Genomic DNA, 45,867 nt, shown 5'->3' with positions numbered 1-45,867 from the left:
GATTATTTACAGAAGCCCTTTATTATTTTTTTTCATTCATTTTTAAACAGGCTCTTAGATAAATAAATATCTAAGCATCCATTAAAAAATGGAATTTCTTGTATTTCTTTTATCGAAAATGGTAACCATAGTTGAAATTTATGGATAAGAAATACACTTAATAAAGAATTATAGAATCTCCATTTAATTTTTGTTTTTAGTTTCATAATAATGATTCTTTAGATTTTATATAATATGTATAATTATACTTATTTTGAATTAAAATGTTCATTTTTAGGTATTTATATTGTATAATGTTAAAACTTTTTATTATATTTATATATAAATAATGAACACTTTTATCCATTTTGTGTATAATTAATTTTCAACTAATATGAAAAAAGAATAAATGCAAGAATTCAAATCATTTATAGAACTATGGGACTGCTTAAATGATAAAACTTCTTGTAGAGAATTCTTAGAAAAACACAGATGGCAAGGTGACCCAATTTGTCCACACTGCGGTGACCGTGATAAACACTACAAATTAAAATCCAAAGGAGAATTTAACGGACTTTATAAATGTAAATGTTGCAGGAAAAGATTTACTGTAACAGTTGGAACTATGTTTGAAGGAAGTAATATTCCACTAAAGAAATGGTTCTATGCAATATATTTGTTCTTATCACATAAGAAAGGAATAAGCAGTGTACAATTAGCTAAGGATGCAGGAATTACTCAAAAGACCGCATGGTTTATGCTTAATAGAATAAGGCATAATTGTAAAGGCAAAACACATATTAGTTTTGATAATGAAACTCAGATAGATGAAACCTATGTGGGAGGTAAGGCCAAAGGTCGTGGCAAAGGAACACAAGGTCGCAGTCTCAAATTCAAAACTCCAGTAGTCGGATTAATATCCGATAAAAAAGCATATGCAATAGTAGTTCCAAATACAACAGCAGATATATTACATCCAATAATAAAAACACTGGTTAAACAAGGTTCTACTATTGTAACTGATGGATGGGGCGCTTACAAAGGATTAAAAAAGAAATATCACCACGAAGTAGTAAAACATAGCCAATATGAATATGTAAATAAGAATGGATTCCACACCAATAGTATTGAAGGATTCTGGTCTCATTTAAAAAGAGGTATTTTGGGTATTTATCACTTAGTCAGTCCTAAACATTTACAGAAATACTGTGATGAATTTGAATTTAGATATAATACAAGAGATATGGATGATATCTCAAGGTTTATTATGTTCGTCGCAACTTCTTATAGAAGATTGAAATATAAAGATTTAGCCAATGGAGAATCTGCATGGTTATGGTATTGATTTATTACTAATTACTTAGATATGAATCCAAAAGATTTGGAACAATATCAACAATATTACTATACAAATAGTATATGGCAAATAACAGTAACTTATTTGTATGAAACAATTAATGGATATGTTTTCGAATTTAATGGAACAAAGAAGCAATTAAGCTATTCAGAAGTAACACAATATCTTGAAGAATCCAATTTAAGTAGATATAGTCCTAAAGAGTTCAAATTATATTATGAAGGTATTAGTAAAGGAATACAATTAGGTTTTGAACTGGTTCAAAAATGGATTCCAATTAATGAGAGTCTTCCAAAAATAAATGATAAAGTATTGGTTATTTCTAAGAATCAAAATGTATATCTGTGCTACCTTGATAGCAATGGCAAATTCCATAATGCAAATAGTGATAATCTGATGAAAGTAGATATAACTCATTGGATGTATTTAGAATTACCATAATGAAAATGAAACAGCTCACGATAAAAACATCTTTAGTAAATTTTGTTATATTTGTGAGGTCCTTTAGGACAACATATTATAGGAAGCGTTTAGCTTATTCCACATTGAGAATCTGGAAAATTCATATGTGTCGTGGAAATAGCGAAAGACGTTCTCCTTTGGTTTGCATATACATGCACATAGCATATTACATGCTGGAACCCAATTTGGAACCCCGTAAAAAACAAGCCCCTGTAAGTTATTGTCTTACAAGGGCTTTAAACATACATTTGAGGTTCCTGGCGGATTCGAACCGCCGTAGACGGTTTTGCAGACCGGTGCCTAGCCACTCGGCCAAGGAACCATTTTTGTCTTTTGCGATTGCAAAGATAATCGAAATTCTTTACCCTACAAGTATTTTTTTCTTATAATTTATTTAGGACGCTACGGAAGAAAAACGTATTTTTGCATCACCTAAAACTTAAATAATTGAAAAAGATATAGTCAGATGATTGAAAAGATAAATAGTTTGCTCGCTGAATTTGAAAATTTAAAAGCTTCAAATGTTCAAGAATTAGAAGAGATTAGAGTCAAATATCTAAGTAAAAAAGGTGAGATATCATCTCTCATGGATGACTTTAGAAATGTTGCAGCTGAAGAAAAAAGAACTTTAGGTATAAAATTGAATGAGTTGAAAACTAAAGCTCAGGACAAAATAAATGAACTGAAAGAAACTCTTGAAAACTCGGTAAGCACAGATACATCTATCGATCTGACCCGAACAGCATACCCGATTCCGATGGGGGCTCGCCATCCACTTTCTCTCGTAAAAAAAGAAATATGTGATATCTTCAAAAGACTAGGATTCTCCATCGCAGAAGGTCCTGAAATTGAAGACGACTGGCATGTGTTTTCTGCATTGAATTTTGCTCCGGATCATCCGGCTCGCGATATGCAGGATACATTTTTTATAGCCCGTAACCCTGAAATAGTTTTGCGTACACATACATCATCAGTGCAAACTCGTGTGATGGAAAAAGAACAGCCGCCAATTCGCATAATATGTCCCGGAAGAGTTTACCGTAACGAGGCAATATCTTATAGGGCACACTGTTTCTTTCATCAGGTGGAGGCTTTGTACATTGATAAGGATGTGTCGTTTGCCGATTTGAAACAAGCCTTGATCTTCTTCGCAAAGGAACTATTTGGCGCAGATACTAAAATTCGTCTTCGTCCCTCATATTTTCCATTTACCGAGCCTAGTGCCGAAATGGATATTTCTTGCAATATATGTGGAGGTAAAGGTTGTCCGTTCTGTAAACATACAGGTTGGGTAGAAATTTTAGGGTGTGGAATGGTTGACCCTAATGTGTTGGATAACTGTGGCATTGACAGCAAAATATACTCAGGTTATGCACTGGGAATGGGTGTCGAAAGAATAACGAATCTTAAGTATAGAGTGAAGGACTTACGAATGTTTTCAGAAAATGATGTTCGTTTCCTCCAACAGTTTGAAAATGCGCAATAAAAATAAAGTAAGATAGAATTTTAATAAAAATAATTTATATCTTTGCACCGCTTTTGAAAGCCCTTTGTGTGATGGGAATAAGGAAGCTCCTTAATTTGAGTAACACGTTTAAAATTAAAAAAAATGAAAACATTTGAATTAGCCGGTTCTCCAAGAACTGACCTTGGTAAAAAAGCAACAAAAGCTTTGCGTAAAGAAAGTAGTATTCCTGCAGTGTTGTATGGTGGAGAAGAGTCAAAAGATGCAATCCATTTTACAGTGACAAACTCAGACGTTCGCAAACTTATCTATACACCTGAAATATTTTTGGTGAATTTGACTATTGATGGTAAGGAATACAATGCCATATTGAAAGATATTCAATTCCATCCGGTATCAGATGAAATTCTACATCTTGATTTCCTTCACGTATTTGAAAATAAACCAATCGTTATAGATGTACCAGTAGTGCTTGATGGTTTGGCTGAAGGTGTTAAAGCCGGGGGTAAACTTTCATTAGACCTGCGTAAATTAAAAGTAAGAGCTCTTTATAAAGACGTTCCTGAAAAAGTACATATCAACATTGAGCATTTGGCATTAGGAAAATCAATTCAGGTAGGAGAATTAAGTTTCGAAGGACTTGAATTGCTAAATGCATCTAACTCTGTAGTATGTCGCGTTCAGTTGACTCGTGCAGCTAGAGGTCTTGCGGCTAAGAGCGGTAAGTAATTCGTTGTGAATTTTAATTATTGCTGAATGAAATATTTGATTGTTGGTCTGGGTAATATTGGTAGAGAATACGAAGATACCCGACACAATATAGGATTCAGAGTATTGGACGCTTTAGCAAAGGCGTCCAATATTGTTTTTGAGGATAAACGATATGGGTTTGTCTCGGAAATGAGGCTGAAAGGAAAAACTCTTATTCTGTTGAAACCCTCAACATTTATGAATTTGAGCGGAAATGCCGTGAGATACTGGCTTCAAAAAGAAAAAATTCCGGTCGAAAATATGTTGGTGGTTGTAGATGATCTCGCATTGCCTTTTGGAGCCTTAAGATTGAAAGGAAAAGGGAGTGATGCCGGACACAACGGCTTGAAACATATCCAAACAATATTGAGTACACAAAACTATGCACGCTTACGTTTTGGTATAGGAAATGATTTTCCGCAGGGAGGACAGGTCAATTATGTGTTGAGCGAATTTTCGGAAGAAGAAGAGCAGGTTATGCCTGAAAGATTAGAAATTTGTTGCGAGATGATAAAAACATTTTGCCTGTCGGGTATACAAGTGGCAATGAATCAGTATAATAACAAGTAATAGATGAAAGAAGGTCAGTCGGAAGTAAGAATAGACAAATGGCTATGGGCCGTGCGTTTATTCAAAACACGTTCGATAGCGATAGAAGCCTGTAAAAAAGGGCGTATATTGGTTGGAGGAAACACCATAAAGCCATCGAAAATGATAAAGATTGGAGATGTGATAGGAATAAAGAAACCACCAATAACCTATTCTTTTAAAGTATTGAATCTTACGGAAAAAAGAATGGGCGCAAAACTTGTTCCTGAGTTCTTGGAAGACGTGACACCCGTTTCGGAGATGGAAATACTGGAAATGCAAAAACTTACAGGTTTTGTAGACAGAGCAAGAGGAACAGGGCGTCCGACGAAAAAAGACAGGCGTGATCTGGACGAATTTACGACCGAATCATTTTTTGACGATTGGGACTTCGATTCGGACGAAGAATAGTAATTTAATGTTAAACGAAACAATTTTAACAAATAATTGTTATCTTTGTATTGTCTTATCAGAATTAGAATATTGTAATATGAAAAAAATTGCTTTTATAATGTTGGCTCTTTTCTTAAGTGTTTCTTATGTAAGCGCACAAGGAAAAGCAGAAGCTAAGTTTCAAAAAACTACACACGACTTTGGAAAAATCGCAGAATCGATAGGTACGGCGACATGTGAATTTATTTTCACAAACACAGGTAATGCTCCACTGATTATCAACAGGGTAGCAACAACATGCGGGTGCACAACACCTTCTTACACGAAAGAACCTATCTTACCGGGAAAAGACGGAAAAATAGTTGTGTCTTATTCAACAAAAGGCCGTATAGGATCTTTTAATAAAGGTGCGACAGTTTTCACTAATGTTCCCGATTCTGTGTACACTTTGATAATTAAAGGAGAAGTTCTTTCAAAATAAACACAAGAAAGACGAAGTTTTATAAATTAAACCGAATTAAGATGTAATCTTGGTTCGGTTTTTTTATTTTTGTACAGAAGTTATCCTGACTTTTATTCCGCGCATTATAAAAAGTCGGGACTAGTTCACTGTCTATTATTTAAAATATAAATAAAAAATCATAGAATTCTCATGGAACATCCGGAAAATGACTCGCAATTTCAATCGCTTCAAGTAAATGAAGGCGTGACAGATCGTCCGTCGGTAAATCCTTATATGAAGGATTTTAGCAGATATAAGAGGAAGCAACATTCTGCATCGGAATTTGTGGAGGGAATATTGAAAGGAGATATCGCACTGCTGAGCCAGGCTGTGACACTGGTTGAAAGTACCAGGGCAGATCATCAGGCTATTGCACAGGAGGTTATTGAAAAATGTTTGCCGTATTCGGGTAATTCTTTAAGAGTGGGCATAACGGGGGTTCCCGGAGCAGGAAAAAGTACCTCGATTGATGCCTTTGGGATGAAACTCATCGAAGACGGCTACAAATTGGCTGTTTTGGCGATAGACCCATCGAGTGAGTTGACAAAAGGAAGTATTTTGGGAGATAAAACACGGATGGAAAGGCTTAGCGTTGCGCAAAATGCGTTCATACGCCCTTCGCCGTCGGCAGGCTCACTGGGTGGAGTTGCCCGGAAAACCCGTGAAACGATAGTGCTTTGCGAAGCCGCAGGTTTTGACCGTATCATTATCGAGACGGTAGGGGTAGGGCAGTCCGAAACGGCTGTTCATTCCATGGTCGACTTTTTCTTGTTGATACAATTGGCAGGAACGGGAGACGAGCTTCAGGGTATTAAGCGGGGAATAATGGAGATGGCCGACGGAATTGTCATAAATAAGGCCGACGGAAGCAATATTGAAAAAGCGAATCTGGCAAAATCGCATTTCGAAAATGCACTTCACCTGTTTCCTTTGCCCGAATCGGGATGGAGTCCTAAAGTGCTGACATATTCAGGATATTACGAATATGGAATAAAGGAAGTTTGGGATATGGTAGATGAATATGTCGCATTTGTTAAAGAAAATGGCTATTTTCAGCGAAAGAGGAATGAGCAGTCGAAATATTGGATGTATGAAACAATAAATGAAAAACTGAAATCAGACTTTTATAATGATGAAACAATTCAACAAGAGTTGAAGAAAAATGAAAAAATGATTTTAAATTCAGAAATCAGTTCGTTCATAGCCGCCCAAAATATCTTGGATATGTATAAGAAAAAAGAAAAATGATACATATTCGTTAAAGGAGCGTTATTTTGATCACAGAATATGGTATAATTATTTCAGAATAGTTGCTATATTTGTGGGCCGTATAAACACTACTTTATAGTATAACTTAGAAGCAATAATTGTTAAATCATATAAAACATATAAACATGGAAAAACCCTATGCTATTGGAATTGATATTGGTGGAACCAACACTGTTTTTGGAGTTGTAGACAAAAGAGGGCATATAATCACTCAAAGCTCAATAAAAACAGTAGCTTACCCCGAAGTAAACGACTATGTATCACATTTGTCGGAAGCGTTGAAAGAAATAATTGACAGGGTTGGCGGAGCCTCCCAGATAAGAGGTATAGGTATAGGCGCACCCAATGGGAATTTCTTTTCGGGATGTATCGAGTTTCCACCCAATTTGCCATGGAAGGGTGTTATTCCGTTAGCTCAAATGCTTTCAGACAGGTTGAATATACCTGTTGCCTTAACAAACGATGCGAATGCCGCCGCCGTAGGAGAGATGACTTATGGTGCTGCACGAGGAATGAAAGATTTTATTGTGATAACATTAGGAACGGGTGTCGGTAGTGGTATAGTTGTAAATGGCCAGTTGATATACGGTCATGACGGGTTTGCCGGAGAATTAGGTCATACTATCATTCGTCGAGAAAATGGACGTCTATGTGGTTGTGGCAGAAAAGGTTGTCTTGAAACTTATACCTCGGCTACCGGAGTTGCCCGTACCGCAAGAGAGATGTTGTCGGAAAGAAAAGACCCAAGTTCTTTAAGAGATTTGAAACCCGAAGAAATAACTTCGAAGGATGTGCACGACGCGGCTGTTGCGGGTGACGCTCTAGCCAGAGAAATTTTCGAATTTACAGGGAAGCTGCTTGGCGAAGCATTTGCCGACTTTGTGGCTTTCTCAAGTCCGGAGGCAATCATTCTTTTCGGAGGATTAACCAAAGCCGGAGATATGCTGTTCGATCCTATCCATAAAAGTATGGAAAGCAGCATGCTGAACATTTTCCGTAACAAAGTGAAACTTCTTGTGTCGGAACTGAAAGAAAGCGATGCCGCAGTATTGGGAGCCAGTGCTTTAGGTTGGGAGGTAAAAGATTTTGAATAATTAAAATATCTCGTTATATACAACCCTTCAAACCATCCGTTTTGAAGGGTTTTTTTGTCTCCGGTAGACGAATTGAATATGTAGGGCGAAAAATATTGATCTTAAATAATTTATTTTAAGTTTTATCGCAATTCTTTTCATTAAAATAAAGAATAGATTTTATATCTTTGTGTGCCTGAATTAGAAAAGTAAAGTATAATCTGAAAATATATGTCTTCATCAAGAAAAATTAAAAATGCGTTAGTGTCAGTTTATCATAAAGACGGACTGGATGAAATTCTGAAAAAATTACATAGCCAAGGGGTTAATTTTATATCCACAGGAGGTACACATCAGTTTATAGAATCGTTAGGTTTGCCTTGTACTCAGGTTGAGGACATAACAGGTTATCCTTCTATTCTGGGTGGACGGGTGAAAACCTTGCACCCGAAAGTCTTTGGAGGTATTCTTTGCCGACGCGATTTGCAAGAAGATCAAAAACAGATCAATACGTACGATATTCAGGAAATAGACCTTGTGATTGTCGATTTATATCCATTCGAAGACACAGTTGCTTCGGGAGCGAGCGAGCAAGATATAATAGAAAAGATAGATATAGGCGGCATATCGTTGATCAGAGCCGCAGCCAAGAATTTTAACGATGTGATTATTGTTGCATCTCAAAAACAATACAAGCCACTAATGAACCTGTTGGAAGAGAAGAATGGCTTGTCGGATATAGCAGACCGGAAATGGTTTGCAAAAGAAGCATTTGCCGTTTCGTCGGGATACGATACAGCCATATTCAATTATATGGATGAAGGCAATATGTCGTCGTTCCGTTATGCAAAAGACGGTGAAAAATCGCTGCGTTACGGAGAAAATCCACATCAAAAAGGAGCTTTCTATGGCGATTTTGATTCAATGTTCGACCAAATACACGGAAAAGAAATTTCTTATAACAATTTGTTGGACATAGAAGCTGCCGTGAGTCTGATTGAAGAATTCGACGATACCACTGTGGCTATATTGAAGCACAATAATGCTTGCGGCATAGCATCTCGCAGCACAGTTGCCGAAGCATGGGGGGCAGCTTTGGCGGCAGACCCTGTTTCTGCATTTGGCGGAATCATCGTTTCCAACAAAAAGATAGACGCTACGGCGGCGGACGAAATTAATAAAATATTTTTCGAGATAATTATAGCACCGGAATACGATCCGGCAGCTTTAGAGATTCTGAAGCAAAAGAAAAACCGAATCATATTGATTCAAAAAGCAGGTTTGAACGAAAAGGTGCAATTCAGGTCGTTGCTTAACGGGGTTCTTGTTCAGGATAAAGACCTGAGCGTACAAACTGCAGCCGACTTGAAACTGGTTACAAACAGACAATTGCAAGGCACGGAGCTGGAAGACCTGTTGTTTGCGAATAAATTGGTGAAACATACAAAATCGAACGCAATAATTCTGGTGAAAAACAAACAGTTGTGTGCCGGAGGTACGGGACAAACATCCAGAGTTGACGCTTTGAAGCAAGCCATAGAAAAAGCCGGAACTTTCGAGTTCGATTTGAATGGGGCGGTAATGGCATCCGATGCCTTCTTCCCTTTCCCCGATTGTGTTGAGATTGCGGGTAATGCAGGCATTACGGCGGTTGTTCAGCCGGGAGGTTCGGTGAAGGATGAATTATCAGTCAACTATTGTAACGAGCACAATATCTCAATGGTGATGACAGGTATCAGGCACTTTAAACATTAAGAATAAATAATTGTTATATATAAAATAAATATAGAAAAAGGATATGGGATTATTCTCGTTCACGCAAGAAATAGCAATGGACTTGGGGACAGCCAATACGATTATCATTTGTAATGATAGGATTGTTGTAGATGAGCCCTCGGTAGTTGCACTGGAAAGACGTTCTGAAAAGTTGATTGCAGTTGGTGAAAAAGCTCGCCAGATGCATGGAAAAACTCACGAAAATATTCGTACAATCAGACCATTGAGAGATGGTGTAATTGCTGATTTTACGGCTGCGGAACACATGATCCGTGGCATGATTAAAATGATTAACAGCAACAAACGCAGGTTGTTTTCTCCTTCGTTGAGAATGGTGATCTGTATTCCATCCGGAAGCACAGAGGTTGAAACGCGTGCCATACGAGACTCTGCCGAACATGCGGGAGGACGGGATGTTTACATGATTTTCGAGCCAATGGCAGCAGCCTTGGGTATCGGACTGGATGTGGAAGCGCCCGAAGGAAACATGATTGTTGATATAGGTGGTGGTACTACCGAAATTGCTGTTATATCGCTGGGTGGTATTGTTTCTAACAAGTCAATAAAAATTGCGGGAGACGATCTTACGGAAGATATACAAGAATATATGGGACGTCAACACAATATTAAGGTTGGGGAAAGAACTGCCGAATCAATAAAGATTGCAGTAGGCTCTGCCTTAACCGAATTGTCGGAAGAAGAAACTCCCGAAGTATTCATTGTGCATGGACCTAACAGAATGACATCGTTGCCGATGGATATTCCGGTGACATATCAGGAAATTGCCCATTGTCTGGATAAATCAATTTCGAAAATGGACTCGGCTATATTGAGTGCCTTGGAGCAAACACCCCCCGAGTTGTATGCCGATATTGTGAAAAATGGGATATACCTTACAGGTGGTGGCGCTTTGCTCAGAGGTTTGAGCAAACGTTTTTCGGAAAGAATTGGTATTGAATTCCATGTGGCGGAAGACCCATTGCATGCAGTGGCTAAAGGTACGGGTATTGCTTTGAAAAATATCGATAAATTTAATTTCTTGATGAGGTAATTTGTTTAACGATATATGCGTAATCTGATCGCCTTTTTAATTAAGAACGGAGCATGGTTTTTCTTTATACTCCTCGAATTGGTATGCTTCTATCTTATATTTCAATTTAATTCGTATCAACATAGTTTATATCTAAACTCTTCCAACGAAATAGCTGGAAGGGTTTATTCTGTTTCGGGCAACGTTCAATCATATTTTGGCTTGCGAAGAGAGAATCAACAGTTGTGGGCTCAAAACGCAGAACTGCAACAACGTGTCTGGTATTTGCAGGAATTGATGAATACCGTTACGAATGATTCTATAAATACCAATAACGCTTTTATAGGAGACTCTGCGGCATACGGTAAATACAACTTTATCATTGCCAGAGTGATAGGAAACAGTGTTACGAAAGCAAATAATTTCATAACTATCAATAAAGGAACAAAGGCCGGAATTGAGGCCGAAATGGGAGTGATATCGGAACAAGGCGTAGTGGGCATTGTGAGGGAAGTTTCTTCAAATTTTGCCGTGATTCAACCCATCTTAAATTCGAAATCCTTTATAAGTTGTAAAATAAAAAATTCGAATACGCCGGGAACCCTGATATGGGACGGAGTAGATTATAAGTATGCCGAGTTGGAAGGATTTCCTCGGCACGAGAAGTTTGCAATAGGAGATTCTATCATAACAAGCGGTTTTTCCAATATATTTCCCGAAGGAATTTTTGTAGGAACAGTGAAAGACTCTGAAAAAGAGAGCGACGATAATTTCCTGACATTGAAGGTAACTCTGGGAACAGACTTCGCAACATTGTCTAATGTGATTGTAATAAGTAATAACCAAAGGAAAGAGCGGATAGAGCTGGAGAAAAAACTGGAAGGGAAACCAAAAAAATAATTCTACAAATTGAATGATTAGTTTTATTAGATTTTCTATTTTATTTATTGTTTTGGTATTGTTGCAAGTATTGGCTTTAGACAATATATCGTTTTACGGATATGCAACGCCATACTTGTATATTTACTTCATCATCAAGCTGCCGATAGGAATTAACCGTTATTTTCTGACATTGTTAGGGTTTATATTGGGTCTTACTATCGACATGTTTTGCAATACACCGGGCATTGCGGCGGCGGCAACCACATGCGTGGCTTTTTTCAGGCGTCCTGTTCAGGGATTGTTTTTTCAGCAAGAGGATTTCGATTCTTATATACCGAGTGTTTCCGCTTTCGGTGGAAATTTTATAAAATATGCAGTGGTGTACGTGTTTATACACCATGCGATTTTGTTGTCGGTAGAGTCCTTTTCATATTTTAATATAACAAATTTATTATTAAAGATTTTGACATCTACGGTGTTGACTTCTTTGCTTATATTTGCTATAGATTGTTTCTCCTCGAATAAAAAGAAAGTTTAGGATTAATTGACAACAAAACAAACACAAGACAAATCAAAAAAAAACTCGTTGATTATAAGTGGCAAGTACGAATAAATTTAATTTTGAAAAAAGAAAATATGTAATTGGAGGTGCGGCAACTATTATAGTTTTAATACTTGTTACCCAGTTGTTTGCATTGCAAATACTGAGCAGTGACTATAAAGACTCTGCCGATGGTAATGCGTTTTATAATAAAACACTGTATCCGGCACGAGGTACTATATTTGACCGCAAAGACCGATTACTCGTTTACAACCGTCCGACTTATGATATTGTATATATACCGAGGGAAGTACAGCCTTTCGATACGCTCGATTTCTGCAATATACTGGGCATAACGAGGGAAGAGCTGGACAAAAGGTTTGCCGATGTGAAAAATAAAACTCTTAATCCCGGTTATTCCACATATACAATGCAAACGTTGATGACTCAACTTGAGTTGCACGAATATGGTCTTTTTCAGGAAAAATCATACAAATTTCCCGGATTTTACATTCAAAACAGAGCGTTACGGCAATATAATTATCTCAACGGAGCCCAAGTGTTGGGATATGTGGCGGAGGTTAATAAGAACATGATAAAAAATGACGATTATTATGTTCGGGGAGACTATGCCGGAAGATCGGGAGTTGAAAGTTCGTATGAAAATTTGCTAAGGGGAGAAAAAGGTGTAGAGATACTTCTGCGTGATGCCCACGGAAGAATACAAGGGCATTATGAAAATGGGAAGCATGATGTTGCACCTGTTTCGGGACGCAACCTGAAGTTATCCATAGATATAGATTTGCAAGCATACGGAGAATATCTGATGCAGGGAAAAAGGGGCAGCATCGTAATGATAGAACCTGCCACGGGCGAGATTGTTTGCATGGTTACGGCTCCCACTTACGATCCTTCAATTCTATTGGGGAGGGATTTCGGGAAGAATTACCTGACATTGGCTAACGATCCCGACAAGCCTCTGCTGAACAGGGCAATTCAAGGAGTATATCCTCCGGGGTCTACATTCAAAACCACGCAAGGCTTGATTTTCCTGCAAGAAGGGATAATACAACCATCTACTATGTACTCTTGCGCACGAGGTTATCCTCCGGGAGGAGGACGCCCCAAATGTCACGGGCATGGGTCGCCACTACCGCTTGAACCGGCAATAGCAACGTCGTGTAACTCATATTTTTGCTATGGCTTGAATGCAATGTTGAGCAACCGGAAGAAATATAAAAATATTCTGGAAGCATTTGACCGATGGAAAGATGATCTGGTGAAAATGGGATTCGGCTATAAATTGGATGTCGATTTACCATCGGAGATGAGAGGTTTTATACCGAATAGTGCATATTACAGCAAGAACTTTAAAACTGAGAACTGGTATCCTCAAAATGTTATCTCCATAGCAATTGGGCAGGGAGAGGTGCTTGCAACCCCGCTTCAAGTGGCAAATTTGGCTGCTACAATTGCCAACAGGGGATATTATTATAAGCCTCATGTTGTGAAAGAAGTTCAGGATACGGTTCTTGATGCAAAATACACCACTCCCAACTATACAGGCGTCGAGGAAAAACATTATGTGAATATTGTGGAGGGTATGGCTAAGGCAGTTACGGGAGGAACGTGTAGAGGGACGAATCTTTTGCCGGAAATAGAAGTTTGTGGAAAAACGGGAACCGCCCAAAACTCGCATGGTAAAGACCACTCTATATTTATGGGATTTGCCCCCAAGAATGAGCCTAAAGTTGCAATTTTTGTGGTTGTGGAAAACGGTGAATGGGGTGCTACGTTTGGAGTACCTATCGGACGATTGATGTTCCAGAAATATTTGAAGGGAGAGATAAGACCGGGCGACAAGCCAATTGAGGATAGGATTGCGCATGCTATTGTTCATGCGAAGTCTGCAACAGCTTGGGGTGCAGGAAAAGCCAAGGCAAACAACGAAACTAAACCGGCAACGCCAACAGAAAATAGAAATTCGACCAATTAGGAAAATATGAGTGCTTATATCAGAGAAGACGATCATATCAGGGCAAGTGTAGATTGGGTAATCATCCTTCTCTATTTGGGGATGGTGCTTGCCGGATGGTTTAGCATATATGCGTCCAGCTATCAGTTCGATTCGGGTGTGACTATGTTCGACCTGTCGGGAAGGGCCGGGAAACAACTTGTGTTTTTTGGTTTTTCCGCTGTTGTGGCATTCATCATCTTAAAGTTGGACAGCAACATCTTTGATGTTTTTGCCTATTTCATTTATGCTTTCTTTATAGGGTTGCTGATTCTCACCATCTTCATTGCAAAAGACATAAAAGGTTCACGATCGTGGATTGTTATAACCGATTCTATAAATATCCAGTCCGCCGAGTTTGCCAAGTTTGCGGTAGCATTGGCTTTGGCCAGATTTATGAACCGTTACAATTTCAAATTGATGACCTTCAAAAACCTGTCTGCAATTGCAGGTTTGATTATATTGCCCATGTTGCTGATCTTCCTTCAGAAAGAGACAGGTTCGGCCTTGGTGTATACGGCTTTTGTATTGATGCTGTATAGGGAAGGCTTGCCCGGAATGGTTCTGGTTTCGGGTTTGTGTGCGATAGCTTTCTTCGTAATAGGCTTAAGGTTTTCGGATGTGGAGCTGGGATTTGTATCATTGGGCGAATTATTATCCATCATCATTATGATACTAATTTCGGCATGTTTGGTATTTAATTACAAAAAAGACAGGCATGCGGCGAAGTACATCATATTGGGTTTGATAGGTATATTGGGTTTGACATATATTTTGTCTTTATTCATACCCGTTCCGTGGGGAATTGCGATTGCAGTTGCCATTGTTGCCCTGATAACTTATTTATTGGTTCTGGCTCGTAAACACTGGAGCATGAGATATGTTTACATTGTTTTGTTTGTAATAGGAGGCATTGCGTATGTCAGTTCGGTCGATTATGTATTCACGAAAGCATTACAGCCTCATCAGCAAAAAAGGATATTGGTGTCGTTGGGTATGAAGGACGATCCGTCAGGAGCCGGATATAACGTCAACCAATCTAAAATAGCTATCGGATCGGGAGGTTTGCTTGGTAAAGGCTTTTTGCACGGAACACAAACAAAGCTGAAATATGTTCCCGAACAAGATACCGACTTCATATTCTGCACGGTAGGTGAAGAACGGGGATTTGTAGGGTCGGTTATAGTTGTATTGGGGTTCCTGGTATTGATTCTCCGCCTTATATATCTGTCGGAACGACAAAAGAACACCTTTGGACGAGTCTATGGGTATTGCGTAGCGGCCATTTTCTTATTCCACCTGACAATAAACATCGGGATGGTTATAGGTCTGACACCTGTAATTGGGATTCCTTTGCCGTTCTTTAGTTATGGAGGATCGTCTCTGTTGGGTTTTACAATTCTCCTTTTTATATTCCTCCGTATAGATATGACCCGTAAGCGTAGGTGAGGAAATTAAACGCCCATACTCTCGCGAAGAAAATCTATTGATTCAAATATTTCCTCCTTATTTGCAGTTTGGTTTAGGCTGATGTCGCCTATATCTTTCAACAGCGTGAAGTTGATTCTGTCGGACGACTCATTCTTTTTGTCGTGCTTCATGAGTTCGTACATTTGCTCGTATTCGTCACAACCAAGATAGAAACTACCATAATTTTCTTTTATAAATATGGTTGTTTGTAAGAATACCTCCTTCGGAAATCCGCATTTAATGTGGGAAAGATACAGTTCGCAAACCATCCCCCAGGCAACGGCATATCCGTGTTGCATAGGTTTGTTTATTTTGTATGAAATGCTTTCGAACGCATGCCCGATAGTATGCCCCAGATTGAGAGCCTTTCGGATACTTTTTTCAAAAGGGTCTTGTTCTACAATTCTTTCTTTCACCTCAACCGATTCAACAACAAGGTCTTTAAGTATGTTGTAATCAATATTGTCGGTGTCGAATGATAATAGTTTGCTCCATGTCTGTTTGTTCGAGATAAGTCCATGTTTCAGCATTTCGGCATAGCCCGAAAGAAAGTTTGCATGATCGAGCGATTTGAAGAATTCGGAGTCAATCAGAACGGTTTCGGCAGGAGCAAATGCGCCAACTTCATTCTTAAGCCCGTTGAAATTGATTCCTGTTTTTCCTCCAACGGCAGCATCAACGGCTCCGAGTAATGTTGTCGGAATATTTACGCATTTTATTCCTCGTTTGAAGCTGGCAGCAGCAAAACCGCCAATATCGGTTATCATTCCGCCACCAAGATTGACAAGCAGGGAGTTGCGCGTGGCGCCATTTTCGGAAAGATATTTCCAGATCAAAGATAAGCTATTCAGGTTTTTGTTCTCGTCTCCTGCTTTTATCGTGATTTTGCCGGCATTTTTTATCTCCTCTATGTTGCTGATCAAATGAAAACACAATTTTTCTGTATTACTATCAGTTAGTATAAATAACCTGTCGTGAGGTATTTGGGAAAGAATTGCTTTTATGTCTCCTTCTATATTGGTGGATTTGATAACTTTTTGCATCTACAATATTTATTTAAAATAACTACCTTCTGCGAATTTGAAGCCGTTTAGAAGTTCGCTGGTCTTCATCATTTTTTTTCCGGCAAGTTGAATATCCTGAACGTTCATAAAACCGTCTTTACAAGCTATATGAATGTAGCTTTTATTATCGGTTTTCATAGAACCCGGTTCCATCTGATGATTTTCGTCCATTATGATGGTTGCCGAGAATATTTTTATCGGTTGAGTTTCATCCTTGTCATTGCATAATTCGGTCCAGGCAACAGGGTAGGGGGATAGTCCCCTGATAAGGTTGTATATCTTTTCTGCGGGTTGATTCCAATCGATACGGCAAGTCTCCTTAAAAATCTTAGGAGCGGTTTTCAGGTCTTCCTCGTTTTGATAATACTTGCTTTGGTCGATGGCATCAACCTGCCCCGATAAGATAATATCTACCGTTTTCCTGACCAATTGGGCTCCCATGAGCATAAGCTCGTCATGAATTTTGCCTACATTATCAGTTTCTCCGATAGCAACTTTTTCTTGCAGGATGATTTTCCCCGTATCAATCTCATGAGTCAGGAAGAATGTAGTTGCACCGGTTTCTTTTTCTCCGTTTATGATTGCCCAGTTTATAGGTGCGGCACCTCTGTATTGGGGTAGTAATGAGGCATGTAGGTTGAATGTACCTTGAGGTGGCATATTCCAGACAACTTCGGGCAGCATACGAAATGCGACAACAATTTGCAGATCGGCTTTCCATTCCCGTAATTCGGACAAAAAAGTCTCATCTTTCAGTTTTTCAGGTTGAAGAATGGGTAAATTATTATCCAAAGCATATTTTTTTACTGCGGAATATTGAATTTTATGTCCTCTTCCACTAGGCTTGTCGGGCATTGTGATAACCCCTACAACATTGTATTTATTTTCCACCAACACTTTCAATGTTTCCACTGCAAAGTCGGGTGTACCCATAAATACGATTCTCAAATCTTCTTTCCTCATTTTTATATATAATCGGCAAAAATTTTATCTATATATTCCGGTCTTGAAAGTTTACCGTCAATTACACAAACAGCCGTAATTTCGCCTGTGGAACAAACTACATTATCAGATATCCGGACAATTTTTTGGTGAAAAATATACCTCACACCTTTCCTTTCTATCCGTTCCACAGTGCAGCGGAATTTATCCATGCCAAAGAGCGAACTTTTATATTTGATATATACGCTTGCCACAACAAGATCCATCCCTTGATTGTGTAGTTCGAGAAAGTTCAACCCAAGATTCTCCATAAATTCGTGGCGGGTGACCTCGAAATAATGTTGATAGTTCGCATTGTTCACAATTCCCTGAGCGTCGCACTCATAATCGCGAACTTTCATTTCGTAACAAAATATAGGGTTTTCCATAAGTCTAATTTGTAGAATTATTACTTGTTTGCAAAGATATTCTATAAAAAAGAGAAAAAGAATTAAGTACTCTGTTTTTTCAAATTTAAATTTTTTTTATCACCATTTATGGAATTTTTGTGACAATGCTCTCTATAAGATAAAAAGAAGAAATAAAATTATTAATCATTAAAATCTTATAGTCATGGCACGTGATATAAAATTAAATTCGCAAGACTGGTGTGATGTTGTTTTCAATGGCAAAAACAAGCAATATGGAGCATACAAATTGCGCAGTACATCAACGAAAAGACAGGTTCTGGCATTTATAATTGTACTTTGTTTTGTTGGGGTTGTTGGGGCTGTACCTTATTTGGTTAGTGAAGTTAAGTCGCAAATAGATCGAAGAGCAGAGGGAACACAAGATGTGGTACAAATGGTAGATGTGGAAGATGATAAAATTGAAGATGATGTTATAATTCCTCCCGTGGAAGACACTCCTCCGCCACCACCTCCGGTGAGGGCATCTATTCAGTTTACACCTCCTGTTATTGTCCCAAATGAACAGGTTACAGAGGAAAACGAAATCAAAGATCAGAATAAATTGAATGAAGATAAAGGTCTTGAAATTGGCAATTACAATGTTTTGGATGGCTCAAGAGATCCGAATGCTCTAAGTGCTGATAAGATATTTGACAATGCAGGGATGACCGGAGCAGGAGATGGTGACGGCAGCAAAAAGCAACCTGATAAAATATTTGAGGTTGTAGAGCAAATGCCCGATTATCCGGGAGGAAGGGCAGAGTTGATGCGCTATTTGGGTGATAATATTAAGTACCCTACTTCGGCGGCGGAACTTGGCATAGAAGGACAAGTTATTTTGCAATTCGTTGTTGAAAAAAACGGATCAATCACAGATATAAAGGTGGTTAGAACATTAGACCCTGCTTGTGATAAAGAAGCCGTAAGAGTGGTTAAGAGTATGCAAAACTGGGTTCCCGGCAGACAAAACGGGCAATCGGTTAGGGTGCAGTTTACGTTACCGATCAAATATAAATTGAATAAATAAAATTGTAACTAAAAGGACAAAGAGGCTGTTGAGGGTGATATTAATCCACAACAGCTTCTTTGTTTGCATCATATCTGTACTGAAACATCAGGTCGATTTGTTCTTTAGTGTTTCGTTCAAGAGACAAAGGTGGCAATTCGTTTTGAGCGAAGAACCCTTTATCCAGAATATCGAAGGCAGAAGTAAACGAACCATCAATCAATTTGCATAGAATGAATATTTTGTAGGCATAGTGCAAGTGAGGCGGATGGTTATGGCATTTTTTGTCCAATACGGCTAAAAGTCTGACGGGTTCGACATTCAATCCTGTTTCTTCTTTTACCTCTTTCACGGCTATTTCTTTTGGAGAATAACCCACATCTGCCCAACCTCCGGGTATTGCCCACATTCCGTCGGCTCGTTCTTTAACCAACAATATTTCGTCTTTTTCGTTGAAAACAACCGCACGAACATCAACTTTGGGTGTTACATAATCGTCCTCGATTCGGAAAACGTCTTTAATACTGGATATTTCATTATCGGTAACAATAGCAGTTATCTCATGGCTCAGGTCAAGAAGTTCTTGATAGCGTTCGGTAGCATATTCGTTGTCGGAGTATACTAATCCGGTTTGAGATAAAGCCCTGATTTTCTTGGCTATTTCAAGTAATTTGCTCTCATTGCTCATTATAAGACAAGTAAATCGTTGATAGAAAGTTCTTCAAAGTTCGGAATCACTTTTGCGCATTTATCTTTCAGTGATTCAACACTGTTTGTTGTTGATACGCCAATCACAGTCATGCCCGCTTTGGTTGCGGCCTCAATGCCTGCGAACGAATCTTCGAACACAATGCAGTTTTGAGGATCGGCGTGTGAATCTTTAGCTGCCAAAAGAAAACACTCGGGATCGGGTTTGCCTTTTACAACCCTTTCGGCAGAGACAATTGTATCGAAGAGCATATCGAACCGTTTTTCTTTATTTACGCCTATCATCTTCGTGTTGGTAGAACTGGTAACCAAACCCACCTTAAATCCTGCATCCTTCAATGATTTGACAAAAGCTACTGATCCTGGTATTTCGGGAAATTTCATGGATGCTTCAAACTTGTCAAGTTCATCTTCCAGACTTTTCAGTTCATTTTCGTTCAAATGTGAGAAATATTTTTTCAGGATATTGGGCAGGGTTGTGCCTTTTATAACCTTCTCAAAGTTTTCAATACCAGCATTATACTTATCACCCAGATGTTTCCATATCACATCGTACTGAGTTTCGGTGTCTATCATGACGCCGTCCATATCGAACAGGACGCAAATATCTTTATTCATTATTTCTTTATTTTATAACCTTCTCAAAAATATAATCTTCCATTAAATATCCGTTTCCGATATTTATATCTTCCTCTCCCGCAATTTCAAACCCCATGCGTTTATAAAAATCCAGAGCCTTATTATTTCTGTTCATATTCAGCGATACGGCAGAACTATTGTGTTCACGAGCTTTTTCCACAACTGCGTTTATCAATATCTTACCTAATCCACTTCCTTGACTTTCAGGCAAAACGTATAACTTGTGAAGTTTGGTTTTGTTCTGTCCTTTATAATTGAACTCGTATGAAACGAATCCCATAATATTTCCCGTATAGGGAGATTTTGCTAAAAAGAAATGTTGACCGTTTTGCATCTGCTCAAGCAAAGACTTGTCGCTATACATCATGTCAAGCATATATTCCGATTGCTCTTTGGTCAGGATATTACCATACGTAATATGCCATGTTTTGTTTGCAATATCTTGTATAATCGGGATGTGCTCTGTCTTCCCAATAATTAAATCTATCATTTTCTTATTATTCAATTATTCTCATTTTCATGGAGATATTTGTCAGAGGGCGATCATTGTAATTTGTTTCCTGATTCTGAATTTTATCCACAACGTCCATTCCATCAGTCACTTCTCCATACACAGTATACGAACCATCCAGATGAGGAGTTCCTCCGATGGTTGTGTATATGTTCCGTTGTTCTTCGGTGAAGAGAGCTTCCGCTTGCCTGTTTTTGGCTTCTGTCTCTGCTTCTGCAACAATTTGTTCTCTAAACTCGGTAAGCTTTGCCCTGTCGCCTGTTTTATATAACTCTTTAACCTTTTCTTTATTGTCCGATTGCAGACGATTTATGATAGATTGCTTCAATCTTTCGAAACGGTTTTTTTCCATCATATCCAACTCCTGACTTGTGAAAATTTTTCCCGTCACAATATAGAATTGAGAAGCAGAGGATTCTTTTTCCGGATTCACATCGTCACCTGTACGTGCGGCGGATAAAGCTCCTTTTTTGTGGAACAGTTTTGGGTATATAAATTCTGCCGGAACAGTGTAGCCTAAATCACCTTCGCCCAATTGCGTATTCAGTGGAGCGTCTTTCGATGAAGTATCGCCTCCTTGTATCATGAAGTCTTTAATAACACGGTGAAATAATAATCCGTCGTATGTTCCATCTTGCTCCAGTTTTATAAAGTTGTCGCGATGGAGTGGGGTGTCGTTGTATAATTTGATGGTTATATCACCAAGACTTGTTTCGATCAGAATTTTTGTTTCTTTTTCTTGAGCTTGCATAATTGGTATCTTTATCAATAATGTAAATGTGAAAATGGTGAGTAGTATTCGTTTCATTGTTGTTTTTTTCCAATGCGTCTACAAAAGTAAACAAAAAAGAGATTATCTGCATGACACAGATAACCTCTCTTTTACATATTTATCTAAAGTAATCCAGAATTACTTCACTTCTTCAAAAGAAACTGTATTTGAATATCAATTAGTTGCGTTTTTATGGTACAAATATGGTATCTGATTTACATATAGAAAACATCGGTCAGATTATCGTTTTTAATCGCTTTTGGCAGTTTGTTCGTTTTCTGACCACCACCGTTTTGATTATCAACCCGCTTCAATAGTTGCATCAGGATATTCACGACAATCACGCAACACCGATTCACAGAAATCTACAAAGATATCATAATCTCCCCAGCCATTAGGAGGGTTAAATGCTTTGTATTTCTTCGGATTTGCAGTTAGTTCTTTAATCCCTTTTTCGAGTGGCACAATCATTTGAGAAGCTGTAGTAATCCCAACCTCCTCCGGTCTCCATAAAACTTTGTACAATCCGACTGCCTTAGCCATATTGTTGAGATTATGGGTAACATTGAGATTGGATAGCGTTGCTTCCTTATAATCACCTTCGAGTTGCTCCAGTTCATCTTTTATGGCTTGCAACTTCGTATAAGTGGCATCTATGTCCGCTCTGCTTTTCTGAATGTCAAAGCCTTTTTTGAAAAAGTATATGTCTAAGCTCATATCAAATTCTTGAAATAACCAAATTTAGGATCTATTAATGCTCGGCGGTCAAGACCGAGGTTACGTTGTTCACAGGATGTTTCGGAAACCATAGTACAGGAAAAGCATGATGCTCTATTTAAACCATCTTCGTTTTCCCAGCACATTGGATCCGATGAACAATTTAGTGCACGATTCATAGCCGTCTTTATGATGCGCTCTAACAAATGCGGTTGAGCTTGCCAAACCAGTCCACCCATACTGCCTTCTGCTCCATCGGCAGTGTAGATAAGTACACCACACATTTTGTCAGAATAATAGAGGCGTTCGTTCAGGCTTGCAGTTGGATAACCACAAGAAAACTCCAACTCCTTCATTAAGATGTGTGAGAAAGTATGAAGAAGGTAGAAGCGTGCTCTACCGTATTGTTCCATTTCATCAGACATGAATTTTCCCATATCATCCTCATTGAGATTGCATTGAAAATGTTTTTCTAAGTTGTGGCTGATAACCCATTGATTCACTTTGGATTCGTCAAACATAAAGAAGATCCCCTCACCAAACAGTTGGTTTGCTGGTAGTACAAGGACTTCTTCTTTGTTACATGTAAATATTGGCTTTATTTGATCGTCAGGATAGATTACTTTTCCGCCAACTATTTTGGCGGAAGGCATAGATACTCTACTAAATCCAAGTTGAGTAGAGGTCACAGCTAAGGTATCCACCTTTTGAATCTTCGTAAAGTAACTTTTAAGACTATCAGGAAGAATAATATTCTCAAAGTGCAACCCAGGCTTATTTCCTGGTGTCGATGAGTTCTTAGCAAACACTTGGTATTCGTTATATCGATATGTTGCCAAAACATCAACATCTTCAGTTTCTTCCGGGTATATAAACGATTGTTTCAGTACATCCCAATCATTATTTGTAAGCTCTATTTCGTCATCTTCTGCGGCATCTCTAAGTGTATCACCTTCATCAAACATCTTTCTCCAGAAGTCTTCTTTTGAAGGAGATTCACTACGGCGTTCATATCTTGGGAAAATCTTATCCAATATTTTTTGCAGCATCTTATTAGCTTCAGGAGTCAACTGTCCTTCGGGCTTCTCGATATACTCGTTAGGAATATAAAGACTACTCAAACTGTTTGCATAATAAATGCTGTTACTGGTAACCAAAACCATTTGCATGATGTTGCGATTATGACCAGTAATACAAATTTCTCGTCTATTTTCAGAGTCCCATGGTCGTTCACCTCGACAGAATGGCTTTATGTTCATGATACCCGCAAGGCTGACTTTACCATTGCAACATCCACATTTTAACGTTCCCCAAGATTCACCCTGATTACGGTTGGTAATCCATTGTAGTTGATGATGTCCATCAGGTGCATTGGAACAAGGCTCACATTCATAATTGAATAAGTCAAAACCCTCTAGTTTGTCTATCTTTTCGTTAGCCAGTCTTGCACAGAAATACTGGTACCATGGAATATCTGAGATGTGACCGTTAGGACAAATCAAAACCATAGGAACTGGTTTTAGCAATCCATAAATAGTTTTGTCATTCAACATAGGATTCTTAAAAGTACGATATGTCTTTTTATTCGGATCTCTTGGCGGAGCAAAAAAATCTATTTTACCGTCATTACATCTTTTTGCTTTCCAGATTTCCTCCCACTCTTCGATAGGTTTCATATCAAAATTGTTTGATATAAACCATTTGGGAAAGTTTATGGCAGGAATAATGAACATTTCATCTTTTAATTCTACTCCCGATTCTTGTTTCTTCTTATATATAGGATGTTCGTCTTTATCAATTTGATTAAACTTATCTAACTGAATGTGCGGAATCGCAACAAAACATTTTAATGCAGCAAGTTGTTTCTTCTGCTTCAAGAACTCGACAAACCTTGAGTCATCAATAATGTCAACACCAGACAGTTCCTGAAGTTGTTCTAATGTATGATTTGAATTTTCCGGTTTCTTAATTTCTTCTGAAAGAGTCTTTACAAATTGCCAGTCAGAAATACTCAATGGCATGACAAAGCCTCCCCACTTAGTCGTAACCAATGCACCAACTCCAGCAGTAGAAGAAAGAATCTTGTACTTGCCTATACCCTGATTATATTGTTTCTTATTATTGATTTCCATAATGCATCTATTTTACAATGTGGATAACAGCTTCTGGTTCAAGTAGTCTTAGTGCTGTAGGAACTTTCCATTTATTCAGAAGTCTCATTTCGTCATAGTCATCCGAAGACGAGTATAGTGGCGTGGCTTGTAAGTTCCCTCCGAACTGACCCTTTCTTTTTGTATATACTAGTTCTTGATTGTCTTCCTTCTTTTGCAGCCATTGATCAAGCATATCATGTACCATTGCACAAATATACTCAAACAAATCTGGAGTAAGTAGCTCGCGTTCTATGCCGGACAGTTTTAAAGTTCTTTTAAGACGTTCTTCAAAATATACTCTGACAGTCTTTTTTATATCAGCCGATTTAACTGAATCAATATTGATAGCGGATTGATTATTTGCTAAAGCAGAATATAAATGTCTGATATAAGTACCGAGGAATAGTGGCAGATATTTTTCGACTGATTTATGCGAAAAAGGAGTAATAGATATTGGCTCTACATAATAATAAAGTTTCTCATGGAACTCTCTAAACTTTTCAAAGTGAGAAACGTCTCTTGAGCGGAAAGGATTATGCAATGTTAACACAAGACCTTCTTTGTTTCGCGCCACTCGTGAACTTGCCTGAATGTATTCAGCTATATTCCTCGGCATAGAATTTATTATGATAGTATTGAATCTCGACACGTCAAGTCCAACAGAAATCATGTTTGTTGCAAGTATAAAATCATCTGGCTTTTCAGGTCGTTGCCAAACATCTTTATCGAGATATGGAAACCGGTGCTTCGGATTCCAAGTCACGGATTGAACTTTATTCAAAGCTGCGACAGCTTCATTTCCAGAAAGGCGTCCTGTCAATTCTGATTTTGAGAATCTTTCATTGTAAGCATAAAGAGATTCAAGCATATTAGAGTAGCGCATCACACGTTTGAAAAGTCTTCGTGTGTATTTAGTAAATTCCATGTAGAACTGCGCATCTGTTTTACCCACCTCTTTCAAGCTATTGAAGTATGAAATAGTGGTAAAATAATAGTCGGCAGCTTTGATGAAATCCTCATCATTCAACTTTGCCAAATTTTCTTTCTCAAATATTGCACGATGTACAAACAGAATGGCTGCAAGCCTCATCTGTGTGGTCATTTGTGTTCTGCCTGTTGGCATCACACCAATATATTTGCGTTTTGAATCAAACGACCAGTCTTTGTCGCCAGCCATCTTACTGCGTTTGTAGAACGCAAAGAACGAGTCATCGTAGTCAATTCCATTTTTAGGGAATATACTTATTCCTCTATCGTACAAAGCACGAACTTGCAATGCTGTATTACGTGTTGTCGCTGTAGAAGAAATAATTTTCGGTCTAATAGTCTGTCCGTTTTCGTTCCTTGTACAAAGTTGGTCGATAGCACATTCAAACAAGCTCACAGCAGAACCTAAAGGACCTAACAGTAAATGTAGCTCATCTTGGATGATAAGGTCTGGGGTTAACTTATTCCAATTTTCACCGCGTCCGAATAATCGTCTTGAATCTTTATTAGTCCTATTTCCTCCGGTGTTAACTTTGTGAGCAAGTTGTGCAAACTTATCCACAGTTCCGAATAGCAACGTTGGAGGTTTTTTGTATATATCATCATCGCACAATCTAACAGGTATGACAGCATTTACTACATCAAATGTACAATATGGGTTTTCGCAGTAAAATTTCACCCCACTTCTATCTATTTGATGTTTCAATTTAGATCCACACCAAGGACATAAGTCCAATGGTATTTTGCTATTATTGTTTGTTTCTGTCCGACTCTCCCAATTCTTTCTTAATTCGTCTTTTAGACCATCCAAAGAATTAGGCAAAGACTGGTCTCCCACAAACAATCCAATAGAGATTTCTTCATCTCCAAGTTTGCAATTATCAAGTTCCCAAAGACGAACCTGTTCCAAAGCAAGAATCAGCCGCAATGCTCGTTGGAATTGTTGTGTTGTCAACAACCGAAGCGTATATCTCATTATTGCAGTTACGCCATAACCAGCTTCACCTTTGGTTAATCGCCTATTGATTATTGTAAGGGCAATAAGACCTAAGTATGCTTCAGTTTTACCGCCACCCGTTGGGAACCAAACCAAATCAACTAGTTCATTCCTTTTTGACCATGATAGATCATTCTGGCTTTTGAAGATACCATCAAAGTTTAATAAGATAAAAGCTAACTGGAATGGTCGCCATGCAGCATGTTCAACTCCAGGAAATATGTCATCTGTTGCTTTCTGATAAAATTCAAAATTCAGTTCCGTTTCATCTTCACAAATCTGCTTCTGATTATCTTTTTTATTATGCCACAACTGCATAAACATTGTGGCATTCATTACTCTAAAAGCTTTCATTTTTGATGAATCAGTCAAGAATTCAATCACATTTGCCTTCATTCTTTCGTAATCAACCTCACAATCTTTTACATTTTGCAATGCCATTTCTTTATCATCCAAACTATTGATATAGTATCGCTGCGTTTGAATCCACGACTTGTATGAATCTAAAAAGCCAAGAAGATTATTAAGAATTTCGGTGTCTGATGTAGGAGATAAGAAAGAGAGCCATTTAAACTGGAGACATTGTGAACTCTCCAAATCCAGATAAGCCTTTGGTAAGATAACATCATCCTGTTCTACATTCTCGCATGATTTATCTCTTGGAACAGGTTCAACATCTGGACTTTCTATACTTGGCATAAATTCAGAGTATACATGCATTAATCCTTTGTCATCTTTATTCCAATCAACAGAACAAAGATGACCGACACCGTAATCTTCAATATTCCTATACAAAAAGTTTAGCTTGTGGGCTTCTTCATCGTCGAGACTACCAGAAGAGACGCTTTTGTATTGACACAGATGCTTACTACTTGCATCAACCTTTACTCCAAAAAAACATCTTTCGTTTACTATTTCTGAAACAATGGAATAATAATGCTGTTCATCTGTGTTTACTTCTGTTGATGAGTTGTTTAACAGAATCTTCAGATAGGTTCTATCATCCTTTATTTTTATCAACTGCAACCATACGGAGAGTGAAAGTGTTTCTGATTCATTTATATTTAAGGAAATAATATTTTTGAGACAATCGTTCTTTTGTGGTGAATAAATAACCTTTCCATCCTCTGTGGAGATATGGAAATTTAAGGATCTCAAGTTCAATTCTTTCTCAAAAGGATGTTCGACCCAATATCCAAAATTGCGGCTATCACAAATTGCAATTAGATCTTCTATATAAGAGAAGAAAGTTTCGTTTCTTTCAATTACTTCTATTCGTTTCTTTATTACTTCAGCTTCATGTACTGTTAAATATGAATCCGAGCCTTTCAACGATGAAAGATTCTTAAACAATCTCTCTTTATAGGAACTAAAATACCTATACTGCTCTTTAAAGGTGACATCGGCAAAGATTGGGTCAACACTTCCGTCAGGGTTCTGTGCTATCTCAGCAGTTATCTTGATGTTTAGTGCTCGAAGATTTTCTTTGTATGATGATAGTTGAGATTGTGGAATAGTGTGACGTAATGATAGTTTGTTGCCTTCTAAAACAAACAATTCATTAAATACATCCGCATTTTTTTTGAAGAAGGATTCAAACTCTTCCTGTTCTTCAACAATGACTTCTAAGCGCGTGTACTGTTCTACTTTAGTATAATACCGACCTGAAACTATAATTTTCAAATCGTTGTCATTGGAGAAGCCCGAGTCCAAACAACAAGAAACGCCCATAGAAGACGGGAATCTTCTGCTTAAAGAATTTAAGTCTTCATCGTCATTCTGCGATGTATCAGTTATCTCTTCGAGCTCTGTTCCTTGATCATTTCCGTCCTTTGGAGTTTCAATCGTTTCTGTCACAATACTATTTCCTTGCTCAACGAAACCTTCTGTCTTAATTTCTTTCTTCGGAGGAAATAATATTGCAGAACTATAAATAGAACCTGGGGTAGTACTTACAACTTCACCCAATTCTTCTGAGTTTTCATCCTCTGATGCACTTGGCTTTAAAGAATACAAGCCTTTGCATCCCCCAGGACCGATGAGCTGTTCTTTTATAAACTGCTCCAAAGATTCGCGCTTAGTTTTTATCATATTTTGATATGGATTTTATTTCAACGTATTTTATTTCTTTCTTAAGCAAATCAATCAATGCTTCCAAGTCACCAGATTTATCTATACCAAGCATATCCTTGACACCATCACTCAGCCGTTCAAACGATTTTATAAAATCTTCTGAGAACAAGTTGTTGCATAAGAACGTCCTTAACATTGAATTCTTACGTTCTGTCATCGTTCCCTTTTGGGCTTTTTTACGTCTGACAATTTTGTCGTATGGTTTTGCTATTGACAGGTATTCAAATATGGCGTCCTGCATCATACGGCTACGGGGCAATATCATATCATCATTTGGTGCATACCATCTTTCGAAAGAGTACATCTTGATTTGTTCCGAATAAGGAATTTTCTCCATAAGTTCTGCATACACTATTGCAGAACCCTTTTGCTCAACCCGTCTTCGTAATAAGATCTGCCAAAGTTCACTTTCTGAAAATATTTCTTCTTCAGACAAAGCATAACGATTATCTTGGCGAATGTATAGCTCGTCTTTCTTTATTTCGTCCTTAGACTTTTCAAGAATCTCTTCTAATTTTTCTTGGAGTTCCGATAATGAACATATCAAGAAATCGTGGTCACTTTCCTGCATTAGTGAATTAAGTTCTGATACTGAAATGACTTGTATAGAACTGAACTGATTCTTCTCCTTGCTGATGACATAATCCGATTCGATTAGTTTTATTGTTGCTCCACCACTAGTAGATACTCTATATTTCTGATAGCTTTGATTTGAGTTATAACTTTCAGAATGTGATGTTGTTCTGTCGCCGCTATCTTCGATCTTCCTTATGGGACGGAGAGGAAGTGGGATAGTGCATTTTACATAGTTCTTTCTGTAGTCTGAGGATAGCACATTTCTTAATGTCTTATGGTATTCATAATTTTGTACAGCATAATATGGATCGAAGATAAAGTTGTTGAGTACATTTAACAACTCTTGCCCTTTTCCAAGACATATCGGGTCAAAAGAGTTCGGATAGTGATTGTAAGGTCTGCCAACATAATGCCCCTGATATGATAAGACAATTATTTTGTTCGATGTGTTATTTGATAGATATTTACCGTCAACGCATTTGTATTTTAAAGAATTAAAGGTTGTTATATCTACCTGAATATTGTATGTTTCAAATAGAGAAACAAGGTGTGTCTTATACTCATCTGAGATGAAATAATCAAGTATTAGACAAGCATTTGTTTGGCCATCCATAAATGACATTACCGTAGGAAATATTTTATTCTCCCATGTGTCTTGAATATTTTTCAGAAAAACATCAAAATACTGTGTGTCAATATCATCAATTATATTTCCGTATTGGCTCTTAAACAATTCTTGAGAATGCTCATCATAACAAATGGCTAAATTGTTTCTGGCTTGAACATTATATTCACAAGCTTCCAATGCATCATCCGCTAGGCTTTTAAACTCATCAAGTTCATTTGATTCTATTATACAATTGGTCTGCTTGTGCATTCTTCCAAAGATATAATCAGACTCTTCAGTTGACAGAGAAATGAAATCTTTCATGTCTTTTATATCTTCATGCAAGATGTCGGTAGCATTCTTCAGTTTCCATGTAAGTAATCTCTGAAGCTTGAATGGCTTTGTGGAGAAGTAGAAATAGAATACGTTCCGTATTCCTGCTTCTAATTTATTGAGTCTCTCAATTCTTGGTTTCTGGAAAGAATAGGCATCTGAAAAACGCCCATCAGTACTTCTTGAAAGAAACACAAACATATTTTCGATTTTGCAACTATTCCCCTTATCTTTCTTTATTGGTTTGTCTAACTTGTCAACATCAATATCTGCTCTTGTTACTGTAAAATGTCTATCGCAGATTGATTTTTCATTTCCGCAATAATTATCCAAATAAGGATTTTCTGGAGTTGAACAATTAAAGGGTTTGCAAATGACGAGATTCTTTCTGTGGGTTTCTTTGGGAATGGATAAGTCTTTTATCTGATTATAAATTTGTTTTGAATATCGGAAATTTGCAAGAAGTTGCTTATGCTTTTTACTACCACCAGTACAGTCTTCTGGAATAAATACGGTGTTTCGAACATCAATCTCTAATTTTAATCTTTCTTGTATCAGACTGTTGTAGAGTAGAGATAATTTGAGTGTGACAAACTCGATACAAACCTCTTGTGCCCAATGCTCAGATGCAGGAATGTACAACAATGGATAGCGTACTTCGTCATCTGTCCTACTCATGTAATAATCCATGACATCGTTAATCACACACAGAAATCTGCGTGTATCTTCTTTTTTAGGATGACACATAATGTTGATAATCAGATTTAAATCGGAATTATCAAGATTGTAGTGATTAACGAAGCTTTGACTTATCATGGCACATTACGTATTAAGGATAAATATATCAATATTCATAATAGCGCGTGTCATGCCTACATAAATTTCAAACAAGAAGTTGTCGAATGAGCTTCTTAGTGATTTAATTGGTATGATAAGAATGATGTTTTCATTTTCCAAACCTTTGTATTTCAATATAGTTGAAAGACCGATTGAACATTCTGGCAGTCTATGTATGTTTTCTATAGATAATTCTATAACTGAATCCGAGTATGTGAGTTTATCATAGACGGAGTCTTGTTCTCCGTTTATTGGATATAGTAAATCTGAATGAACAAGGATTGTGGAATTTTGTAACGATGGGCTAATAGAGGTTAATTCTTTTCTTTTTTGTTTCAAAACTCTTGTAAGAGTCTTCGAATCATTTACAACGTGTATTTTACACGCACTCTCTTCATTGTTAATTGTGTTCCAGAAAGTAGCAACCTCTTCCGGTTTTAAATCCAACAACTCATTAGCATATCTAACAATTTCGATGTTTGTCGGTACTCGTTTGTTCCCGTTGATTGTAAAGTGTGCAGATGTTCGAGTAATATCGTCTATTGCTGATTCCAAATTGCGAGTTCCGCTGTTATATCCTTGCTCAATATCATATAATACCAAAAAACGTCCTGTCTGAAGACCTGTGTGTTGTAAAGAAGTAAGCTCTCTTAGAATTACTGTCATACCTTTGTCTGCAACATCCTGAGCTTCATCTATTATTACATAGTCGTATGATTGATCTTTCATATATACCTCAATTGTGGATTCCAATTCTTGCAATCCAATCGTCAGACTCAATTCGTTTATAGAAATATTTCCCTTTGAGATTCGATGCATGTATGAAGTATAACTTTCCACTTCACAATTACAAAGTCCTTCTAACTGTAAAGTGTATTTTATTTGTGCCGCAAGCAATTTAGTCCAGCATAAGTATAATCCACGTAGACCTTTGTTTTTCTTGATGAAAGCTTTAGCAATCGTAGTCTTTCCAGTACCTGGCCCACCTTCTATTACTACCCTATGATTTCTTTGGAGGCTTTCCAAAGCATCCAAGTTCGATATATTCAGCCAATTCAAAATATCTTTCAATGAAGACTGCCTATACCTTCCAGAATCTTTGACTGTTGGAGCAAAATTATTTATCACTGAATTTAAAACCTCACTAGATAATTTGGTGTTTTTCCAGCGTTTTCGCTGTTTATCTTTTTCCAGAATATCAATACAAAACTCGGCGAAAGATTCGTCAGAATCTTGACCGTTTTTGTTCCACATCTTATATGAAAGGTCCTGTGCGGGATTGCTATTCGTACGGTCAAGTGTGGCATGAGGAAAAGCACAAACATGATCAACAAAGACTTCCTCCCCATTTATCACCTTACTTTTGATTATTGCCCATTGATAATCTTCAGCCTGCTGAAATGGCGAACGCCCCATCGGGGTAAGCACTCCTCTGTTTTGATAAAAATACTTTCCAGCTTCTATCTGAATAGCTCCACCTTTCACTTCTACGACAATCGCACCTAACTCAGAAATAAGTAAAAAATCAATCTGAATCTCCGATGCTCTACCTGACTGAATATGTAAATTAATGTCATGCCAGAAATGCCATGTCATTGAATTGTTATCACAATCATGCACAATCCTCCTGTACATATCAATCTCTCCTTGTAACGGAGTCCCATCGTCCTTCGTTATTAGATATTCTAAGCGGGACAAGCTCTTTTCTGTGTGATCGACAATCATAATTATTTAATCCAAAGGGTTGGGTTTTCTAATTCTTTCAATTTATAATTGAACATCTCAAGCAATTCTTCTCGATGTTCTTGAAATTTGGACATAAAATCCACTAACGTTTGTATTGTCTTACAAAGCTTGAGACCGTCTTTGGCATAATATCCAGCTTTTAGACGTTCTTCAAACTCTTGAAATGGAATCTGATTAGGCACATCTATTTTTTTTGTATTTTGTTCCCAATATGACTGATTTCGGTAGCAGTATTCCCAGAATGACATATAACGATAGAATTGCGGCTGATTGCACCAACGAGCAATTTGCACATAGATATTTGACTGCTCATGATTAGTATAATCAGCGTGTCGCATCACATATCCAAAACATCCATATTGCATCAAAATGCGAATGCGCTCAAATAGGATCTTTATGTCATTGTAAAGCTTTTCGTCTTCTCCTGCTTTCAGTGTGTAACCACAAAATAAATAGAATTTTGTCATTCTTTTCGGATTATACCGCTTCCAAATCTTGAGAGCTTTGATTATCTTTTCACGGTCTCGCCAATTATCAAAGGCAAAAATGAAATCGCCATGATACTTACATTTTGATAGCATCAAAGCAATTTCTTCTCCGTCTTCACTTTCAGCAAGTATTCGTTCATCAAGCCCCTGTCTAAACTGGAATGGTCGCTTTGAATCAATCAGCTTTTGCAACATCGACTTCCAGATTTCTTTCGAAGCAGCTAAGAAGTTGTCATCCCAAAGATAAATATACGGACGAACTAAATTGCCTTTTTCATCTCTTTCTTCATCCAAGAACCATTCAAGTTCGGAATAACGGTAAACCTCATTCTCTAATTTGTTGACACAAAAGGGACAATGACGCATACAGCCACGAGTCAGGAAGCCAATAGAATAGTAGAGGTAGTCATTGAAATATGAAGCACGCCTTCCTTCCGCTATCTTAATCTTGACATATTCGTCATAAAGTTTATAATATGGCATCTGCCTACGCATATCAATGCCTAACAACTTTTTGCCACCTCTCTTATTCGGATATCGATTCAGAAATTCGTCATTTTCCAATTGGTTCATATCTCTAGTGCGAGCAGCCTTGAAGTCATTCACATCCTTCTTTATTGCATAATCACCTGTTCCCCCAACCTTGAACTTCTTTTCTGCTATCGTTCCTTTCGCCTTCTCATAAAAGAGGGGATCAGGAGTAAATGCAAACACCTTTGATATAAATATCTTTGTATATTTCGCTATATCCTCATCCTTGTCAATAATCAGATGAAACAGAATTCCATTATCATTTAAGAATCCCGCTAATTTCAGTAGTACAAGATTAGGATGACGCGTACCTCCATTCAGTAAGTCCGCATCAACCAAGCCTATTATCATCTTGTGTGTTTTCATTTCACAATTAATTTCGTAATTCGTTAGCACCGTTGCTAAAGAAAATTACCTTCTCATACCATTTGCTTTTATGATTCCCACTCCTTATGTATTTCTTCCAAACAAGCCAACGCCTGTTCGTACTGTAGACTTGTATTCGATTTTTATCTACCATATGTATCTGATTAATCTCTCAAATGAACTAAAAACATCTCTTTCATCAGGAATTTCTACAAATGCCAATTGTGATAACTCATTTTGATAAGTTGTTCGTAACCCAACCCATAAAGTTGTAAAATTGTCTACTAAGGGTGATTCTGAAATGTCTTTTATCCGCCACCCTTCCGGTGTATCAAAAGCGTCCTTGTCATGAACTAACAACTCTAAAAAATCCAATTTAAAATTAGACGACTGCACATACTCCCAACACTCTGAATCTTGAGCTAAATAATACAAATCATAGAAATGTCGGATTTTAGAAGCGATAGCTTGTGTTGGATTTTCCGAAAAAGAGAAACGTATGAGCGATACAAGCTTTTCAAGCATCGTTCTACATTTGTCTAATACATTGAGAGAAAAATCTTGCAACCCGTATTCTTCAATTTCCTGTTGTTGGTTTGTTTCCTGAAGAAATTCTGCAATAAAAGAAGTTATTTTTTGTTGCAAATAAGGGTATGGATTGGCAAATGAATTAATTTCTACAATAATCCGCTTTACCATATTTCCGCTTAAAACGCTGGAAATAATCGACGGGTATTCAAAAACCGATTTCCGAAACATAGAACCTTTGCTGGTAAGATTCGGATCGGTTATTTCTGTAAAGTTAGTTGTTATTCCTTTTTCAATATTGCGAATCTTTGTTTTCAACGCATTACCACTCAGTTTTTCTTCAATCATAGCAATATCAATATCTTCCGAAAAGCGATTCACCAACCTATATCCCTTAGACAAAGAAGTTCCACCTTTAAAAACAATATTGTTAGAAAATGGAGAATTTGATAGGTTGTGGAGAATAAGCGTGATCCAATAATCCTTTTCCACAAAAGCAGGCGTTATGCGGAAATGCTTTGCGGTCAAAGCAACAAGTGTAGTAAACAGCTCTTTGTTTGTATGTAGATTCATTTTATGTACCATTTTTGTTGGTTAGGTAACACATCTTCGGAAATGCCTAATTTATAGGAAGTCTGTGGATTTAACTGTTTTAATAAATTCTTAGTATCTTCGTTTTTATTGAGCGTTTCGAGTATGGCTCCTAACAACGCTATAGTTGAAGGATTATAGTTCAGCACCATTTTTTTTACCTTTCCAACCTGTGCACTATCAAGTTGAGAAAATAAATACAACAATCGCTTGCAAGCTTCATCAGGCATTGTATCAGGTATATTCTTAAAGAAACGTAAACTATCAAGCAAGCGTAATAAAGGAATATTCTCTTTAGTAATCGCGTTCTTTTGCTTAATAAAACTAATTCGATACACATCTCTTCGAATGGCTTTTTTTTCATTCCTCACACCAATTTGTAAGGCAAAAGGCATTTGTGTGGTAAGTCCTAAGTCATTAAATGCAGAATATCCGGTAATATAACCTATAATTTTCCCATTTTTCTCAAGCAAATCTTTAACAATTTGATATGTGTCCGGAGGCAGTTCGCCAAACTTACTGATTTGAGGCTTATAGAAACGACCTTTCGACAAACGACGAATGGATCCGGCAGAAACCATGTTGTTAAGTATCCTATTAACGGAAGCTTGTTTGATTACATCAATAGGGAAATCACTTGGAGTAAACACAAATCCAAATGGAAATTTATCAATTGTGGCTCTTATAATATCCGTCATATTCCTAACAATTATAGTGGTAAAGATATAATAAATTCTTGTTTTTACGGGCAAAAACAGGAATTATTCAAAAAAACATCACCCAACTAACCTATCTCATACACACACCCTGCATATTTTCCCCCTTTTTCATTTTGTAAACACCTCTTCTATGGAAAGAATAAATTAGGCAACACTTTTGCGGGAAATACTACCTGAAGCAAAGCGGAAGCATGGAGATTTTCCGCAAAACCGCTTGCGACTTGGTGTTGACGTTTTATTCTTGGAATATACCTTTGTTTGCTAAATGAAAAAGGAGTTCATTAGCCTATCCTTCTGCCTTTCTTCTTTTTCTTGACTTTTTTTAGTGGCTGTTCATCTTCCGGATTGGGATTGCTAACATCTGCTGCGGTGGGGAGTATGGAGAATAACGAAGAGAGAACGTTTTGTCCGCTACGGCTAATCGGCTGTCCGGCTGTCTGGTCGTTTGAATGGTCATATGTTTGGCTGTTTGGCTGTATGTCCGTACCAACGTTGGTACGCTCTTGCTTTTTACTATTCTCAATTTCAGGCACTAAAACCGTTTTTGGTTGTTTTAATTCTTGCTCTTGCATCTGCAATTTGTCTTTTATGCTGCCGTTCTTCATGGTATTACAGTAAACAAAAGTTTCTTGCAAATCTCGTTGGTAGCTAAAGAGTCTATCAAAACCTGCTTCTGCTTGCTGAAACAAATTGGTTCTGTCGAAACCGCCTTTGATTGCTCCCTTCTTGGTATTCTTGTGGTTGGTAAGTGGCGATAGCTTCTTTTTATTCGACTGATCTTTCCGGCTGACAATCAAATGGCAATGCATATTCAACTCATTATCTGACCGGTTGCGGTCAAAATGAATTTTGCCATAGAACTTTATATCTTCGGCGGATAATCCTTTATTGAAGTTCTTGGCATATTCAGGAATAAAGACCTCCCGAATATAGCGTTTCATGGCTTCGGCTTGTTCTTGCTCGCTGTTGCCCATTGTTTTAAGTTCCTTTTCCGACGGGCTGACGTGTATTGCATAGAATTTGGCATCCGTTTTCAAGAGTTGACCGATATTCGTATCAATATCCTCAATTATATTGGCTTTATACAGATTCTCTTCTGTCAGATTGAAGAAGCCTTCGGTATAAATGCCTTTCTCTATACGCTCCAAATCCTCATGTTCGCAATAATTTGCCAACTGTCGGCAACCTCCAGCATTGTTGTATGTTCCTTTAGAGGGCGGTGGGAAGTCAATATTCATACTATTGCTCGTTTATCAAGTTGAGAATTTCAGCCTTGAGGTTATCTTTTCGTTTGCCATCCATTACTCCACACGTTGCCAGTTCGGAATAGAGGCTAATCAGATTTAATAATTTCTGATTATCTCGCTTTTGTTTCTCATCAATAGATGACAATCGCTTGGTCTGACCATTTATAATCTCAGCGTGGCGTCCGAAGGTATCACTGATTTTTTGTAAGACACCCGAATTCCTTTCCCACATTACCTCAATCTCCGATTTGATCATCTCCTCCAAGGTTTTTACTACTCCATCGAAACGGACGGCTATCGAATGAGTTGCCCGAATCATCGGATTCAGTTCCTTTTCTTCAAAGTGGCGGATAAAACGTATCAGGTCATCCTGCCGTTTGTTGATTTTCGCCAACTCCGTTTTAACGGATTCCGGTGGATCGGACGGATTGATACACGCCTTATCCATATACTCGAAAGCGAGCTTCACGATCTCTCCTTTTTTCAGATTGTACCGCTTGCAAAGTTTATCTATCTGGCGATTGGTGGAGTGGTCAATCCCAATCGTCGTTAATGCTGTTTTATTCTTATTTTGTGCCATATTATAACTTTTTTATAAGAAATCATTTTGTTAACCGCTTAATCAATAGACTATTAGCGATTTTGTTTATGCGAGTCTTTATAAAACTCGCTTTTAATATCTTGCTGATTAACAGCAAGTAACCCCGTAGGGCAAGAGGATAGAACAGGACTTGTCCAGTTCCCTCTTGCTACATTGCTCGCGAATAGAGAGCCATTGGAATGAAAGCTTAAACTCGACGGCTTTCACCATTCAAAGTGATAAAATTGAACATCACTTTGAGGCGGTCGCCAATCATTCCACCATAGAACTCATCTGACGAAAGTGTAGCAAAAGTGAAGTTCGTGGTGCCATGTGTAATGACTCCAACATCACTTCTCAAACTCAACAGTTCGGATATGGGTCGGGTAACGTTTCCATAATCTTGAACCGTTTTGGATTCTCGTCCAAATTCATCAATGATTAATGGTCGCCGGGCAAATACGCTTGCCGACTGCTTTACAATTTGCTCCTGCAATTCCACAGACTTGATAAACGTAAACAAAGGCTGATTTAGAAAAAATCTTCTCGAAATATGATTGTGAAGCAATGAATATGTTTTTAATAGGATCGTTTTGCCGCAACCGTACTTACCTTGTAGCATAATGCCTTTGTCTAAATCACCGGAAAAAGCAGAATCGTAGGTTATGTAGCAATAAAGTTGCTCTATCATAGGCTCGTTATTTTTGTCAATGACAAAATCCTTCGCTTGATTACGGTTGTACAAACAAATCGTGCCAAATTCGCAAAACAAGCTCTGAAAGTCAGCATAAGCCAACGGCAAGGGCAAACGCAGTCTCCGAATCTTTTCTTTTTCATGGGCGACTATCTCCTGAGCATCTTTCCGCAATGCCTGAAAGAATTGCTGATTAGTCGAAATCACTTCCCGTATGGACAAATCCTTTCTTTTTTCCATAAGAATTTATATTAGAGTTTTTGTCTTTAGTCTTTATATTATAGGGTGAGGGTTTAAGGTCGGACTTAGGTGCTAAAATCTGATACTTAGTTTTAACCCTATGTCCGCCTCCAGAAGCATAATCTAACAGACCGGCTGCCTTTAGTCGGTCGCGTGAAGATTTCAATACTTGCAAAGAAATATTGGCATTGGCAACCATTCGGTCATTAGGGTACTCGATCCATTCTGCCCAAAATGAACGGTTAGCCAAATGAATCAGGAAGAAATACAAACGAGTATCATTTCCGCTGAAATTCTCCTGCTCGTCCACTCGCCAGAAATTGGCTAATAAATCGAACAGGTTCATCCTCGTAGATTTTTACGCTTATTGTATTCCGCCTCCGCTTCGGATTCAATCTCCTGCAAGGTTTTCTTCTTGCCTTTGGAAATCCATTCGAGAAGTTCCTCCTCAAAGAAATAAAGTTTCTTACCATTCTTATAGCAAGGGATTAGCCGCTTACGTACAAGGGCATACACGGTAGGTTTCGCTTTGCCGATAATCCGGCAAGCTTCTTCAATGTCAATCGGGATTCGCTTCTGAGGGACAACAGGTGTTTGCCCCTTTTCAACTAAAGATTTGATCTCAGCCAGTTCGCTGACTAAATGTGCTACTGCCTTGGGCAGATTTTCAAAAGAAACTTCATTTGCTTCCATAAATAATCGTTTTTATGATTTATGGTGCAAATAAAAATAGTGTTTCTGCGGTGTCTGGGCGACACTAGAGAAACACTTAGAAAACACTTGAAGTGCTGATATTATTTAATCTATTGCATTAGCTGAAAGACTTTTTCCGTACACAGCATCAATAATATAGTTGTCAAAGAATAATATATTTTCTATGTCTGAGTCCGAAAAAACAAGCCCATTGACTTTTGTCTGAAGAAATATAAGCATTTCTTTCCCTCTTCCGGAAATACTGTCTTTTGTCCAAGTATCACATTTGCTTATTGCAATTTCATTATAAGAGCCAGTGCTAAATCTCTCCTTTTTAACATCCCAACTCTTATCCCCAAGAGAAGAGTTTTTTCCATTCTTAAGTATTGTTAAGTTTCCAAGAGTGTTAATCATCACTTTCCTTGTTTGCACAATCTGGTTTTCATCAGCTAAGCTATTAGTTACTTCGTTCATTTCCGTCTGCCAATTATTCCAAAAATGCTGTGGCATAATATGTTCTATGGTTGTTTCATCGTAATCAGAAAGAGTCACCTTATCATTCGTTTCTCGTGCTTTTATTTTTAACCAGTTTTCATATTCAAATAAGAAGTATTTCAAATTCCACCATCTATGAAAGCCTTTTGCGCCTCTTTCGTAAGTGAAAAGATATTTGAAGCCGTTGATTATATCTATATTATTGATTGGACGGGCGAGAAGTTCCTCAATCTCATTAAGAATATCAATCAATGATTTTTCTTGATTGTATATTTCTCTTGCCCAGTTCGCCATAGTTCTTTCATCCATAAGCCATATACCTGGAACTCTATTTCGGAAAAGTATTTTCTCTATTTTGCCAAAAATATCTTCTTGCTTGTCTGTCTTTTCATTGATTAAAGCTGTCAAAAATATTTTCACTTCTTTTCGACTATCCATAACTAATATTTTGTTTATCAATTGGGATTTCGAGTTGTGTATTTCAAACCAAATAGGAGCTAACTCTGAGAGCTTTAGGATATAATCTTCTATTTTAGTATAAGAGACAGTTTCCTCTTTATATTTTTCGGCTTTATTACAAAACATTTCAAATACCTTCTTTTCCGCCATTGTCTCCGAGAAAGTATATTCTTCCGGTTTCCTATATAACGATAGATGAGCAGAAAGAAACACATCTTCGTTAAGAACCTGTTTGGGATTTTGCGCTAGCCAAGTATAAATATTACCCCAAGCATCATTGATATTTTTTCTCAACATCTCAATATCTTCTTGTGAGCATTGTAACTTTGCAGTCAAATAAATAAGTCTATTTTTTAATTTCTCTAACGTAGAAAGTGGTTTGCCTCGATTGTTCATTGTCTCAAAAACTGCTTGCACATCTAAATCATTTTCTATTGTACGTATATCAAATAGAAATGATGTGGTAAGCTTTTGATACACAACTTCTCGTTCTTCAGGAGATATACTCAATATTTTTTCCTTAAAGAAATCTTTAGCAAATTGTAAGTTCTCAGTATAATGATTTTTATAGGTAACAGGCAGTATCTCTTTGTTATCTTCAAAAATTTCGCGAAGCAAGAACTTGTAATTTTGATTTGTATCCAAATAACTGAATCTATAAATTTTACTATTGCCGCTCATGTTCGACGTGGCAATGTATTTTTTCAACAAATCAACTTTACTTTCTTCGGCATAGCCAATTTCTGTTGCATTTAATAGTTCGAATAACAAAATACTAATTGTTGTTAGACGTTGTTGACCATCAACAACGTCGTAAAACTTTACTCCCTTGAGCCATTTTTCAGTTGAACTTGCAGATATTTCTTTCAAAAATATTGTTCCTGTATAATGTTTTTTATATTCCTCATTTTCATCGATATGGATGTCTTCTAAGTCATCCCATAATTCAGAGAGCTGTTTCTCGCTCCAAGCATATCCCCTTTGGTAATCAGGAGTTCTAAAAATCCTTGTACTAAAAAGTTCTGATAAATTTTGTGCTTCCATGTATTTCTAAGTTTAAATATTTTCCTGTATTTTAATCACCCCCTTCAACTCATCATCCTTCAAGTGTCGCTTGATACTTTTCACTTCTACGCCTTTGAAAATATCAGGAAACACGATTTTCAGCAAGTTGGCAATATCCATCTGGTTTCTCGGTTTGAAATAATTCCAAATATTCCAACCAAAATGGCGGAGGTCGAGAGCAGATAGTTCTTTTACTTTAACCGGCTTCAACTCTTTCTCATCTAACTTGTTCATGTATGCACGGATATTCCGACAAAGAAGATCAAGGTCTTCATAGGAAAGATAAAGCGCAAACGATTTTCGGGTATAGTTAAGAGCAATATTCAGTATTTCTTCCTGTTCTTTGGCCATATTTTGTTGCTGTTCGTTCCGGATATCCTCTAAAGGGAAGTCCGGCTCTGGTATATCAGTATCAATTACTTCTATCTGTGGTTCAGCAACAGTCTGAGTAACTTTCCCTTGCTCAATCTTATTCCGGAAATATGGAATTTTAGCCAATCCGTTCCCAATCCACGGCAACATCATATTTTGCAATACCACATGGATACTCAAATAGACTACTACCTGAACAGCCAATACCACAATAAAGACTATGAAAGCTGTAAAGCTATCAAAGCCTACCGAAACAGTAAACATGCGTGCCAATGCTGCAATCGCCAAAGCAACACAAGCCATAATCACATATAATATAATGTATTCCAGAATGTTGTTTTTCATGCTTCTGTGTCTTTAAGGGTGTCCAACTGAATAGCTTGTGCCGCTTTGCTTTTCTTCTCGTCCACAACTTTTGCGTAAATCTGTGTGGTTTTTACGTTGGTGTGTCCGAGCATCTTACTAACAGTGTAAATATCTGTGCCACTGCTTAATTGGAGCGTCGCATACGTATGCCGAAAGCAATGAAATGTAATCCGCTTCGTAATTCCGGCAGCTTCCATCCAACGTTTCAATGGTTTGGAGATCCATGCTGAGTCGGGTAAATCTTCGAAAACAAGTTGTTCGGGTTCACGAGGTTCGCCACACAAATCAAGTGCTTGTTGTGAAATGGGCATATATTCAACGCCTTTTGTTTTCTGTTGTGTAAAATGTAGCTGGGCGTGGTCGCCATTAATACTAATCTCTTCCCATTTCAATTTCTGAATATCACAATGGCGTAATCCGGTAAGAGCAGAAAACAATGCTGCGCGTTTAAGAACATCACGTTCGCACGGTGTTCCGGCAAGGATATTAAGTTCTTCAACCGTCAAATATTCACGCCTTGACTCCTGTTCCGGTATGCCTTTGATTTTTGCTGATAAATCAGTTGTCAGGAATCCATCAACAAAGGCCTGTTTTAATGCGGCTTTGAAAATGGAGAAGTAAGTTACTGCGGTATTGCGGGAGATTGTTCCGCTTTTATTACCTCCACATGGAGCGGATAAAAGATATAACTTAAAATCTTCAGCAAAGCGATTGTCTATTTTTGAAAAAGGCAATGTGTCTCCAGCGAAGAGCTTTATTAATTCGTAGGTTCGTTTCCAGTTTACACGAATGGAATCTGAACTTTGTGCGTGGCGTTTCTTGGCAGTGGCATTAAAATACTCCACAAAATTCTGCTGTGAACGCTCCTTTTGTTCGACCTGTGCACTTTCCGTATCGCTATATAAATCGGCATTGTCATATTCTCGTTGGCGAAGCTTGCGGATTCCATCAGCATACAACATTGTTTCTTGGTCTTTTTCGCTTCGGCAAATGATTATTCCGTTGTCATCACGCTTGGGTTTGTAGGTTTTTGTTCCGTCTGCATCTGTGCGAGCTGTACGTTTCTTATCCCATTCTACAGTGGTAATGCAACGATTTAAGTATTCACGAATGCGTTGTGGTGTTTGCTTGCCGGGAACATTTACCGGATAGCTTTCAATGTAAACATACCATTCCTTCCGATCATCCGCCTTGCGTAATCGAACAGTTACTTTTGTATTGGAGAGTTGTTTCATTTGCCTGCGAATATTTTATCAATTTGCTCTTTAGGTACATATACATAATTACCGACTTGACGCTTTGGAATGCTGTTCCGGCGAATTGTATTCTCAACTGTTGAGGGCGACACGCCATATTTTACAGAGACTTCGGTAACAGTATAACATTCATCTATCTCGTAATGCAGTTTCATTGGCTTTTCTTTTGGCTCTTCAGGTATTTCAACCGCAGTAAACATTTCTTCGAGGTGTTTCCGGCTAACTCTTGTCAGGCGTTCACCCAAATTGAAGGCAGGCACTTTTCCTGCTTTGATTAGGCGGTGAATTGTGTTTTTTGAAATTCCGAAAAGAATAGTAGCCTCCGTAATTGAAATATAAGGACGTGTTTGCATTTGAGCTATTTTCTCAGCCGATTGCTCCAAAATAGTTTGTTTCTTCTCTGCCTCCTTTTGCTGTCGCTTTTTCTCTTTACCGGACTTGTTTGCACAAGCAGAACCACAAAAACGCGTGACTACTGTTTTTGCTTCAAAGGGTTTTCCACATTGTTCGCAAATCTTCGGTATTTTCAGTTGACTAAATCCCATATTTCTATATCATCCGTTACATTATCGCCAATTAAGTATCTTTAAGGCGCAATAAGGTGCGATAAGACCCACATTGTCGCCAATTAACGCCCGTTACAAATATGGTACAAATGTATGATAAAAAACAATCAAAAACAATAGTATTCGAGAATTGTTTAAAAACAAAATAGGCCGCAAACACTTGGTTTACAGCCTATTTTTACTATTTACTGATTATTGCTAATCGCCTTTTACTTCACTTCTTCAAAATCTACGTCAGTAACACCGCCGTCATCATTTGGTTGAGTGTTGCTGCTTCCTGCGTTGTCTGCAGTTGCACCGCCTGTTTGGTTATACATTTGCTGGCTCATTTCGTGGAAAAGTTTGTTCAATTCTTCCATCGCAACATCAATAGCAGGAATATCCTGTGCCTTATGAGCATCTTTCAATCTTGTTAAAGCAGCTTCGATAGGAGCCTTTTGTTCTGCCGGGATTTTATCGCCAAGTTCGGTCAATTGTTTTTCTGTTTGGAAAATCAAAGAGTCTGCTTGGTTCAGTTTATCCACTTTTTCCCTTTCTTTTTGGTCAGCTTCGGCATTTGCTGCAGCTTCATCTTTCATACGTTGAATTTCTGCATCGCTCAAACCAGAACTGGCTTCAATACGGATAGATTGCTCTTTTCCTGTCGCTTTATCTTTAGCCGAAACTTTCAATATACCGTTGGCATCAATATCGAATGTTACTTCAATTTGAGGAACTCCTCGTGGCGCAGCAGGTATACCATCCAGGTTGAATACCCCGATCTGTTTGTTTCCGCTTGCCATCGGGCGTTCTCCTTGCAACACATTGATTTGCACAGAAGGTTGATTGTCTGCAGCAGTTGAGAATGTTTCGCTCTTACGGGTTGGTATTGTCGTGTTTGCTTCTATCAATTTAGTCATCACGCCACCCATAGTTTCGATACCTAATGAAAGAGGGGTAACATCTAACAACAATACGTCTTTCACTTCACCCGTCAAAACCGCACCTTGTATAGCAGCACCTACGGCAACAACTTCGTCAGGGTTAACTCCTTTCGACGGAGCTTTTCCGAAGAATTTTTCAACCTCTGCCTGAACAGCAGGTATACGTGTCGATCCACCAACAAGAATTACCTCGTCAATGTCGGAAGGAGTATATCCTGCATCTTTCAACGATTTGCGACAAGGTTCGATACATTTACGGATAAGGCTGTCGGCCAATTGCTCAAATTTAGCACGGGTCAATGTTTTTACCAAGTGTTTTGGAATACCGTTAACCGGCATAATGTATGGCAAGTTTATTTCTGTTGAAGCGGTACTTGAAAGCTCGATTTTAGCTTTTTCGGCAGCTTCTTTCAGGCGTTGAAGAGCCATTGGGTCTTTACGCAAGTCGAGGCCTTCTTCTTTTATGAATTCTTCTGCCAACCAGTTGATAATCACGTTGTCGAAGTCGTCACCTCCAAGGTGAGTATCACCATTGGTCGATTTTACTTCAAACACACCGTCGCCAAGCTCAAGAATAGAAATATCGAATGTACCACCACCAAGGTCGAACACAGCGATTTTCATATCCATGTGTTTTTTGTCAAGACCATAAGCAAGAGCTGCTGCCGTTGGCTCATTCACAATACGTTGAACTTTTAGTCCTGCAATCTCGCCTGCTTCTTTAGTAGCCTGACGTTGAGCATCGTTAAAGTATGCCGGAACAGTGATTACGGCATCTGTAACTTCCTGTCCAAGATAATCTTCCGCAGTTTTTTTCATTTTTTGAAGAATCATCGCAGAGATTTCCTGAGGAGTATATAGACGTCCGTCGATATCAACGCGTGGAGTGTTGTTATCACCTTTCACCACTTGATAAGGCACACGGGTAATTTCTGTACTAACCTGATCCCAAGTTTCACC

Annotated in this window: 41 protein-coding genes and 1 tRNA gene (1 of these 42 running past the window's edge); 16 read left to right on the top strand and 26 right to left on the bottom strand. The window is 38.0% G+C overall.

Features of this window, described 5'->3' with window-relative positions; genetic code table 11:
* The first annotated feature begins 388 nt into the window (after positions 1-388).
* Both D0T56_RS06930 and D0T56_RS06925 read left to right on the top strand, forming a co-directional pair.
* Positions 389-1,324 (top strand): IS1595 family transposase, encoded by a 936-nt coding sequence (locus tag D0T56_RS06930; RefSeq protein ID WP_163319407.1) that lies wholly within the window; start codon positions 389-391, stop codon positions 1,322-1,324.
* 21 nt (positions 1,325-1,345) lie between these two features.
* Positions 1,346-1,777, top strand: a complete 432-nt coding sequence (locus D0T56_RS06925) for a DUF551 domain-containing protein (RefSeq protein ID WP_163319406.1) — start codon at positions 1,346-1,348, stop codon at positions 1,775-1,777.
* Between the two features lie 272 nt (positions 1,778-2,049).
* Here D0T56_RS06925 and D0T56_RS06920 read toward each other — a convergent pair.
* Positions 2,050-2,120: transfer RNA gene (locus tag D0T56_RS06920), tRNA-Cys, on the bottom strand.
* 144 nt (positions 2,121-2,264) lie between these two features.
* Here D0T56_RS06920 and pheS point away from each other — a divergent pair.
* The 13 genes from pheS to rodA all read left to right on the top strand — a co-directional run bounded on the left by pheS (position 2,265) and on the right by rodA (position 15,530).
* Complete coding sequence (gene pheS, locus D0T56_RS06915; RefSeq protein WP_163319405.1) at positions 2,265-3,284, top strand: phenylalanine--tRNA ligase subunit alpha; 1,020 nt, start codon at positions 2,265-2,267, stop codon at positions 3,282-3,284.
* Between the two features lie 123 nt (positions 3,285-3,407).
* Positions 3,408-3,992, top strand: a complete 585-nt coding sequence (locus D0T56_RS06910) for a 50S ribosomal protein L25/general stress protein Ctc (protein ID WP_163319404.1) — start codon at positions 3,408-3,410, stop codon at positions 3,990-3,992.
* 27 nt (positions 3,993-4,019) lie between these two features.
* Complete coding sequence (gene pth, locus D0T56_RS06905) at positions 4,020-4,583, top strand: aminoacyl-tRNA hydrolase (RefSeq protein ID WP_163319403.1); 564 nt, start codon at positions 4,020-4,022, stop codon at positions 4,581-4,583.
* Positions 4,584-4,586: 3 nt separating this feature from the next.
* Positions 4,587-5,012: an RNA-binding S4 domain-containing protein gene (locus D0T56_RS06900; protein WP_163319402.1), complete on the top strand. Its 426-nt coding sequence runs from the start codon at positions 4,587-4,589 to the stop codon at positions 5,010-5,012.
* Between the two features lie 79 nt (positions 5,013-5,091).
* The gene (locus D0T56_RS06895; protein WP_163319401.1) at positions 5,092-5,475 is read left to right on the top strand and encodes a DUF1573 domain-containing protein; all 384 of its coding nucleotides are present in this window, start codon (positions 5,092-5,094) and stop codon (positions 5,473-5,475) included.
* Positions 5,476-5,646: 171 nt separating this feature from the next.
* Positions 5,647-6,744 (top strand): methylmalonyl Co-A mutase-associated GTPase MeaB, encoded by a 1,098-nt coding sequence (gene meaB, locus D0T56_RS06890; protein WP_163319400.1) that lies wholly within the window; start codon positions 5,647-5,649, stop codon positions 6,742-6,744.
* Between the two features lie 146 nt (positions 6,745-6,890).
* Positions 6,891-7,859 (top strand): ROK family protein, encoded by a 969-nt coding sequence (locus D0T56_RS06885; RefSeq protein WP_163319399.1) that lies wholly within the window; start codon positions 6,891-6,893, stop codon positions 7,857-7,859.
* 210 nt (positions 7,860-8,069) lie between these two features.
* Positions 8,070-9,593, top strand: coding sequence for a bifunctional phosphoribosylaminoimidazolecarboxamide formyltransferase/IMP cyclohydrolase (gene purH, locus D0T56_RS06880; RefSeq protein ID WP_163319398.1), 1,524 nt, complete (start codon positions 8,070-8,072; stop codon positions 9,591-9,593).
* Between the two features lie 43 nt (positions 9,594-9,636).
* Entirely contained in the window at positions 9,637-10,665 is a 1,029-nt protein-coding gene (locus D0T56_RS06875; protein ID WP_163319397.1) for a rod shape-determining protein, read from the top strand.
* Between the two features lie 15 nt (positions 10,666-10,680).
* Positions 10,681-11,544: a rod shape-determining protein MreC gene (gene mreC / locus D0T56_RS06870; protein WP_163319396.1), complete on the top strand. Its 864-nt coding sequence runs from the start codon at positions 10,681-10,683 to the stop codon at positions 11,542-11,544.
* Positions 11,545-11,557: 13 nt separating this feature from the next.
* Positions 11,558-12,064, top strand: a complete 507-nt coding sequence (gene mreD, locus D0T56_RS06865) for a rod shape-determining protein MreD (protein WP_163319395.1) — start codon at positions 11,558-11,560, stop codon at positions 12,062-12,064.
* Between the two features lie 58 nt (positions 12,065-12,122).
* On the top strand, positions 12,123-14,063 hold the full coding sequence (gene mrdA / locus D0T56_RS06860; RefSeq protein ID WP_163319394.1) for a penicillin-binding protein 2: 1,941 nt from the start codon (positions 12,123-12,125) through the stop codon (positions 14,061-14,063).
* A gap of 6 nt (positions 14,064-14,069) precedes the next feature.
* Positions 14,070-15,530 carry a rod shape-determining protein RodA gene (rodA, locus tag D0T56_RS06855; RefSeq protein ID WP_163319393.1) on the top strand — a complete coding sequence of 487 codons (1,461 nt, stop codon included), beginning with the start codon at positions 14,070-14,072 and terminating at the stop codon, positions 15,528-15,530.
* A 5-nt stretch (positions 15,531-15,535) separates the two neighbouring features.
* Here rodA and aroB read toward each other — a convergent pair whose 3' ends face one another.
* From aroB to D0T56_RS06840, 3 genes are read right to left on the bottom strand one after another with little or no spacing between them, the layout of a single operon-like run.
* Positions 15,536-16,594: a 3-dehydroquinate synthase gene (aroB, locus tag D0T56_RS06850; protein ID WP_163319392.1), complete on the bottom strand. Its 1,059-nt coding sequence runs from the start codon at positions 16,592-16,594 to the stop codon at positions 15,536-15,538.
* A gap of 9 nt (positions 16,595-16,603) precedes the next feature.
* Positions 16,604-17,578, bottom strand: coding sequence for a methionyl-tRNA formyltransferase (fmt, locus tag D0T56_RS06845; RefSeq protein WP_163319391.1), 975 nt, complete (start codon positions 17,576-17,578; stop codon positions 16,604-16,606).
* A gap of 2 nt (positions 17,579-17,580) precedes the next feature.
* Positions 17,581-17,985 carry a thioesterase family protein gene (locus tag D0T56_RS06840; protein WP_163319390.1) on the bottom strand — a complete coding sequence of 135 codons (405 nt, stop codon included), beginning with the start codon at positions 17,983-17,985 and terminating at the stop codon, positions 17,581-17,583.
* A gap of 184 nt (positions 17,986-18,169) precedes the next feature.
* Between D0T56_RS06840 and D0T56_RS06835 the strand changes: the two genes are divergently transcribed.
* On the top strand, positions 18,170-19,033 hold the full coding sequence (locus D0T56_RS06835) for an energy transducer TonB (protein ID WP_163319389.1): 864 nt from the start codon (positions 18,170-18,172) through the stop codon (positions 19,031-19,033).
* 40 nt (positions 19,034-19,073) lie between these two features.
* On the opposite strand, the gene D0T56_RS06830 is transcribed toward D0T56_RS06835, so the two are convergent.
* The 22 genes from D0T56_RS06830 to dnaK all read right to left on the bottom strand — a co-directional run.
* Positions 19,074-19,700 (bottom strand): NUDIX hydrolase N-terminal domain-containing protein, encoded by a 627-nt coding sequence (locus D0T56_RS06830; protein ID WP_163319388.1) that lies wholly within the window; start codon positions 19,698-19,700, stop codon positions 19,074-19,076.
* Entirely contained in the window at positions 19,700-20,338 is a 639-nt protein-coding gene (locus tag D0T56_RS06825) for an HAD family phosphatase (protein ID WP_163319387.1), read from the bottom strand. The genes D0T56_RS06830 and D0T56_RS06825 overlap by 1 nt, the downstream gene beginning before the upstream one ends.
* 7 nt (positions 20,339-20,345) lie before the next feature.
* Positions 20,346-20,849, bottom strand: coding sequence for a GNAT family N-acetyltransferase (locus D0T56_RS06820; protein WP_163319386.1), 504 nt, complete (start codon positions 20,847-20,849; stop codon positions 20,346-20,348).
* A gap of 7 nt (positions 20,850-20,856) precedes the next feature.
* The gene (locus tag D0T56_RS06815; protein ID WP_163319385.1) at positions 20,857-21,678 is read right to left on the bottom strand and encodes a peptidylprolyl isomerase; all 822 of its coding nucleotides are present in this window, start codon (positions 21,676-21,678) and stop codon (positions 20,857-20,859) included.
* Positions 21,679-21,942: 264 nt separating this feature from the next.
* Positions 21,943-22,359: a hypothetical protein gene (locus tag D0T56_RS06810; RefSeq protein WP_163319384.1), complete on the bottom strand. Its 417-nt coding sequence runs from the start codon at positions 22,357-22,359 to the stop codon at positions 21,943-21,945.
* Positions 22,356-24,491, bottom strand: coding sequence for a DUF1998 domain-containing protein (gene drmB / locus D0T56_RS06805; RefSeq protein WP_163319383.1), 2,136 nt, complete (start codon positions 24,489-24,491; stop codon positions 22,356-22,358). Before drmB ends, D0T56_RS06810 begins: the two co-directional genes overlap by 4 nt.
* A 7-nt stretch (positions 24,492-24,498) precedes the next feature.
* Positions 24,499-28,587, bottom strand: coding sequence for a helicase-related protein (locus tag D0T56_RS06800; protein ID WP_163319382.1), 4,089 nt, complete (start codon positions 28,585-28,587; stop codon positions 24,499-24,501).
* Positions 28,574-30,961: a hypothetical protein gene (locus D0T56_RS06795; RefSeq protein ID WP_163319381.1), complete on the bottom strand. Its 2,388-nt coding sequence runs from the start codon at positions 30,959-30,961 to the stop codon at positions 28,574-28,576. The genes D0T56_RS06800 and D0T56_RS06795 overlap by 14 nt, the downstream gene beginning before the upstream one ends.
* A gap of 6 nt (positions 30,962-30,967) precedes the next feature.
* Complete coding sequence (locus tag D0T56_RS06790) at positions 30,968-32,707, bottom strand: NERD domain-containing protein (RefSeq protein ID WP_163319380.1); 1,740 nt, start codon at positions 32,705-32,707, stop codon at positions 30,968-30,970.
* A 2-nt stretch (positions 32,708-32,709) separates the two neighbouring features.
* Positions 32,710-34,113: a hypothetical protein gene (locus tag D0T56_RS06785; protein WP_163319379.1), complete on the bottom strand. Its 1,404-nt coding sequence runs from the start codon at positions 34,111-34,113 to the stop codon at positions 32,710-32,712.
* A gap of 147 nt (positions 34,114-34,260) precedes the next feature.
* A complete protein-coding gene (locus D0T56_RS06780; RefSeq protein WP_163319378.1) occupies positions 34,261-35,214 on the bottom strand; it encodes a nucleotidyl transferase AbiEii/AbiGii toxin family protein in 954 nt (317 codons plus the stop codon).
* On the bottom strand, positions 35,211-35,930 hold the full coding sequence (locus D0T56_RS06775; RefSeq protein WP_185153848.1) for a DUF6088 family protein: 720 nt from the start codon (positions 35,928-35,930) through the stop codon (positions 35,211-35,213). The genes D0T56_RS06780 and D0T56_RS06775 overlap by 4 nt, the downstream gene beginning before the upstream one ends.
* A 302-nt stretch (positions 35,931-36,232) precedes the next feature.
* Positions 36,233-37,189 carry a DUF5712 family protein gene (locus D0T56_RS06770; RefSeq protein WP_163319377.1) on the bottom strand — a complete coding sequence of 319 codons (957 nt, stop codon included), beginning with the start codon at positions 37,187-37,189 and terminating at the stop codon, positions 36,233-36,235.
* 1 nt (position 37,190) lies between these two features.
* On the bottom strand, positions 37,191-37,778 hold the full coding sequence (locus D0T56_RS06765) for a BfmA/BtgA family mobilization protein (protein ID WP_163319376.1): 588 nt from the start codon (positions 37,776-37,778) through the stop codon (positions 37,191-37,193).
* Positions 37,779-37,986: 208 nt separating this feature from the next.
* Complete coding sequence (locus D0T56_RS06760) at positions 37,987-38,712, bottom strand: hypothetical protein (RefSeq protein ID WP_163319375.1); 726 nt, start codon at positions 38,710-38,712, stop codon at positions 37,987-37,989.
* Positions 38,666-39,058, bottom strand: coding sequence for an NAD-dependent epimerase/dehydratase family protein (locus tag D0T56_RS06755; RefSeq protein WP_163319374.1), 393 nt, complete (start codon positions 39,056-39,058; stop codon positions 38,666-38,668). The genes D0T56_RS06760 and D0T56_RS06755 overlap by 47 nt, the downstream gene beginning before the upstream one ends.
* The gene (locus tag D0T56_RS06750) at positions 39,055-39,405 is read right to left on the bottom strand and encodes a helix-turn-helix domain-containing protein (RefSeq protein WP_163319373.1); all 351 of its coding nucleotides are present in this window, start codon (positions 39,403-39,405) and stop codon (positions 39,055-39,057) included. Before D0T56_RS06750 ends, D0T56_RS06755 begins: the two co-directional genes overlap by 4 nt.
* Positions 39,406-39,510: 105 nt before the next feature.
* The gene (locus tag D0T56_RS06745; protein WP_163319372.1) at positions 39,511-41,403 is read right to left on the bottom strand and encodes a DUF262 domain-containing protein; all 1,893 of its coding nucleotides are present in this window, start codon (positions 41,401-41,403) and stop codon (positions 39,511-39,513) included.
* A gap of 12 nt (positions 41,404-41,415) precedes the next feature.
* Positions 41,416-42,141 carry a hypothetical protein gene (locus tag D0T56_RS06740; protein ID WP_163319371.1) on the bottom strand — a complete coding sequence of 242 codons (726 nt, stop codon included), beginning with the start codon at positions 42,139-42,141 and terminating at the stop codon, positions 41,416-41,418.
* Positions 42,138-43,397 (bottom strand): site-specific integrase, encoded by a 1,260-nt coding sequence (locus D0T56_RS06735; RefSeq protein ID WP_163319370.1) that lies wholly within the window; start codon positions 43,395-43,397, stop codon positions 42,138-42,140. The genes D0T56_RS06740 and D0T56_RS06735 overlap by 4 nt, the downstream gene beginning before the upstream one ends.
* Positions 43,394-43,963, bottom strand: coding sequence for a helix-turn-helix domain-containing protein (locus tag D0T56_RS06730; protein WP_163319369.1), 570 nt, complete (start codon positions 43,961-43,963; stop codon positions 43,394-43,396). The genes D0T56_RS06735 and D0T56_RS06730 overlap by 4 nt, the downstream gene beginning before the upstream one ends.
* Positions 43,964-44,193: 230 nt before the next feature.
* Positions 44,194-45,867, bottom strand: partial view of a molecular chaperone DnaK gene (gene dnaK / locus D0T56_RS06725; protein WP_163319368.1) — the 3' portion only. Its footprint extends 219 nt past the window's final position; only the last 1,674 of its 1,893 coding nucleotides appear in the window; its start codon lies beyond the right edge, outside the window — the gene reads right to left on this strand; it ends in the stop codon at positions 44,194-44,196.

This window comes from Dysgonomonas sp. 520 (assembly GCF_010501095.1).
In the GTDB taxonomy this organism is placed as follows: Bacteria; Bacteroidota; Bacteroidia; order Bacteroidales; family Dysgonomonadaceae; genus QVMP01.
Note: the sequence above shows the minus strand (reverse complement) of the source record. Positions and strands in the feature narration are given on the sequence as shown.

Coding starts and splice junctions, on each gene's coding strand:
- D0T56_RS06815 (WP_163319385.1), bottom strand. CDS start 21,678: ATGAAACGAATACTACTCACCATTTTCACATTTACATTATTGATAAAG.
- D0T56_RS06750 (WP_163319373.1), bottom strand. CDS start 39,405: ATGGAAGCAAATGAAGTTTCTTTTGAAAATCTGCCCAAGGCAGTAGCA.
- mreC (WP_163319396.1), top strand. CDS start 10,681: ATGCGTAATCTGATCGCCTTTTTAATTAAGAACGGAGCATGGTTTTTC.
- D0T56_RS06910 (WP_163319404.1), top strand. CDS start 3,408: ATGAAAACATTTGAATTAGCCGGTTCTCCAAGAACTGACCTTGGTAAA.
- D0T56_RS06795 (WP_163319381.1), bottom strand. CDS start 30,961: ATGATAAGTCAAAGCTTCGTTAATCACTACAATCTTGATAATTCCGAT.
- rodA (WP_163319393.1), top strand. CDS start 14,070: ATGAGTGCTTATATCAGAGAAGACGATCATATCAGGGCAAGTGTAGAT.
- D0T56_RS06840 (WP_163319390.1), bottom strand. CDS start 17,985: ATGGAAAACCCTATATTTTGTTACGAAATGAAAGTTCGCGATTATGAG.
- D0T56_RS06745 (WP_163319372.1), bottom strand. CDS start 41,403: ATGGAAGCACAAAATTTATCAGAACTTTTTAGTACAAGGATTTTTAGA.
- D0T56_RS06785 (WP_163319379.1), bottom strand. CDS start 34,113: ATGAAAACACACAAGATGATAATAGGCTTGGTTGATGCGGACTTACTG.
- D0T56_RS06770 (WP_163319377.1), bottom strand. CDS start 37,189: ATGAATATTGACTTCCCACCGCCCTCTAAAGGAACATACAACAATGCT.
- D0T56_RS06875 (WP_163319397.1), top strand. CDS start 9,637: ATGGGATTATTCTCGTTCACGCAAGAAATAGCAATGGACTTGGGGACA.
- D0T56_RS06755 (WP_163319374.1), bottom strand. CDS start 39,058: ATGAACCTGTTCGATTTATTAGCCAATTTCTGGCGAGTGGACGAGCAG.
- D0T56_RS06800 (WP_163319382.1), bottom strand. CDS start 28,587: ATGATAAAAACTAAGCGCGAATCTTTGGAGCAGTTTATAAAAGAACAG.
- D0T56_RS06735 (WP_163319370.1), bottom strand. CDS start 43,397: ATGAAACAACTCTCCAATACAAAAGTAACTGTTCGATTACGCAAGGCG.
- D0T56_RS06760 (WP_163319375.1), bottom strand. CDS start 38,712: ATGGAAAAAAGAAAGGATTTGTCCATACGGGAAGTGATTTCGACTAAT.
- D0T56_RS06820 (WP_163319386.1), bottom strand. CDS start 20,849: ATGATAGATTTAATTATTGGGAAGACAGAGCACATCCCGATTATACAA.
- D0T56_RS06780 (WP_163319378.1), bottom strand. CDS start 35,214: ATGAATCTACATACAAACAAAGAGCTGTTTACTACACTTGTTGCTTTG.
- D0T56_RS06835 (WP_163319389.1), top strand. CDS start 18,170: ATGGCACGTGATATAAAATTAAATTCGCAAGACTGGTGTGATGTTGTT.
- D0T56_RS06810 (WP_163319384.1), bottom strand. CDS start 22,359: ATGAGCTTAGACATATACTTTTTCAAAAAAGGCTTTGACATTCAGAAA.
- D0T56_RS06790 (WP_163319380.1), bottom strand. CDS start 32,707: ATGATTGTCGATCACACAGAAAAGAGCTTGTCCCGCTTAGAATATCTA.
- D0T56_RS06930 (WP_163319407.1), top strand. CDS start 389: ATGCAAGAATTCAAATCATTTATAGAACTATGGGACTGCTTAAATGAT.
- D0T56_RS06830 (WP_163319388.1), bottom strand. CDS start 19,700: ATGAGCAATGAGAGCAAATTACTTGAAATAGCCAAGAAAATCAGGGCT.
- D0T56_RS06900 (WP_163319402.1), top strand. CDS start 4,587: ATGAAAGAAGGTCAGTCGGAAGTAAGAATAGACAAATGGCTATGGGCC.
- D0T56_RS06740 (WP_163319371.1), bottom strand. CDS start 42,141: ATGAAAAACAACATTCTGGAATACATTATATTATATGTGATTATGGCT.
- D0T56_RS06895 (WP_163319401.1), top strand. CDS start 5,092: ATGAAAAAAATTGCTTTTATAATGTTGGCTCTTTTCTTAAGTGTTTCT.
- fmt (WP_163319391.1), bottom strand. CDS start 17,578: ATGAGGAAAGAAGATTTGAGAATCGTATTTATGGGTACACCCGACTTT.
- mreD (WP_163319395.1), top strand. CDS start 11,558: ATGATTAGTTTTATTAGATTTTCTATTTTATTTATTGTTTTGGTATTG.
- D0T56_RS06775 (WP_185153848.1), bottom strand. CDS start 35,930: ATGACGGATATTATAAGAGCCACAATTGATAAATTTCCATTTGGATTT.
- D0T56_RS06885 (WP_163319399.1), top strand. CDS start 6,891: ATGGAAAAACCCTATGCTATTGGAATTGATATTGGTGGAACCAACACT.
- purH (WP_163319398.1), top strand. CDS start 8,070: ATGTCTTCATCAAGAAAAATTAAAAATGCGTTAGTGTCAGTTTATCAT.
- D0T56_RS06765 (WP_163319376.1), bottom strand. CDS start 37,778: ATGGCACAAAATAAGAATAAAACAGCATTAACGACGATTGGGATTGAC.
- pth (WP_163319403.1), top strand. CDS start 4,020: ATGAAATATTTGATTGTTGGTCTGGGTAATATTGGTAGAGAATACGAA.
- aroB (WP_163319392.1), bottom strand. CDS start 16,594: ATGCAAAAAGTTATCAAATCCACCAATATAGAAGGAGACATAAAAGCA.
- meaB (WP_163319400.1), top strand. CDS start 5,647: ATGGAACATCCGGAAAATGACTCGCAATTTCAATCGCTTCAAGTAAAT.
- pheS (WP_163319405.1), top strand. CDS start 2,265: ATGATTGAAAAGATAAATAGTTTGCTCGCTGAATTTGAAAATTTAAAA.
- D0T56_RS06825 (WP_163319387.1), bottom strand. CDS start 20,338: ATGAATAAAGATATTTGCGTCCTGTTCGATATGGACGGCGTCATGATA.
- D0T56_RS06925 (WP_163319406.1), top strand. CDS start 1,346: ATGAATCCAAAAGATTTGGAACAATATCAACAATATTACTATACAAAT.
- D0T56_RS06730 (WP_163319369.1), bottom strand. CDS start 43,963: ATGGGATTTAGTCAACTGAAAATACCGAAGATTTGCGAACAATGTGGA.
- drmB (WP_163319383.1), bottom strand. CDS start 24,491: ATGGAAATCAATAATAAGAAACAATATAATCAGGGTATAGGCAAGTAC.